Origin of the sequence: Chitinophaga filiformis (assembly GCF_900102545.1) — a bacterium.
Classification (GTDB): Bacteria; Bacteroidota; Bacteroidia; order Chitinophagales; family Chitinophagaceae; genus Chitinophaga; species Chitinophaga filiformis.
On the sequence record NZ_FNBN01000002.1, the window covers coordinates 918,650 to 976,320 of the forward strand.

The following is a 57,671-nucleotide window of genomic DNA, read 5'->3' on the forward strand; positions in this document are numbered from 1 at the left end:
TGATACCGATACCTGTATCCCTTACTTCAAACCGGATCCTGGCCTTACCATCTGCCATCATATGGAGAGGGGTTACCTTTAATTCAATCTCACCATTGCTGGTAAATTTTACGGCATTCCCCAGGAGGTTGATGAGGATCTGCTTCAGGCGTACTTCATCAAACCAGGCATAACGGGGCAGGTTGGTGGCAACATTCAGCAGCATTTCCAGTCCTTTGTGCTGCGCCTGATAGCTCACAATATCACTCACCTGGCTGCTGAACTCATAAAGGTCATATTTGTCGATATCGAGTTCCAGCTTGCCGGATTCTATCTTGGAGAAATCAAGGATGTCATTGATGATGTTTAGCAGGGCATTGGCCGACTGGTTAACAATAGACAGGTATTGATGCTGGGTTTCGCTAAGGTCTGTTTTCAGTACCAGTTCCGTAAAGCCTATCACCCCATTCAGCGGCGTACGGATCTCATGGCTCATGTTGGCCAGGAATTCTGACTTCGCCATGTTGGCCTGCTCCGCCTGTTGTTTGGCGGCGGCCAGACTGGCTTGTTGGGAGATTAACTCCTGTTCTGTTTCTTTGGAGATGGAGATATCCTGGAAGGTACCGTATAGCCTTTTACATTTGCCGTTCTCAAATTCGGCATTACCGATAGCTCTTACCCATCGTTCATTTCCTTTGGCAGTGACGATCTGTAGTTCGAGGTCCCAGGGGCGTCCGGTTTCAATGATCTCTTTAAGCGCAACAGTGATCTTTCTGCGGCTCTCTCCCTCTTTATAGAACCCGACTGCGGCTGTTAAGGTAGGGGTAAAATCCGGCGGGACTTCATGAATGTCCTTCGTGACATCAGACCAGAACATTTCCTTATCAGCAAGATCTGCCTCCCAGCCGCCTATACGAGATAACTGGCTGGTACGTTCGAGTATTTCCCTGGTACGCTTCAGATCTTTTTCCAGTTCGAAGAAAGCGCGGAAATCGCGTTCGCTGTTCAGTAATGCTTCCTGGCGATTATGCTCAATGATCTCTGTAATGACTTCGTCGACAATGATCTTCATCATCTTTCGCTGCCGGGCATCAAGGTTCCGGGACTCTTTATCCATCAACGATAAAGTGCCCAGCAGATCTCCCGAAGGGGATACCAGATCGTAGGTAATGTGGAATGTAGCTTCCTTTGCAGTAATAGGCATACCCGATGCAATGACAACCGATGGCTGTTGATCATCGATGATAGAGACCGTTGCTACCTGTACATTGCAAACAAGAGAGGCTAATTCAGTCTGTCTATTCAGTTTCTCCTGTAATATTGCATTCAAACACTAAAGCTTTTCACTGTGGATGAAATTAAATGCTGTTCACTTCCTTTTTCCTGTTCTGGTGTAAAAGCCTGTTAATGTAGAGTTATGAAGATACTAAATTTCCGTTTATGTGAGTAAACGAAGTAAGATCCCACTTTCGTGGCAGGATGCCGGCTGTGTGTTGATGCGGTATTGAAGGGGCTGTTTACATAAATCCGGGCCACTGGTAAGTTACGCGAGGCCAGCAGGGATAATGAGAATGCGGGATAGAGATATGTGTGGCATACCTGTATCCCGCATAAGGTTATATTATGAGTTTTTATGCTTTCTCTACAAACTGTTTCAACGAAGTGCCTATTATTTCTGTCCAACCCATAACGAAATTTTGTTTCGCGAAGCTTGAAATAGGAGGGAAAGTTTCCAGCCCTGCATGCGTCAGTTTTACACGTGTTTTATCGCCTTCCGGAAAGAGCTCGAATGTCACGAATGAATTTCCCTCATATCCATCATACCGCCAGCTATACGTAAGTTTACGGTCTGTTTCCACTTCGGTCACCTTACAAAGATGCAGGAACTGTTGTCCCTTTGGATCGCCGCCTGTAAACTGAAATTCTGCTCCTACCTCTGGCTTGAATTCCGGGATATCAAAATACCATTGTTTCATCTGGTCCTTATCGCTAATGGCTTCCCAGACTTTTCTCACCGGCGCATCATAGGTTCTTTCGATTACAAATGGTTCATTTGTCATAATCTGTATGATTTTAGCATGTTACGGGAATAAGTTATTATATAACCGATCGGTTACAAATATAAAGGAAACCTTTTGGTTACAGAAATTATTTTATGGTTCCGGGTTGATTAACAATATTGGTACCAGCGCATGTATTTCCTCGGCGGGGAATGGGTTATAGCTCCTTGATCATCTTAAAATGTGGGATACCGACTTCTGTGAACTGGTCGCCTACAACAGTATACCCATTCTTCAGGTAGAAATTAACCGCTTCCTGGCGGGCATTTAGCTCGATACGGGAAAATCCTTTCTCCCGGGCCACCTCTTCGCTAAACTTCACCATTTGGGTACCGGCATTGATCCCTCTGGCTGTTTCGGCAACAGCCACCTGCCGCATTTTGGTATATCCCTGGCCGGGTGTCAGGATGAGGGTACCGATTAGTTCCTGACCGCGGAACAAGCCAATATGAATGTCGTTTACCTCCCTGCTCAGGTCCTCATTGAGCAGATCCATGCCAAGGGGCCTGCGGAGTATCTCATTTCTTAGTTTGATCTCCTGGTCATAGTCGGGTCCGGGACAGGCTATTATTCGTGCGACGAGCTTTTCTGTGAACATATCTTGTATTTATATCAGGTCTTCGCAAAATTAAATCTATCAACGGAAGAAATAAGAATTTGTCATCAATATGCGAAGTAGCGCATATATAGTAAAGCAGTACCATCAACCGGATTAATATTATTTTATATTACAAATAGACGGACAAACGTCTCTTATTCAATATTTCATTTACTGCCAGCCGGAGCTCATGCTCTGAGCTGGCAGTCACATTGACCAGGGAATAGGGATGCGCTCCCAGGAGCACATCCCATCGCCATTGTAACTGGCTGCTTGTTGATACTAACCCATTGTCATACCACCAGGCTGTATACAGTCTGTCTTTTTCCTGTTGCAGTAAGGCGGTATATATGGTATGTCCCCCCACGAGTTTCTCCTCCACTTTATAAAACTCATATCCGCTGCCTTTCCAGCAGATCATGGGATTATGTTCAGTGTAATAACTGGCCGGAATATGTTTGATGTATACCAGCAAGGTATCGTTATTTAACCTGATAATATTGCCTGGTAATGACTGTACAGTATACCCTGGCATGGCTGGCACATTAGATAATACCTGCTGATCCACTTCTTTGGACTTATTGATGATGAATACGATCAGCAGCCCTGCAGGCAACAACAGATTAAGCAGGAATAGCTTTACCGCCGAACGGAGTACATAACGCTTTCTATGTACCTGTACCGGCTTGCCATATTTACGGACCATCCATTGAATAAGGAATAACAAGGGTACGATCACATACAATACCAGGCACAGGATACCGGTTACATCATGCATCACCGTACTCGGCATAATATTGAGGTATACAAGGAAAATGATGCGTAAAAGATTGGAGGCTACATTCATTAATATCATCCCGGCCAGTATTGACAGGACCAGCCATATACCCAACGCTTTCTTATATTGTTGCTGATAAAAACCAATGAGGATCATTCCACACAAAGATGCCGTTACCATCATCTGCAAACCCATACAGGCAGGATCTACAGAGAACTCATTGCCATTACAGGTGATCATATTACCCTGTACACTTACCTCCTGCCCTGTTATCCGGATGATGCTTCCGGCCCAGCCGGTCAGCGCCAGGCGTATAGGGAAACTAAATACGTTCATGGCATATTCAAATAATGGGGACATCATCACTAATACCAATACCGGCAGGAAGTTCATACGCCCATAAAATGTTTCTATCATGAACAGGCAGCCACACAAGCAGGAGATACACAGGAATGTTTTTGCCGGTATCAATAGATATAACAGCAATGACGCCAGTGCTATGAAAAAGTAACGTATGCTTCCCCGCCCACTGGTGTTAAAAGATGCGGTGAAAAACAATGCTGCCGTACCCAGGATGACGCCTGTAGTATCCCACACCAGGTAACCATATAAACCAACGAATAAAACAAGTCCATAGCAAATAACAGCTATCAGCGGCCAGTACCTGCCTGCACGTAATACACCCGCTATCAGTGAAAAGATTCCTTTGCTCATATGTCTGCAACACGTTTGAATGACACAGGTCTGAATTTTAAGTATACGATCAGCAGGATACCAATCACTATCAATGCCCATTCATGTGGTTCCGGCACAGCGCCTTTACCTTTCAAGGATGCATTCTTCAGGCTGTTGTTGCCGTCTTTTATATTAAAGCGCTCATAGTCTTCATACTTTTCCAGCACAACCAGACTAGATAATGGTGTCACCACATATGATGCTGCCGCTTCAGCCACCAGAGAATCACTCTCCTCTCCACCAGTCAGCAGGCGTGGCCCCATGGCATGCATGATATGATTATAGGCGAACAGGCGTTGCAGGTGATCGGGGGCTGTAGAGACCTCCGTGCCGGGTGTTTCAGTGATTGTCATACCGGCAGATTCGATCACGATACGCTGGTCATTTTCAATGCTGGCAGGGAAACGGTGAGCATCCAGTAATTCCTTCAGTGCCGCGATATCTCCCTGATCGTAGCGGAAGGTCCGACATTCTTTTAAGGTACGCATGTAGGGAGAAAGTTCACCTCCGAGGTTGTATAACATCACATCCTGACCGCCTGAGAGCCAGCCCTTCAAGGTATCCATAAAGCGGGTGTTTTCAAGATCGTCAACTGATGGAGAATTAGCTACGCCCTTGGTAATGACGATGGCATTAACAGGCTGGGAGACCTCGAAGAATGGGAACAAACTGAATCTCCTTCCAGCAGCCTGCTCAAACAAATCAGATTTATTCTGATCTGTTACCTGCTCCATCATTTCATTAACGTATACCCAGATACGTTTCTGTCGTATCAGTGCGAGTACAGTATTGTATTCCTGTTTACTCCAGGCGCTGTTAATATCCAGGTAAACATCTGAGATATCGGCGGCAGCCAGTTCCTTTCTATAAGGAGCCACAGTAAATGTCTTGTTGCTGGCACTAAAAATCTGGTGGTCCAGTCCTTCATCTTTAAAAGAGACCTGCCAGTCAGCACTGTAAGGGCCGGAAGCAGTCAGCTGTCCATCTTTTCCTTTACTGAAGATACCTGATCGCTCAAGGTCTGCAGGAGGTGTTTCAAACGAGATATCAACGTCTTCGCCGGTACTGCCGGCTGAAGGACCGTCGAAATAAATATTACGGTATATCAGCGCTCCATGTTCCAGGGAGAGTGGTGCTGTAATACCCAGTTTGAACTGACGCTCTTCATTGTCCATCACGGGGAATACTCTTACTGTGACGGTATTCCCCTCTTGCCAGTGTACAACTGAAGGGTCGCGGCGTTCTGTTCCAACGATGGTTTTATATGCGCTGTCTGCTTTGGCTTTTGTGGTGAGGATGCCCTTTTCTTCTTTGTCGTTGATCCAGAGCGACAATGATGATACAACTGCACCTTCCGGGAGATGAAAGATATAAATCGCTTCCTGGCTGTTTCTCCATTGCCCCCTGCGTCTTACGATGCTGTTATTCTTTACACTCACTGTTTTTTCAGTATACGCCATTCTTAACCGGGGCCAGATATGGGCGGATGTCTGTACATGTGTGGTTTGCAGATCATCTCCGGACCATAAACGCTCTTCTGCCTCGTAACGGGAATCGTACAATGATTTCAGGATATGGATACGCTCCTCGCCCGTCATCGCGGTAGTGCCGCAAACTGTTGATGCAATCATGACAAGTGGATCATGCTTCCGGGCCTCGTTCCAGTTAAGTGAAGAACCGAAATTAAAAAAAAGTCTATCCCATCCGTTGAACGTCGTGTAAACTAATTCTGCCTTAAGGACTTTTTCCGTAACGGGATTGGGTGTAATATGCGCTGCAACTTGCAACCAGGCAGGCAGGTAAGGGTCCCTGCCCCGTCGCACACTCAAACGGCTGTAATCCCGATTTATCTGTACTACATTTATTCCCCAGAGCATTGTATATACCAGTACGATCAGCACCGTTATACCGATACCGGACCAGAAGGCTAGTTTATAAGGCTTTCTTCTGGCATTACTGCGGCGGAATAAGCGGATCGTATACAGAAAAAACAGCAGCGGTACCAGGGTATGTAGAGAAATACCGAAGAAAAAGGATGCCAGCATTCCAATACCGGTGAAGGGTAGAATATAGATGGCCATGTAAAGGAAACAGCAGATGGACAACCCTAACAGGAAGAACATGACCATACGTACAGGAACAGGCGCTATACGGATGAAGGCAAAAGCAAAATAGTTCACAGAACAAAGGATAATTGTCACAGCAAACCAGGGCGCTGATACCTCAAAGATGGGAATAAAGCGGTTTAACGCATATGCACTGATCAGGAACATCAGCAGGAAAAGAAAAAAGGGATGTAGTCCTTCCCTGCCCCGCCGCAGGCGACCACTGAACCATAGCGTTAGAAAGTAGCCTACTGTGATGGCATGGTTTAGAAAGAACCAGATCATCTCATCCTCATCGTCAATAGGAAACAGTTCAGGAATGAGGAATGCGATCAGCGCAACAGTCAGGAAAATTAAACCCGTACAATAGATCTTATCGTTAAAACGCTTTCTTATAATTTTCAAAGGTATAGATTGTCTACTCATAAAATAAAGCACTTTGAATTACAAAGAATACAAGGATAAAAAAACAGGCCGTAGCCCGTTTGCGAATTTTACATATACTTTGAATCACAAAGTAAGTAAAAGAAAATGATTTGCACAAATCCCATTTCAAAAAAAAGTGCTATCTTCTGCGACCGCGATATACCTACCCGGGTATAATATTTGGTCTTGCAACTATAACACTTTAAACGACAACACGATGAAAGCAATCTGGCAGAATGAGGTCATTGCGGAAAGCGATAGTACTGTGGTAGTTGAGAATAATCATTACTTTCCTCCATCTTCTGTAAAAACGGACCTGCTGAGCCCCTCAAAGACACATACTTTCTGTCCCTGGAAAGGAGAAGCTTCTTACTATGACGTCAACATTCACGGCAAGATAAACAGAGATGCCGCCTGGTATTATCCTGATCCTAAGGATGCGGCGGAGAACATCAGGGGTTATATTGCTTTCTGGAAAGGAGTAGAAGTAGTAAAATAGAAAACCTGTAAACGCTCAGTTATGAGAAAATTTGATGCAATTGTCATTGGCTCCGGCCAGGGTGGTGTTCCGTTGGCAAAAAAGCTGGCTAAAGCTGGCTGGCAGACTGCCATCGTAGAGAAAAGATGGATTGGCGGTACCTGTATCAATGATGGCTGTACTCCCACCAAATCAATGATCGCCAGTGGAGCTGCTGCTCATATCATTGCCAACAGCCAGGAATGGGGTATTACCGTTAGCGATTATAAAGTAGACCTGGAAAAGATTGTTGCCAGGAAAAATAAAGTGGTGCAATCTTTTCGCGAAGGCGCTACCAAAGGCATGGAAAAAACACAGGGCCTTTCTATTATTTATGGTGAGGCGGTATTTAATGGTGATAAAACACTCTCTGTAAAACTGCAAGACGGTGGACAGGAAGAGATTGCGGCCGAGCATATATTTATCAATACAGGTACCTTACCCAGTATCCCTCCTATTCCCGGTCTTGACACCGTCAACTATCTCACCAATACGACTATCATGGAACTGACAAAACTGCCTACGCATCTAATGGTGCTGGGCAGTGGTTATGTAGGACTGGAATTTGGTCAGTTGTTCCGCAGATTGGGTTGCCAGGTGACCATCATCGACAAAAACAAACAGCTACTGCAACATGAAGATGAGGATGTTGCTGTTGCTGTAAAGAAAGTCATGGAAACTTCAGGGGTTACGATGTTTAGCAGCGCCAATGTGCAGAAGGTAGAGCAGACTGGCGAAGCCATCAGATTACAGCTTACTGCCAATGGAGAAACACATGCCATTACCGGCTCTCACCTGCTGGTGGCAGCAGGCCGTACTCCGCAGTCGAAGTCGCTGCAGCCTGAGAAAACCGGACTTGCACTCGATGAAAAAGGATACATCCCTGTAAATGATAAACTGGAAACGAACGTTCCCGGTATCTATGCGCTGGGAGATGTAAAAGGAGGTCCTGCATTCACGCATATTTCCTATAATGATCACCTGGTGATATACAAGAACCTGATCCATATGGAAAACGTTTCCATTAAGGACAGACCTATTCCTTATTGCATGTTCACAGATCCTCAACTGGGGCGTGTGGGACTTACAGAGAAAGAAGCGAAAGCAGCAGGATATAAAGTGAAGGTTGCCTGTCTTGATATGACCAGGGTAGCAAGGGCAATTGAAACAGGCAATACCCAGGGATTTATGAAAGCCGTTATAGATTCAAATACGGATAAATTGCTGGGAGTTGCTATCTTGGGGCCGGAAGGCGGAGAAGTGATGTCGGCGTTACAGTTGGCTATGCTGGGAGGCCTGACTGTCACACAGTTAAAAGAAATGATCTTTGCACATCCATTATATGCAGAATCTATCAACAATTTATTTATGACACTGGATAAGTAGCCAGCTCCGCAACAAAGTGCGGATTTAAATCCTCAATGAATCCCAACCATGATAAAACTTGAACATGTCAATAAATCTTTCCATAACGGCAAACCGGCTGTCAGGGATGTCTCCTTCGAAGTGAACAAGGGAGAAACGCTGGTATTGCTTGGTACCAGCGGTAGCGGAAAGACTACGACACTGCGCATGATCAACCGGCTGATTGCGCCGGACAGTGGACAGATCCTTGTGAATGGAGCACCCATAAATACACAGCAAATAGAGGCATTACGACGGAATATCGGGTACGTACTACAAGATAATGGCCTGTTTCCTCACTATACAGTAGCCGAAAACATCGGTATTGTTCCCACTTTACTCAAATGGGATAAAAAACGTATAGAAGAGCGGACACATTCTCTGATGGAAAAACTGCGCTTATCTGTTGCAGACCATTACGATGTGTATCCTCAGCAGCTGAGCGGTGGGCAACAACAAAGGGTTGGGCTGGCCAGAGCACTGGCAGCTGATCCATCTATATTGCTGATGGACGAACCCTTTGGCGCGCTTGATCCCGTAACACGGGCCAGTGTCAGGAAAGAATTCCGATCACTGGATGAGATCCGCAACAAAACTGTGATCATGGTAACGCATGATGTACCGGAAGCATTTGAACTGGGCAACCGCATCTGCCTGATGGACAAAGGCGTTATACAACAAACCGGTACGCCGGCAGAACTCCTTTTCAATCCGGCGAATGATTTTGTCAGCAGTTTTTTTCATGAACAACGCTTCTGGCTGGAGCTGAATGCACTCCGGCTAACAGATATCAGGCCCTGGCTTGGCAATACGGCCCCTGGTGAAAATCATGCACCAGTCCTGAAGGGAGAAAACACCTGCTGGGATGCCCTGGAGCAGCTGACTACGCTGTCTGCTCCTGTCAACATTTCATTTGATGATAAGCTCGTTCGCATTGACACCAGCGAATTGATGCATGCCTTTACTCAACACAAGCAAACTGTCAGCGGACATGGAAGATCAACCAGGCTTTCCTGAATTTGTACAACAACAGGCCGGCAAACTGCTGGAGCAAACGTTGCAACATATCGGGCTTACATTTATTTCTCTTTTGATTGCAGTGGTCATAGGCGTGCCCCTCGGCATTCTTATTACCCGCAGAAAAAAGCTGGCAGGTATTGTACTCGGTATCGCCGGCGTATTGCAAACCATTCCCAGCATTGCACTGTTGGGATTTATGATACCCTTATTAGGCATCGGCGCCAAACCAGCTATTATGGCTTTATTCCTGTATGCCTTGCTGCCCATTATCAGGAATACTTATACCGGTATTCTCCAGGTAGATCCTGTTGTGGTAGATGCGGCGACAGGCATGGGGATGAGTAAACGGCAACTGCTTTACAGGGTGCAACTACCACTGGCGATGCCGGTATTGCTGGCAGGTATCAGAACAGCTACCGTTATTAACGTGGGGGTGGCTACCCTGGCGGCCTATATAGCGGCAGGAGGATTGGGAGAATTTATCTTCGGTGGTATTGCTCTCAATAATACCAATATGATACTGGCAGGTGCCATTCCGGCAGCATTACTGGCTATCATCTTCGACTGGACAGTGGCCCGCCTGCAGAAACTGCGCACACGAAAGGTCAAAAAGTCACTCTATCTCCTACCCTTTTTACTGGTGGTACTGTCATCTTTCTACCTGTTGCCGGCAGCCTATGGAAGCAGTCTGGTAGCGGGATTCACACCCGAATTCATGGGCCGGAAAGATGGTAACCTGGGGCTGAAACAGGTGTATGGACTAAACATACGGACTGTCGTGATCAGTGACATGATCATGTACAAAGCGGCCTATGAAAAGACCCTGGATGTCATCAGTGGCAGTACGACAGATGGCAGGGTAAGGGCTTTTGATCTTCAGGCACTTACTGACGACAAACATATTTTCCCGCCTTATTATGCCGCTCCGATTGTGCGGCAGGAGACGCTTGATAAGTACCCGGAACTGGCTCCTGCGCTGAATAAACTATCTGGTATAATTAATGATAGTATAATGACTGAACTGAACTACAGGGTCGATCATCTGAAACAGGATCCTGCCATTGTAGCTAGTAATTTTTTAAAAGCTAAAGGTTTATTACAAACAGCGAAACATGGCAATAAGGGAACCATCGTAATTGGGGCCAAGATATTCGGGGATGGCTATATCCTTGCCAACATGTATAAATTACTGGTGAACGGGTATACTGAACTGGAAGCTATTACAAAAACAGGACTGGGAGGCACTAAAATATGCTTTGATGCGCTCACCAACGGGCAGATAGATCTTTACCCGGAATACTCAGGCACCGGTTTACTGGTCATCCTTCAGGCAGACAAATCAGTCGTTGATACATTGATCAGCGACAATCAGAAAGTCTACGACTATGTTTCGAGAGAATTTATGCAACGGTACCACATCAAATGGCTGCCTCCTATTGGTTTCAATAATACATATGCATTGATGATGCGCAGGCAACAGGCTGCGGATCTGCATATTAACTCTATTTCGGACTTAAAGGAATATTTACTGCATCACTAACCACCAGTATATGCAATTGAAAAATGATTTTAATACCGTGCGGAAAAGGTCCATGCATATCTGCGCACCTTTGAAAACGGAAGATTATGTAGTTCAGCCTGTCGTAGATGTCAGTCCGCCGAAATGGCATCTCGGCCATACCACCTGGTTCTTCGAAACATTTCTTTTAAAACCACACTTTCCCGGTTATAAAGAATTTGATCCTAATTACAATTTCGTATTCAACAGCTACTACGAGACAGTAGGCGCTCGTGTGATCCGTACTGACAGAGGTAACTTAAGCCGTCCGGCAGTGGAAGACATTATGCGTTACCGTGAGCATGTGGACAAAGCCATGCAGGCTTTCCTGGATACAGAACTGACTGATGAAATACGTTCACTGGTCGTATTGGGGCTGAACCATGAGGAGCAACACCAGGAGTTACTGTATACCGATATCAAGTATATACTGGGACACAATCCGCTGATGCCGGCATATTCAGATACGGCTGTTACCAACTTTACGACACCTGTAACAGAGCAGCCTTTCCTGCAGATGCCGGCAGGACTGTACGAGATCGGTTATAAGGGAGATGGCTTCTGTTTTGATAATGAACTGGGCAGACATACCGTTTATCTGCAGGATTACCAGATCAGTACACAGCTTGTTACCAATGCAGAATACCTGGAATTTATGGAAGCAGGCGGTTACAGCGATTTCCGTCACTGGCATGCGGAAGGTTGGGACTGGGTAAAAAGAGAGCAGGTAAAAGCGCCTTTGTACTGGCATTTTGTAGATAATCAATGGAAGCATTATAACTGGCAGGGATTGCAACCCGTAGCAGGTGATGATCCGCTATGTCATATCAGTTACTATGAAGCTGCTGCCTATGCATCATGGAAAGGTATGCGTCTCCCTACAGAATTTGAATGGGAAGCTGCAGCTCCGAAATTGTCATGGGGACAACGCTGGGAATGGACAGAGAGTGCCTACCTTCCTTATCCGGGCTTTACCAAAGCACCAGGTGCGATTGGCGAGTATAACGGTAAGTTCATGGTCAGCCAGATGGTACTGCGCGGAGGCTCTGAAGTAACGCCCCCTAATCATAGCCGTCTCACCTACCGTAATTTCTTCCATCCTTCACTGAGATGGCAGTTTACCGGTATCAGACTGGCGAAATAAATTTATTCTTATTACACTAATAATTACATTATGGCCACCACCTCTGTAATGCATACGGTATTAGTTCCTGTAAAACAGGACCAACAGGAGATCTTCTCCCAGGATGTGATCCGCGGGCTCAGCGCAAAAAACAAATACCTGGATTCCAAGTATTTCTATGATGCGGAGGGCGACCGTCTTTTCCAGGAGATCATGCGTTGCCATGAATACTATCTGACCAATTGCGAAATGGAAATATTGCGGGAGCAGTCTGCTGTGATCAGTCAGACGATCCTGTCGCACACCAGGCATTTCGATGTGGTGGAACTGGGCGCAGGCGATGCAACAAAATCCATTCACCTGTTGAAGGAATTATTGAAGACAGGACAGGATTTTACATATTACCCGGTGGATATTTCGGGTAATGTGATCACCCAACTGGAACGTTCATTGCCGCAGCAGTTACCGGACCTGAAGATGCATGGATTGAATGGCGAGTATTTCGACATGTTACAGCAAGCGGGTATATTATCACGGAAGACGAAAGTAGTGTTATGTATGGGTGGTAATATCGGCAACTTCACGCCGCCGGAGGCGAGAAAGTTCTGTCGTCAGTTGCGTAATTATCTCCAGCCGGGCGACATAGTGATCATCGGTTTTGACCTGAAGAAACATCCGCAGATCATCCTGGATGCTTATAATGATGCCGCTGGTTTTACAAGGGATTTTAACCTGAACCTTTTGAAACGCATCAACCGTGAGCTGGGCGGTAATTTTGATATCAGCAAGTTTGAGCATTATGCAACTTATGATCCGGGAACAGGGGCTTGTAAAAGCTATCTTGTGAGCCTGGAAGAACAGGATATAAAGATCGGCGAACGGACTTTCCATTTCGGACTGCATGAGCATGTGCACATGGAGATCTCGCAGAAGTATGATCTGGAATCAATAGAGCAGATGGCGATACAGTCGGGTTTTGAAACAGTAACCGATTTCTTTGACAGTCGCAGATGGTTTGCCGACTGTATGTGGTTGTGCATATAATGCCAGAGAAAAAGAGAAGCTGCCCACAGGTATCATCCGGGGGCAGCTTCTCTTTTTTATGACTTCCACGCGCCCAGTAATCTTCTGAGCACGATAATTTCGCCGGTGTGATAACTGGTATGATCTGCTATCAGCATTGCTTCACGTAAGAGATGTTGTCCGTCGCCATGCGGGAAAGGAGCATACAGATCGGCGTCAGGATCTTTCAGCAGATCGATAAATTCTTTCAGGTCATGTTTGATCTGTGTCAGGCATTTTTTCCAGGCCGCTTCACTGGGCACTGCTTCTTTGGGCCAATATCCTTCCGGCCATGCCGGCGACTCATGTTTAGGATTGCGGGAGAATTCAAGTATATCCCATTGTGTTATCCTGATATGTTCTACTATTTGCCAGATGCTGTAAGGCAGCCCCTCAGGCACTACACCTCTTAAGTCAGCAGGCAGCCCTTTTACGGCGTCATCGAAAGTTGCGTGTGCGTGACCACCGTTTAAGAATTGTTCCAGCGTTTTTACGAGTTCTTTATTGTGTGTTGCAGCCATGTCTTTTTTTTATGGCTTATTGCTCAATAAGAATGCCAAGCGAAACAATTTGTTTACTTACTTACAAGTAAGTAATTTTGTACTATGCAGGACACTAAAGACAGAATAGTATCGCTGGCAGACCAGCTGATCAAGAGCAGGGGGTATAATGCCTTTAGCTATAAGGATATATCTGATCCCCTGGAGATAAAGAATGCTGCCATTCATTATCACTTTCCAACGAAAACAGATCTGGGTGTAGCGGTGATAGATGTTGAGCTGCAACAGTTTATGGCGAGCACGGGTAAGTTGGCGGCGCAGCCGGAGGATAAGCAGCTGAAGTTCTTATTTGATACGTTTAGTAGAAAAAATAAGGAAGGTCTGGTGTGTCTGATGGGATCACTGTCGCCGGATTATGAGACGCTGCCGGAGCCCTTACAGGATAAGATTACGGATCTTTCATCGGCTATCCTGGAGTGGACGAGTGGTTGCCTTGAAAGGGGACGTGAGAAAGGATTGTTCCGTTTTGAAGGAGAACCATCTGACAGGGCCCTGTTGGTGATAAGTAATTTACTGGCGTCATTGCTGTTGAGCAGGGTGATGGGAAGTAAGGTGTTTGGCAGGATTACGCATCAGTTGTTGAGGGATCTGGGTGCGGGAAAATAAAAGTTATAATAAACTAGCTAATAAATAAGATACATGCAAACATTAAAAAGAGCTGTCATTACTGGTTTGGGTGCACTGACGCCTATAGGTAATAATGTGACTGATTTCTGGAACAACCTGGTAGCAGGTAAGAGCGGAGCTGCGCGTATTACAAAGTTCAATCCGGACCCTTTCAGAACACAGTTTGCCTGTGAACTAAAGGACTATGACCCGGCGAAACTTCTGGACCGGAATGATATACGCAAGACAGATCCGTTTACGCAATATGCGCTGATTGCTGCACAGCAGGCGGTGACAGATTCAGGACTGGATTTCTCCAAAATGGATCCGTTTGATAGTGGCGTTATCTGGGGTTCCGGTCAGGGAGGTATGCTGACGTTTGAGGAGCAGGTGAAAGAATATACTGTTGGTAATTATGTACCGCGTTTCAATCCTTTCTTCGTGCCTAAGCTTATTGCTAATATGGCTTCCGGTATGATCTCTATCAGGTTTGGCCTGATGGGTATCAACTATACGACTGTTTCGGCTTGTTCGACTTCCAATACGGCCATCATGGACGCATTGAATTATATCAGGCTGGGGAAGGCGAAAGTGATCATTACCGGAGGTTCTGAAGCACCGATCACGGAGGCTTCTGTAGGGGGATTCTGTGCAATGAAAGCGATGTCGACCAGGAATGATGATCCAGCTACTGCATCCAGGCCATTTGATACTGAAAGGGATGGTTTTGTGATGGGCGAAGGTGCAGCTGCACTGGTGCTGGAAGAATATGAACATGCAGTGGCCAGAGGCGCACATATTTATGCGGAAGTTGCAGGTGCTGCTATGACGGCTGATGCCTATCATATGACCGCTACACATCCTGAGGGATTAGGCGCGTTACGGGCGATGAAAAGTGCATTGGAAGATGCAGGACTCACACCGCAGGACGTGGATTACCTGAATGCACATGCTACCTCTACTCCTGTGGGAGATCTGAGTGAGCTGGCCGCTATCAGGTCGCTTTTTGGAGAATCACCGCAACATTTGTCTATCAGCGCGACTAAATCCATGACAGGTCATTTACTGGGAGCTGCAGGTGCTATTGAAGCGATTGCCTCTGTATTGAGTATCAACAACGGCATCGTTCCTCCTACTATCAATACGACCAATCCTGATCCAGCTATTCCTGCGGGTTTACAGATCGTGATGGGCAATGCAGTACAAAAGAAGATCAGTGTAGCGATGAGCAACACCTTTGGGTTTGGCGGACATAATGGTATTGTGGTGTTCAGGGAAGTCAAGTGATCTGTCAATTGACAATCTCACAGTTATCAACTATTTCCCTTTCAGGGGAGTGAGCAGCCCCGTAAGGCCGTTCGACTTTATTTCATACAGCGTAGCCAGCAACATCCCCAGTTTGCCCTGTGGAAACCCTTTACGCTGAAACCATTCCAGGTAAGAAACCGGCAGGTCACACAGCAATACATCCTTGTATTTACCGTATGGCATTTTCATTGTTACCAACTGATTGAATATCTCCCTGTCCGGTTGTGCAAATTCCATTATCGATTGATTTAAAATTGATTCATCACAAATATAGGGTGAGAAATGCCTGCGTGATGAAAAAAAGTTTAACATTTTTTTGGCATTCGAAATCCATCTGAGGATCTTCCTACGTAAGTACCATCATTATTAGAATTATTCTATATCTGTACTTGTAGAACAGCATTTGGGGGACAATTTTATTAAGGCTAATATTTTTTGAATTTATGTTGAATTTCCCTTGTAACAAGGGCTGTCTTGCTATGCTTTTTCCTTTACCTATATAAATGAGTTTTCTTCATTTTGCAGTTTTGTAAACTTTTTGATTAAACATCCCCCCAGAAGAGTGGTTATTCAGAAAATAAGGTTACAGTCCTCCCGTGGCTGTAACCTTTTTCTATGTTGCATATCTTATGTTTTCCTGTAGTGCATCATCATAACCAGCCCCGCTCCTTCCAGGAACTGATTACTTTTCCGGTTACACCGCATTCCCGCAGCACATCTTCAAAATCTTCCATTTCCATTCCCCAGTCTACAGCATATGCCGCGAATTCCTCTCCTACTGGTAGTCTGCCGAATAATCTTTCCGTGGTAAGAATATGCGCTACTTTACGCAGTAACACACTACCCATTTCCCATTTTTCTTCCCTGCTGATGATCTGCATCAGTTGTATAAAGGGACGCTCAAACTTCTCTGGTGCAATATCAAGATAGGCATGATCCAGTTCGGTAGCAAGGAATATAAGATCAAAGATATCTTCGTCCGGATGTTGTTTCGAGATCATTCTTGTGAAGGCTACTGAACGGGGCGACAGTGAAGGAATGTAAACATCTGCATAATGATAACTCAGCTCCAGCAGGGACAAGGGTGCTTCCACTTCATGCGTTTCCAGCGCATCTGCAACGGCGATTGCCATATTTTCGGCAACGGTAGCCATCAATGTATGTATGTTCAGTTTTTCTTCCGGACGGGCATAAGACAATTTACTTGCACCAGATGCATCAACTGCTCTTATCTCGTCCAGAATACCGTCGCTGTTATATTTGTAGATGTTCTCGTATTCAGATTCCCCGGTACCGGGTGTAATGCTCAGGCAATGGCCTTTCTCAATACGTCCTGCAGACAGTTCATACTTTTCAATGTTACAAAACAGGGAATGTTGATGATCTATGATACTGTCTATTTTCTCTGCTGTATTCATGTTCATATAGACATCTCCTTCTCCTCTACCAATGACGCGTAAAAACTGCCAGGCCACTTTCTGCCCGTTTTCATCATACTGGATCCTTTTGATACAGGAGGGTATTTTTGTGCCGGTGTTATATTCTACATATTCGACCCATTCTTTACCATAGGAATAGTAGCCTTCCCAGAATACGTTGTCAACAGCATGACCATAGGAAGTATAACAGGGTAATCCGTCGGCAGCGATACCATAAAAATGGTAGTCGTTGATTTCCCTTACTGCGGCTACGGGAAATAACTTTTCTTCCGGCTGCAGAAAGGCAGGTGTGCCATAATCTTCGAGGTTATATCGAAAGCCTGGGATATATTTTTCGGAGGAGACGCGGGTTTTATATTCTTGCAAACGATCAAACTCATGAAATGCCTGTTTCCATCGGGATAGTAGGTGCTGCTTCAGTATTTCCAGGGACATTCTTCTACAATTTGAATAAAAATAATATTTTAAATGAAAAGATGCTACTTGCTTTGTTCAATTGGTTTACAGGATATTATAAAGCCCGCCAAAAAGTATAAACATTCTGGCGGGCTTAACAGGAATAATTATGACTCCTATCTATTCAATTTTAAATGGTTGTGTATAGATCTGCTCTCCCACGCCAGCTGTTTTAACGCCTATACGGGCGTAGAAAAAAGATTCCCCCGTCAGGGTAGCAGGAATAGTCGCCGTGATAGTAACAGGAGCTGTAATGTCGCCTATTTGACTCGCGCTTAGTGCTGTTGCCTTGAGATTATTAACGCCATCTACGATTTCTGTTTTCCCAAGGTACAGCGACGCTGATTCCAATGGCTGTGATGCATTGATCCTTTCGATTGAGAATGTGGCGGTTACTGTTGTTCCGGTTTTGCTGGCTGTGGCATTTTTGATAATGAAATAAGGCTGTACCGGCACTTCTATTGTCGTTCCACCTTTTACTGTAACATCGATGGAGTCTGTATTATTTACCCATGGACCATTACCTGGCAACCTTACCAGTTTATAATTGCCATCAAACAGGGAGGCGGAGAAGGAGCCGTCCTGCGCTACGTATACCGGGATCTTGGTAAACAACTGGAAACCGTGTTGCCAGAGTTCCAGCTGTACGCCATTAGAGCGCACTCCTATCGCCTCTTTATTGTAGATCACTTTTCCGGAGAGGATCGATGTTGGCTTTTCATAGTTATCCTTTTTACATCCAATCACCAGTATGCATAACAGCATGGCGATGAAAGAGGATGATAGTATCTTATTCATATTGTGCATGTTAACAGGTTAATGAAAAGGGTTCTTGATGATCTTCGGATTGTTGTTCAACACCGACTGGTTAATAGCAGTATAGTAATTCCCCAGCTGGAAGAAACGGGGCGCTCTGAAACGGGGAGCCACCATTTTCACGAAGACATATTTTCCGTCGCGGTCGGCATCACCCGGGCGTATTACGCGATAAGGATACAATGCGTAGATCATTGCATTGGGATTGGAGGCATCTCCGTTCCATACTTTATCTGCTATACGCCAGCGTTTCAGGTCCCAGAGGCGGTGATCTTCAAATGCCAACTCTACCCTGCGTTCATTTTGTATTCTTTCTATGGTCAGTGATGTGAGGCTGTTAGGTGCGAAACCTGCTCTTTCACGCAGTGTATTGATATAAAGCAGTGCATCTCCTGTCTGGCCCAATTCAAACGCTGCTTCCGCTGCATTCAGGTATATTTCACCCAGGCGGAACCATACCCACCAGACATCACTTTGAATTCCCCTGGTACTTGTTTTATCGTTCGGATCGATGAACTTCCTCATATAAAATCCTGTATTCGATACTTCCTGTATGGAACGATGGGGGCCTGAAGAACCGGTTAGCATTTTACCATCACTATAGGTGGTACCGAGGTCGCTTCCTTCTACCACATCATAGGCGTTACGGCCGCTGTTCCACACCATTACACCTGCCTGTATAGCGACTGGCAAGCTTTTAAAAGAGGTGCCGGGATAAATGACGGTACCATATAAACGTGCGTCTTTGTTGGCGAAGATATCAGACAGCTTGTCGTAGTAGATATAATCGCTGTTATCAGGCGTGCGTGTTTTCAGTGCGCCGTTTGAACCATCTTTATATTCAAAACTTTCTACCAGGTTCAGGGAAGGCACTACTGAAGAAGAGCCCAGGTTATCTTCCCTGATACCGCGGGCGATATTATCATATGAAAACCAGTGTTTACGGGTGGGCAGCAGGTAGTCTTTTACAAAAATCACTTCACGATTGGTAGCCTTTTTTGTGACGGCTTCGTAGAAGTTTTCACCGGCATCAGGGTTGTTCCTGTACAGGGTGTAAGCGCCGCTGTTGATGATCTCTTTGGCCGCATCAAGCGCCTTTTGATAATAGCCATTCGCCATACTGCCGGGTATCCCTACTTCGCCACCAGGTGTTGTAATAGGCACGGGCATGAGGCTGTTGTATTTTGCGAGAGAACCTGCGTACAACATAGCGCGGCTCTTTAACGCTAATGCAGTGTATTTGTTAGCACGGGTGATGCTGCCGCCATTGCCTAACTGATCTTTGATAGCATCTATTTCAGTGGCGATGAAATCATAGACTTCTGATTCCTTTGCACGGGGTTGTTGCAGATCTGCTACATTACCGGAATAGTCGTATATGAGCTGTTTCGTTACCAATGGAACTCCTCCCATTCTCTTTACCAGGTTGAAGTAATTGAGCGCACGCAGGAAACGCAGTTCTGCGGAGTACTGTTTCTTCGCATCTGCAGAGAGGCTGACACCGTATTTCTCAATATTCTCTAACGCCAGATTGATATCACGGATGTAGGTATAGTTCCAGAGATATGATCTGCCAAAGCCATAGGAAGCGATATTATTACGGCCGTCTTCATTAGATTGGCCACTCCACATGGCTTCATCATAGTCAGCCGTATTGCGCCACTGGAATAAGCGTCCGTCGGCGCCGTCATTTACATCTACCAGTCCTGTTTCAGCAGGGATCCTGTCGTAGAAATTAGCGAGTAGTGCCACGATCTGTTTAGGGTCATTCCAGACCTGTTCGTCAGATAAGATCGTGCGTGGCTCCCTGTCCAGCCAGTCTTTCATACAGCCTGTGAGCAACAGGGTCAGGAGGCAAAGCGTATATAGTCGTTTCATATAATAAGCATTAAAGAAGTCTTAGAAGGATACGTTAAAACCAAAGTTGTAAAGGCGTTGCTGCGGGTAAACCAATCCGTTGGTGGAACTGATCTCAGGATCAATTTCATATTCCTTCACGTTATCGATGGAGAACAGGTTTGTTCCGTTTACATATACACGCAATGCAGAAAGGCCAACACGTTTAATCAGATCTTTGGAGAAGTTGTAACCCAATTCCAGGTTCTTCAGCCTGAGATAGCGCACATTGGTAATCCAGAAATCGTTTACGGCATAGTTCACGTGTGTAGTATTGTCTTTCCTGATAGCTGGATATTTACCACTGATCCATCTGCTGGTAGGATTGTAAGGATCTTCCCTATGCCAGCGGTCAGCCAGCATATATGCGGGAGACGAGCCATTGTTCTGGAAGGGATAACGTAGCTCCCAGTCACGCAGGAAGGACTGCATAGCAGCGCCGGCAAAGTCAAAACGTACGGTGAAGCCTTTATATGCGACACTACCATTGAGGCCAAAGCTTACATAGGGTTGTGCGCCTTGAGCGTAACCAATGGGACGTTGATCAAGACCATTGATGATCTTATCGCCGTTCACATCTTCATATCTGAAATCTCCTGGAAGTTCTGTGCGGTTGCCTCTGCCATCATTATCAATATCATAGGTCTTAATCTCTTCTTCCGACTCAAAGCGGCCTATTACATGATAGCCCCAGGTAACATTTGACCAGCGGTTTTCAATGGAGCTGCGGTATTGATCCCAGGCATTACCGAAACGTGGTTTGTAGGTACTCACTGACCTTAATCTTGCATAGGTGGCATTTACAGCCAGTGAATAATCTACCTTACCAGATTTTCCTGTGTAGGATATCATCCCTTCAATACCACGGGTGGCATCTGTATTCAGGTTGGCATTGGGTAATGAATACCCTACTTCACTAGGCAGCAATACATCATAACGGGCAGCCGGCAAGCCGGAACGACGGCGTTGAAATACATCAAACTGACCGCTGATGTGATTATCCCATACCGTGAAATCTATACCTGCGTTAATGGACCTGTTCTTTACCCATGACAGTTCAGTTACCGGTAATCCGCGGGGTCTTAAGCCGATTACATAACTGCCATTCATAACAGCACCTCCATTGTTGAAGTTATATCCGGAGAGATAACTGAATGCGCTCGGCGGATTACCATCTGAGAAGCCTATTTCACTTCCGGTTTCTCCGTAAGAAGCTCTTATCTTCAGGTCATTCAGTGCATTGCCGAAACGGCCCTTCAGCCAGGGTTCTTCAGAGATCCTCCAACCGAGAGATACGCCTGGGAAGAAACCCCATCGTTTACCGCGGGCATAGAGGTAAGAACCGTCGTAGCGGCCTAATACTTCAAGGAGATATTTTGACTTGTAGTCGTAGTTGATCCTGCCGATATAACCGGCTCTTGCTTCCAGCGACCATTCATCTGAGAGGTAATCCTGTTCCACCAGGTACTGTGTAGGTACATAGTTATTGGTGGGGATGGTGTGTACTACATAATAAGAGTTGTCGTAGTCAGACAATTCATATGCACCTACTGCGGAGATGTTATGATCGCCGAATTTTCGGGCAAAGCTCATCTGGAATTGCGCATAACGGGAGATCACGTTTCTCTTATGTCTTTCTCTCCATGGGTTCTGGTTACCGAAGCCGGGCTCTGTGTAGTAGCTGTCTGTCGTAGCGTTGTATTTGTACGCGTTCCAGGTATATTCGAAACCGTCAAATTCTTCATTGAGGAAATTATACGAGTAGATGCCTTTGATACTTAGTCCGAACGGTAAATCGTATTGTGCATTCAGGTTGACGTTCATTCCTCGCCACCATTCGTCTACATAACCGGTTACATCATCTCTGTAGGTGACAGGATTGACGTTTACATTGTGTGTCTGGTTGATGTACTTCGGATTATCATTGGCATACGGACTTTCTGTGGGCCACATACTAAAGATACTCAGGAATGGGTTGAAGTAGTCGTCCAGTCCGGGTACACCTACGTTATGTCTCTTTTCCAGTCTGGCGCTGATCTGTGTACCGACTTTCAATCCTTTGGCCAGGCTACTTTCCAGGTTCGCCTGCAGGTTGGTACGTTCAAAACTGTAGTCTTTGATTACAGCGTCTTGTTTCAACCGGCTGACAGACATATAATAACTTGAGCGTTGTGAGCCTCCGGAGGCATTGGCGCTGATATAGTATTGCGGCACATTGGGGCGGAGTACTTCTTTGTAGTAATCGTAGCTCTTGTATCCTTTTTCCGTACCCGCTTCCCACTTTGACAGTTGATCGGGGGTGTAGAGCAAGGATGGATCGCGTCCCAGGTTTTGTTCTGATTCCAGCAGGGCGCGGACGTATTGTCCGGCGTTGGCGGGATGAGGATACCTGGTGAAGTTCTGGAAGCCGTAATAACCAGACAGGTTGATGTTGGGCTGTTCATTCTTCCGTCCTTTCTTTGTTGTGACCAGTACCACACCATTGCCGGCTCTCAATCCGTAGATAGAGGCAGAGGCATCTTTCAGGATGGTGATATTCTCTATATCGTCCAGTCCGAGGTTGTTGAAGATGTCTTGTCCCGAGCCGGTGGTGAACCCAAATCCGGTTGTCGCTGTGCTGCCGGTATAAGGTATACCATCTATTACGAAGAGCGGACTACCGAGGTTACGGATCTGGATATTCGTTCCGTTCCCTGGTCGTGAGTCAGTAGCACGGGCCGTAATACCGGGCATTTTTCCCACTAAAGCAGCGGAGGTGGTTGTTGATGGTGTTCGTACCAGATCGTCCGATTTAAGGGTGCTGACGGCCCCTGTTACGGATGCTTTTCTTTGGGTACCGTAACCGACTACTACGATGTCGGTAAGGTTACTGGCTTGTGAGGTGACGGTTACCTGTAATTTTGTTTGATTTCCCAGCAGGACTTCTTTTGGTTGGAAGCCTACGATGCTGACATAAATTGTTGTGCCGGGCGTGGCTTGAATAGTGAATGAGCCGTCGTTTTTTGTTACCACTCCTTTGTTACTGTTCCTTACTGCGACGGTGGCTCCCGGGATGGGGATGCCTGTAGAATCTGTTACTGTACCAGAATAAGTGATTGGGTTAGCCTGCTGCGCAATTCCCTGGGTATAGGCAATGAGCAGCAGCGCTAAGAAAGCGTAAAGCGTTTTCATAACGATGGGTTTTAGTTGGGTTTCGGAGATTTGTTTACTACACTAGAGGTCCGGACCGGTCAGTACTCCCGGTGTTTTTCATGCTAACAGTGAAATTCATTATGAATATAGTATAATTGTCATTATTACAGTTATTTTTCTTCTTCTTTTTTTGCTTGTTTTATTTATGTGAAGTAGTGTCGGAGGGCAGTAATGTGCGGCGCTATTGAGTGTTGTCAGGCGGATAGGATTCTATTATGCTAAGGAGCGCATAGGGTTCATTTACGCTAAGTAGCTTCGGTTTCAGTACGGGATGGCGGTCGGCCCGCCATTCCCATCTGAAACCGCCTGCTACTTTCGCTGTCCCTATTACTGGTTGGAGGTCCGCTCCTTTCGTGTTTATTTTATTTTATTTTGTTTTGTATTGTTTATTTCCATGCAAAAACGGCATAATCGGCAATTCCGGCAATAAAGTACGCTTTAAACCCGGCTTTGACATGACGCTGATACGGCGTATCCATGAAGTGTCTATATTCGTAGTAGCTATTCTAAACCTAAAATTTTTACCTTATGGCAAAGTTTGTGGGAGGTCCTCCGCCTTTTATAGGGACCAGAGATAATGTCACGATATATCTGATGAACGGGGAGTATTTTATCCGTTCTAAAAGTTCGCTTACGGGGAAGCGTGTGAAGCGAGATCCGGCGTTTGCAAGAACGATGGAGTATGCGGGTTGGTTGAAAAAGGCGTCAGTCATTGCTTCACTTGTTTATAGACAGCTACCGGAGAATGGAAGGGTGTATAAACAGTACAGGGAATTGGTGGGAAAAGCGATGGGACTGCTAAAAGAGGGGCTTGATGAGGATGCTGTATTGATATTATTGGAAGCAGCTTATTTGCCGGATCATTTAGCTGACTATTTGCCTAATCATTTATCTGATAATTCATCTGACAATTCATCTGATAATTTGCGTGAGGAAGACAGCATGTTTGTCAAATGTCCGGGGTTGGAGAAATCAGGTAAGATAGGGAATGACGATGGCCGGAGAGGGATTGTTTTATATAAAGTCTTTGGGAAAGATGTCTTTGAGAAAGATGCCTTTGCAAGGAGGAGGAAGTCTATTCGTAGCCGACGGCTTCAGGCGAGAGTGAAACTGCAGCCTGCGACTATCAAATTCCTGCCTTATGACGGTTAAAACGGTCAATAAAAACACTCAACTCCTTCATGTCATGATTTATCCGGTGAAGGATCTTACCTTCTTTTATGATATACATTGAATAAAACGCTTTGCTCTTGCCAACCCGAGGGATATAATAAAGCTGTAGCGCCACTTCCCTTATGCTAAAGACGTCAGTTTTCCTGCTGAAGAAATTCATACTTTTCACGATCAGCTGTTGGCCTTCAATATCAATTGAAAGATAAACGCGGAAAAGCATATAAGGCAGCGTCATGGCAGCAAAAAACATCAGTACAACATACAAGTTAACCTTGCCTACGCAGACGCCTACCAGCGTCCCGATGATGATCCCCAATACGATCATATAGAAGGTATTATAATGACTTCGGGCGGTACGGAATTCCATAGATACTATTTCATAAGTTGCCGCTAAAGTAAACAAAATAATCGGCCCCAAATCCCGTTTTAAATGCGCATGCATCGGTCTATTGACTGCAGATCCGTCTCAAAATAACCTATATCAATTAAGACAACCATATATCTACAGTGAATTAATACTGAAACTATTATAAGCCAACCAGCCTTCTGTGAGCACCGTATTTTCTATATTTTCTCCGTACTACTTGCCCATTTCAGCTGACTTCACGTCCTTTGATATTACCACGGATGAAAAAATATTTCCACGTTCCTGATACTGAGCGGTCCGGCTAAAAATCCATGTCTCTAAATACCTACAATAATGAGAAAACCCGTTTCTTTTCCCTCGAAAGCGCGGTATGCCGCGTCCATTACGCAGGCTGGTCCTGCCAAGTTCAAGTACCACAGGAAAGTTCCTGGCTGGTACCAGCTTACTCTTTTTATGCTGCTCATACCCTGTATGACTTCCTTTGCACAGAGCGATGGACTTCCCCGCGGTGCATACCAGTTGCCTTACACGCGCTATGAAGCAGAAAATGCGACACTCGACGGTGGTGCAGCATTACAGCAATCACCTCAATTTGTTATGACTGACATTGCATCAGAGGCTTCTGACCAGAAGTATGTAAGCCTCAACAGTAACAATGCCAGCGTTGAATGGACGCTGACACAGGCAGCCCAGGGCGTCACGCTTCGTTTTACCATGCCCGATGACAATACCGGCGCAGGAAGAAGTGGCGCACTGGGACTGTATGTGAACGGTACCAAAGTGAGGAACATCAATCTTTCTTCTTACTGGGCGTACCAGTATTTCCCGGCGGCCGATCCTGTGCAGACGCCCGGAGGCAAGACCTTCATGCGCTTCGATGAGGTGCATTTCCGGCTGGACAATGCGCTGAATGCGGGTGATAAACTCAGCATCCGGAAAGACAATGGAGATGCTATTACCTATGGCGTTGACTTCGTTGAACTGGAGCCTGTACCTGCGGCATTGACTCAGCCAGCCAATTATCTTTCAGTGACAGATTATGGCGCTGTTGCCAACGATCAGACAGACGATTTTGCTGCCTTTAATGCATGTATTGCTGCCGCGTCGGCGCAGGGCAAACACGTGTATATTCCGGCTGGTCGTTTTATGTTGAGCGATAAACTCGCATTGAATGTCCGCAATATGAAGATCCAGGGGGCTGGTATCTGGTATACGGAAGTGTATTTCTCGACCGACAAACAGTTTTATGGTGGCTTTATGGGGCGGGCCAGCAATGTGGAGATCTCCAACTTTACGCTCAGCACTATCAATAATGACCGTCTGAAATATGATGAGCCCAATCCAAGGCTACCGGGTGAGATGTACAAGACCTATAAGGGTTTTATGGGTACTTATGGTACCGGTTCCCGGATACATGATATCTGGGTGGAACACTTTGAGTGTGGTTTCTGGATTGCCGGTTATGATGAACCGTATCCGATCGATATTACCAGGGACCTGGTGATTTCGAAGTGTCGTATCAGGAATAACTACGCGGATGGCGTGAACTTTTGTCAGGGTACTTCCAATTCCGTGGTAGAGCAGTGTAGTGTGCGCAATAATGGTGATGATGGTCTGGCAGTATGGCCGGCTAATGTGGCAGGTAACAACGAGAGCTGTCGCAATAATATCTTCCGGTATAATACCATTGAGAATAACTGGCGTGCTGGTAGTATTGCGCTCTTCGGTGGTACCGGGCATGAGATCCATCATAACTATATCAAAGATGGTGTGGGTGGTTCTGCGATCCGTTTTACCAATGATTTCCCTGGGTTTACGTTTGAATATCCCGGAAATGTGATCAAGGTGTACGAAAACACGATGACAGGTTGTGGTACCAGTTACGACCTGTGGAATCAGAAGAGAGGCGCTATTGAGTTCTATGCGGGTGGTAGCGGCATATTCAACATGCAGTTTGATAATAATACGATTCTTCGTTCCCAGCGTGATGGTATACAGATCTATGGGAATAATCTACATCATCTTGTATTTAACAATACAACTATTGATGGTACCGGATTGGATCCTGTAGTGCGTGACCTTCCGGCAGATGTGTATGGAGGTTTCGGATTGTATGTACAGGCAGGTTCGCAGACTGCTACGTTTAACAACCTGACAGTTACCAATGCGGAGTCAGGGGCGTATATCAATCGTAATACCAATTTCCAGTTGATTATACAGAACATTAATATTCCTGTATCAGGTGTTGCGATAAAGCCTGCAAATGATACAACGCTTACTGAAGGACAGACCTTGCAGCTGACAGCGGATATTATGCCCGTAGACGCTACCAATAAGAATGTGACCTGGAGCAGTTCCAATACATCCGTAGCTACAGTAGATGCAACGGGTAAAGTGACTGCTTTGGGATTTGGTACGGCTAATATTACGGTGACTACTGCCAGTGGCAATTTTACAGCTACCAGGAAGGTAAGTATTCTGCCGGGAGTAAATGTAATTGCGACGATTCCTAATGCTTCCGAGAATGGTACGGCGGGCAGATTTACAGTTAGTACCTCTTCCCTGTCGCAGAGCATCAATGTAAAATATACTGTTGCCGGTACGGCCAGTGCAAGCGATTATACGGCTAGTCCTGCGTTGAGTGGTACTGTTACTTTAACACCAGCGCAGCCTTCTGCCGTCATCAATATTACACCGGTAAATGATGCGGTGTTTGAAGGTCCGGAGACGGTTCGTTTAAGCTTACAGAAAGACGCATCCTATAATCTGGGAGGTGATACTGTTGCAGTGATCACTATTGCAGATAATGATAATCCACCTTGTGTATCGCCTGTGATAGCGCAGGTATCAGGCACTCCTCCGGTAATTGATAATACGATTGACGGCGCCTGGGCAATTGCTCCTGTGCGGAATATCAGCAATGTTGTATTGGGTGGTCTCCCGTCTGATTACGCCGGTAAGTGGAGAGCCATGTATGATAATACCAATCTTTATTTGTTGGTAGAGGTGAATGATGCTACAAGGATCTCTGATTCCGGTAGCAGTTGGTGGGAAGATGATGTGGTAGAGATATTCATCGATGGCGATAACAGTAAAGGAGCTACTTATGATGGAGCGAATGACTTCCAATTGGGCTTCCGCTGGAATGATAATACGGTGCATACGGGAGGTAATTCTGCAACGAGGACTACCGGTATCAACTTCAGGCAGTATGCTACAGCAACTGGCTATAATCTTGAAGTGGCTATTCCGTGGACGACTATTGGTACTACTCCTTCGCTGGGTAAACCCTTGGGACTGGATGTACAGATAGATGATGATGATAATAACGGTACACGTGATGCACAGGTTGCATCATTTGCAACGAATACCACGGCATTCTCCAATCCTTCAGTATTTGGTACTGTTTATCTGACAACCTGCAGTGGCTCTCCTAATCAGCCTCCTGTAGCGAATGCAGGCTCGGATGTTACACTGGCAGCTAATACTACGACTGTAACCTTACAGGGCACAGGATCTGATCCGGAAGGTAATGCTGTTACCTACAGCTGGACAAAAGTGAGTGGTCCGGCGGTAACGTTCAGCAACGCTGCGATTGCTAATCCGGTTGTTTCCGGGCTGGCTAATGGCAGTACTTATGTATTCCAGTTGACAGTGAGCGATGGCAGTCTGACGGCCAGCGACCAGGTACAGGTGACAGTAGGTACGGTTACTGATCCTAATCAGCCGGGCACTATACAGGCTCGTCCGGCATCCGGTACTATTACGGTGAATGGCAGTCTGAGTGAAAGCAGCTGGAACCTTTCACAGACTATCAGTAAAGTGACAACGGGTTCTCCGAATAACACCGCTACTTTTGGTGTACTCTGGGATGCCAATAACCTTTACATTGGCGTCAGGGTGCTGGATGGATCATTATATTCAGACTCTCCTGATTCGTGGGACAATGATGCAGTGGAGATATTCATCGACGCGAATAATAACAAGCTGAGTGTGTTTGATGGAAAAGATAATCAGTTCATCAAGGCATATAATAGCAGTTCCTTGTTTAGTAAAGTAGCTGTCAGTGGCGTACAGCATGCGTATGCAGCTATCAGCGGAGGTTATACTGTTGAGATCAGCATTCCATGGTCGCAGTTGGGTATTACGCCATCGGCGGGAGTATCCTTTGGTTTTGATGCGGGTTATGATGATGATGATAATGGAGGAGCGCGTGATGGTCAGGCGGTATGGTTTGGCAACTTGTACAACTATGAGAATACATCAGGTTATGGTACTGTGGTACTGGCCAATGCAGCGGCAGCTGGTACGATGGCTGTTGCAAATGGTGCAGTTACTACAGAGAAAGCACCAGAGATCCGTATCCTGCCTAATCCCGCGACAGACGGACAGGCGAAGATTATGATCTCCAATCATAGTGGTAAAGGGTATGTGTTTGTGTATGATCTGAATGGTAAGCAGGTGTATACAGCCAAAGCGCAGGCTGAAGTACGGCTGAATCTTCCGCAGTTACCTAAGGGAGTATATGTAGTGAAATATGTGTCGGGAGAGAAGGTGATCACGAAGAAATTATTGATACAGTAAGATCGTCATTGTTAAAAAAGAACGCCTGCTTCGGGAACGGAGCGGGCGTTTCTGTGTATGTATCGATATATGCTGAAGGTGCCTGGCCTTTTGCCATAGCACCTGGAGCTGGAGGTGTAAACAATAGAGAAGACCGGTATAGGGATATGGGACAGCCCCATTGTTTATCCTTCTATGTTTGGAACAGTTGCAAGTGCGATTGATTTTGCTTTCGCTTTTCTTCTTCCACGGAAGAACAGGTAGAGGTTAAAGAACAGCATTACTCCGAGGTAGATGCAAAAGCCGCCGATCTTGGCGCTCAGGATTTCCAGCAAACTTTGCTGATTGCTGACAGCATATGATATTTCCATTACCCAGAAGGCGAATCCCAGGTTGAGCAGGTAGAAGCCTGTCTCAAACAATTTATTGGTAGCGGTAGCGATATCGGCTTTACCATGGAATATATCCAGCATAAACACCTTGCTATTTTTAAACAGCGTATGCGCTACATACCATGTGAGGACGATCACTATGGGCAGATAGATCAGGTAAGCGATGAAGTTTAAAGGCGATTCCATACAACAGTGTTTTAAGAGTGAAGAATTGATTGATTACGTTTACTGATGAGATATATCACGAACATGTTGAAGTAGTGCATGATGGCCAGTGTAAGCACTATTTTTCCGGTCATGACTGTTACGGATGACAACAGCGTTGTCCAGCTTGTGATCGTATCCCAGGTGCTGATCATCAGCGCAGCATAACCCAGGTTTACCAGGTAATAACCGACGAGTAATATCCGGTTAATGGCATCGGTAAAAGAGACGTCGTTATTTAACAGACCAAGGATAAATACCCTTCCGTTGCGGTAAAAAATAAAGCCCACGCGCACAGTTATCAGGTATGTGATAAAGAGATAAATGATGTAAGCGAGTGTGTTCATACCGGGTACATTTTTAGGTGACTGGCAGAAGTTGCTTTTGTGATACAAACCTATGTATTAATATTCGAACTTTCAAAATATTCTGAAAGTTTAAGTTGCAATAAAAACATAAGTAGTTGATATCGTGATAAATAATTTTTTGAAGGGTGTTGCCTGTTGGCGCAGTTCGCTATTTTGAATACCTTGGCTGTAAATACGACCGTTATGTTATCGACCCGACATCTGGTATTTATGGAAGTAGCCCGGGAGAAAAGTTTTTCCAAAGCCAGCGAGGTATTGTTCATATCCCAGCCTGCGGTGAGTGGACATATTAAGACGCTGGAGGAACAATATCAGACTAAACTATTCGAGCGGAAGGGATTGCATATAGAGCTGACGGAAGCGGGGCAATTATTGTACAAAAGACTGCTGACGGTAAAGACGATACAGCAGGAGACGGAATTTGATATTTCTGTTATGAAGGACAAGTTGCAGGCCAGCGGGATATTGAACCTCGGCGCCAGTACGACGGCGGCTTTGTATATACTTCCCCGGGTGATGTCGGCCTTTAACCAGGAGTATCCCAGGGTGGAGATCTCCCTGCTGAACAGGAACAGTGAGATTGTGCTGGATGCCCTGATCAACAAAGAGATCAATATCGGGGTGACGGAGGAAAAGGGCAAACTGAGCAATGTAACCTATCAGCCGTTCCTGAAAGACCAGATCGTAGCTGTTTGCAGTCATAACAATCCGCTGGTGAAGAAAAAGGAATATCCGCTCCGGGAGATCCTGAATATGCCCCTGGCGATACGTGAACGAGGCAGCGGCACCCTGGAGGCTATTAAACAGGGCTTAAAGAAGAGTAAGATCAACCTTGACGATCTGAAAATCAACGCTCGTCTGGGGGGAACGGAGGCATTGAAGAACTTCCTGGTAGAATCCGGTTGCGTGGGATTTCTTTCTACCCGATCTATTGTAAAAGAATTGCAGCTGGGTGAGCTTGCCGTCCTCAACTTTGAAGGACTCCGTATTGAGCGTAGTTTTTATTTCATCCAGCGAAAAGGGGAAACCAGTGAGCTGAATAAGCGGTTTATCAAATTAGCAAAATCTATCTATAACTAAATCTTATGGATCATAAGATTTCTATATAGCTTTCATTATAGCCTAAGGCATACATTTGTTATTCAAATGATTGCTTTTATGAATATCCTTTTTTATTACGAAGAATTGTATAATACCACTGCAGAAAGATTGAAGGAACTTGCCGGTATCTCTATACAACACAAGAATAACCTGCTGAAACAGATGAGGGAACATACCCCCTCCTTCCTGACTACCAGTACTGCTGATATTGATCTGCTGGCGAAGAAAGTAGTTGCTTCCCTGGGTGCGGTTTTATGTCCGGAAGCTGCTGCTGAATATGCTGGATTCAGTAAATTAACTGAACAGGATATGGCTGAAGAAGCGGAATAAACTACAGCCTCTCCAGCTGTCGTTTATAATCATACTGTAGGTCCTCGTGCTGTAGTGAAATAGACTTCTCAATCTTTTTCACCTGCTGTAGATAAAGTTTGGTCAGCGCAACGCTCTCCCCTACTTTAATGCCTGCTTTTTTGATCTTCGTACAGTAATAGAGTAGTAATTCTACCTCGGCCTGTTTAGAGCCGGTGTATTTGATATGCTTGTTCGTAGCGCGGAGTATTTTCCTTAAATGCTTCTTGACGAAATAAATATTCTGCCGGGGAGATTCGGCAAAGGCGGCATCCATCTCTTCTTTTACTGCTTCAATGTATGCCTGGAGGTCGTGGGATTCGAATAACAGGTAATTGAGCAGTTCCTTGTTCTCTTTCTTGAACTTAGCCAGACGCAGGCATAATTCCACCAGCTGTGCTGGTGGGACTTCCTGTAGTTCCTTTTTTAACTCATTAATTGTTGCTGCTTTCATGGCTATTCTCCGTAGAAGTCGATTAAAGCGCCGAAGTAAGAGTTACTCCATCCTTCTACGATGTCGTCGTAGGCTTCATCAGGGATGTTCGTATGCCTTAGCTCCACATCAGTGCCTTTTTTATTGGGATGCAGGATGATGGTAACGATGGAAGCTTCTTCCTGTTCACCGAAGTACCACTCCTGGACGATCTTCTTGTCTTCTTCGAATTCTAAGTTCATACCGACAATGGATTCGTCCCACAAGGCGAATTCAGTGCCGGGTTCAGTGGACATTTCGGCGGGCTCGCCAGTCCAGAGCTGGATGGTGGAGGGATTGGTGAGTGCTTTGTATAAGTCTTCCGGTGGCGCCGGGATGATGAAGTGCTTTTTGTAATCTTTCATGTGGTTGTTTAGGGGGCAAAGCTAAATAATTAACTGCACTATTCTAGTGTTTCATCTGCCACCACTTCAAAAGACACTCCTTCCGGGAAGTGATGTGAATATTGTCTTTCAATTGTACCAATACTTCCTTTACTCCCTTAGAAGGCTATCATCGGGATTAGCAGACAAATGAAAAATGTCGATCTCATTCGAACAAATCAGACCAATGGGCTCTGCTATTTTTCTTTCGCTTCGGTGGTGGTAGCACTGGATACTCTCGCTTTACCCAATTAGTATCAGCTGCCGGATTGATAGGATGGTCCTGTATTTCTGATCTGTCACTGGAACCGATATCGTCTGATTTCCCCGCATTACTACCATCACAAGCAAAGAAAAACAGGAACGTAAATAATGCCATTAATGAATATATACTTGATAATACCGCCCTTTTTTTGTGAGCTTGTTTGTGCTTATGCGCCCTTGCCATAATTCTGTTTTATACTAAATATTTACTCGTTTATAAAATACATATATTCCCTAATACAATCATGCCGGTAATACTCACAGGAATAATACTGATAATTTTTAAAATCCTAACCTCATTAATATATTCCTTCAAAAGACTGTCATTGGGATTAGCCGATAGAAGTTCATTATAATCAATTGATTTAAAGATCCAGGCGCCATCATATTGTCCTACGTAATCAAATAAGGTAATCTTTTTATTCTTATCTATCCAGCCATAATAAATGCTTTTTTTAACAAAAGTGAGACGGCTGAGAGCCAACACTAAAACAAGGCCGCAGACTAATTCAATTATAATCAAACATTGTTTCATTTTATTTATTTCTGCTTAGTTTACCCTTATTACGATTCGCTTCCCCGATCACATTTTTATCGACTCTTTGCAGGATGTTACCATATCTGTCTTTTATACAGATGACATAGATAGATTTTGGAACGGAGTCGTTCGGTATCAGGATTGTATCCTTCCCCGGGTTGACTACGGTATAAATCCTCAGACCATCTTGGTAAAGGTTGTATTCTATACCGTCTGCCTTTTTATGTACTTTACACCACGCTTTCAGCTCATCCCTTAATACATCCCTGAAGTACGGAGCAAGACCTTTATTACAGTCAACCTCACTATACCGGAGAATAATAGGTTTACTTTTAGCTTCTTCAGCCTCCGCCTGCGTGATAAATTCATTTTTCTGCATCAGGTCAATCACAACATTACGGCGCAGGAGAGAGAGATTTAAATTCCGGCATGGATTGTACAGATTTTTACCTCTTAGCATTCCGATAAGAGTAGCTGCTTCGTCTAAGGATAGATGACCGGCATCTTTACTGAAGAATGTGCGGGCGGCATTTTCAATACCTTCTATCTCGTCACCAAAAGAAACTGTATTGAGATAAAGGGCGATAATTTCCTGTTTTGCAAATTTACGTTCCAGTTTTATGGTGAGCAACCACTCCTGCATCTTCTGGAATGTCCTTTCAATAATATTCCCAGCAACATATACGCCGGCGTCACTCGCTAGTAATCCACGAGCCAGCTGCTGAGTAATCGTACCGGAACCATTTTTCGCTTTACCTATTATCAGATAAAAAGGGATATTACTAATATTGCTAGCTTCAATGCCGGAGAGATAATAAAACCGCAGGTCCTCCGTTGCGAGGAGCCCATTAATCACATCTTTCGAAATTGCATCGTAGCTAGAGTAGAAACAGTTTATCTGACAATATCTGCCTAATACTGCACCATCTTCAGCAATTATCTCAGATGCCAGCACGGATCCAGGGTTCTCTAAAGATTCTATTGATATCACATTTCCGATCAATCTGAAATTGATGAGTAATAACATTAGAAGGAAAATGCTCATTCTTCCCAAAGTTGTGATCCATAATATTTTAACTGATCTTCTCATACTTAATCTTTCAATTGATTCGCATGGTTTATTCTTGAAATCGCAATTATAACCACTGACACTACACCTCCCGAACCTACGCAAGCAAGGGAAATACATTCTCATTTCATCCAAAGCACTACTCCGAATAAAAAGTGATCCACCCATTAATAATTGCCACCAAAAGCAGTATACTAAAAATAACAGCAACTCCTACCGCTACACCCACCTTTTCTAGGACAGATCTTTTCCCTTTCTTCCGTCCCAAGGGTACCAAAGCAACCACTATTACCAAACCGATAAAAAAACAAATTGCAAAAAAAGAAGCGATAGCACCCCAACTCATCGATGTTAGTAAAGATGTATTTTTCATTACTGGATTGTTGTTACAGTTGTCATTTTGTTTACCTTACCCATTCTATTCGTATTGCGATCAATCTGATAACTGCCCGGGATAATAGTTTATTCCTTGTTGGTCTAAATATAGCGTAAGGATTTTACCTTCTTCCCAGTAAATGTGAATTTTTACTACTAGTTTTAAGGTCAATATAGTTACCACTTGTTCAACTATTGACTATAACTTTCAAGCCTAAAAAGGATGACAAGCTTTGAATAGTATCCATATATTCTTTCTCATAAAGGTCTCTTACAATAAATAATTTATGATTATCTAATAGTAAATAGATACCGAATAGTGCGGACCCCACTCTGTTTGCATATTTAATTACTTCAATATGATCCTTCTCACTATGAACCGAATAATTCTTTCCATTTATTATATAGCTATCTTGGCTTACCTTCTCAATACTTATGTCAATATTCCTCTTATACCGTACCATTAGGGTCACTAAAATTAATAGGATTATTGCTAAAGACGGCATAAGGACTTACCCCCATAGTTGGCTTGGGATCTAAGTTCCATCTTCTGGCAATCCGCGGATCATATTCCCAGAACATAGCTGTATAGCTATTCCTCTCACCCTTAATTTCATCACTCTTCTCCATCCCATTAAACCCATAGCGATAACCACCAACTCCCTGCCACACACTAACGAAAAGCATTATCCCAGTAAAGCAACAAGCGGGGCTGTAAACAGCCCCGCTTGTTGCTTTTAAAAATAACATTTAAAGTTGATCATATCTCTCTTTCAAAAGATCAAAAAAGGACTTCTCTATATCTGGCACTACAATACCGTAAGCATCTTGTTTACCAGTATAGCAAGTCCGCTTAAGACGAGGATCATTCGTATTAAGTATCCGCTTCAGCGCTTTTTTATTCTTCACCTGTTTCAATACAGACCAGCGGACAGAAATAGGTGAATGAAAATTTGGCCAATAATTTTTCTGATGATCAAAACAAACTTCAGTCAGAAAATAAGGTATTTCTCCCCTTCTATAACCATTTATACTATCGGCATATGTCGCAATTTGCTCTTCATTTAGAGCATCAGAACTTACCATTGGTGATGTAAACACTATCCTTTTCGGTTTAGCATTCTTATTAACGACAATGTTAGTATCAGATTGGCAAAAACCAGTTGACATCTTCAAAATCAGGATAATTATTAATGTTTCTCTCATAGGATTATTCTTTTAGTTTAACGCCGTTAATCATAATTGGTTTAGGGCTCACGGCCCTGCTATATTCTAATGGTAGTTTCTTACTTGCTTTGTCATTTGCGTCATTTTCGACCATATCATGTGGCAATATGCTAATCAAAGCTGTATTTTTCAATACCTGCTTCGTAAGTTTAGGAAAAACCTTATCTACAATATATCTATCTACATCCTCTATAGACATCTGCCGCCCTTTTTTTTGATTCCCTAAACTGATTTCTCACATCCTTAAGAACTTGATCTATTGGCCCCTTCAATTTGACTTGTTTATCATCAATCTTCATCTGATACTCAATAGGTATTCTTGCAGCTATCATTATTTGCTCAATGTGCCCCTCTTCATGTGTTTCTATTTCTTCAAACAAGCCGGGATTATCCTTGTAAATCGATCCACCTTTTGCAAGCATATCTGTATAATTCACCTTAACATTGACATAAACATCTATTTCTTGTTCTTCAGTTACATCATAAAAAAAGCCTATTGTCTTTGTGTATGCAAGATCATGTCGTTTAGCTGGCACACCTACATCTTCATAATTAGACGTCTTCTTAGGCAAAATTGAATCTCCATTAGGGTCGCTAAAATTAATGAGGGTATTACTAAAGATAGCATAAGGGCTTACACCCGTAGTTGGTTTAGTATCCAGGTTCCATCTTCTGGCAACCCTCGGGTCATATTCCCAGAACAACTCAGTATAAACTAATCCCCTCTCCCTTTATCTCATCACTCTCCTCCTGCCCATTAAACCCATAGTGATAGCCACTTAAGGCAATTTAGCTCCACCAAAACACTTCTACCATAATATTCAACGAAAAGCCGCTGAGCATAAATAGTCAGCGGCTTTAATATCATATTTAACTAATTTTAAATTCTATAAGCAGGAAAAAGGAATCACTATTTAGGAGACACTTAAAATTGGATACTCATTGAATACTATTTTGCTTATCCATTTCGGTATCAATCAAAGTCCCATTTTCATCCTTATCCTGCATCAACAATTCTGTCCTTCATGTTACATTCTTCATCTTCTCCCGACTAGCCCTACTTAAGACATCAAGAACACATCTCAGACTTTGTAATCTTTCATGAAAGCGGTTGTGAGGAACTAAGTAGGGGACTCTTAGGATAAGAAAGGAGTTCTGGTATTAAAACTCCTTTCTTATATATGATTTTACTTCTCAGATGAGCTAAAATATTTCCTAAAGGGATCCCTCCCCTTTTTTTCACAGGGTGCAAGAGACTGAGCAGCCCAGTTTATATGTCGAAAAATCGCTCCCCTACATTCCAAACTATCTAATACACGGGCAAATAACACGTAATCCTTATTATTCTTCAAAGGAGTAATAGTTGCTATCACATCCTTCTTCCCCGAAATCCCCTTCAGTTCCTTCCTATTAATAGCAAGATAGTTGACCTTCAAAAGACTTAAAGAATCTAATTCGGCTTTCCGAACCATATATAAAATATCAGATATACGTATTTTCACCAAAGCACCTGCGTGATGCTTTCTAAAAAGACATGAGCTCCTTCCCTTTAAGATAACTGCTCCCAGGTCCATTCGTACGACGTATGCATCTAATAATTTTAAATCATAAAAATGTTCCTTTTCTTGCGCTGCGGCCTTGTGAAATAGCAAGAATATACAACTCAGGCAAGTAAGATAAATCTTACTACTAAGGAGTCTTCTTAAGAAGCGGATAACCAAAGTATTTATCATCTTTTACTCTTTCCGTTTTTTTATTGTCAAATATAAAATCAGTCATTCCCGGATAACTTGGAAAAAGGTTTATTTTAGCGCTTCCTTGCGGAGTATCCAGGATATAATCAACGACTCCAAACTTCAAGTAATTTATTCTTTGTACATCGGACGTCGCAATGTTCTTCAAATAGCCCAATTGCGTTGGTACTTCGTATGTTTCCCAATAATCGTTCCTAATAGGAAGTGAATTAGCGACAAAAAGTTTCGCCTCAACTTCAAGCCGTAAACTTGCACCAGTTACCCATCCTTTATCTCCTTTTAGGAAAGGAAACTTTCCATCCAGAAATTGTTCCGCATGCTTTGTTTCTTCAAACAAAATTCCTGCAACCGGATCTTTTGCTCCATAAGCTTTCCCTGGATTCCCTATTGTAAGCGTAATATTTTCACCATCGAAAGAGGTAGTACCAGCTTTTGCATTTTCATCATATTTGTATATAAAATTGTCCACAGAACTATTTATTTTTTCATACATCTTATCAAACTCCGCATTATAGTCTCTAGTAAGTACCTCCTTCCCTTTTTTCAGTACTGTTTTACTTGCATATTTCTGTACCATATCCCGCGAAATATTATCCGCATATAATGCCGTGTCTCCGAATGGGTCCCTCATTTTGAGAGGACTATTATTAAAGCTCGCATATAAACTCACACCAATAACTGGATTAGGGTCCATGTTCCATCTCCTGCCTATTCTCGGATCATATTCCCAGAACAACGCAGTATAACTGTTCCCCTCTCCCTTTATTTCATCACTCTTCTCTTGCCCATTAAACCCATATCTATATGCACGACCAATAAGCGTTATCCCCAGTAAAACAACAAGCGGAGCTGTTTAAAACCCCGCTTGTTGTTTTCTACAAATAACATTTAAAGTTGGTCGTATCTCTCTTTCAAAAGATCAAAAAACGACTTCTCTATATCTGGCACTACAATACCGTAAGCATCTTGTTTACCAGTATAGCAAGTCCGCTTAAGACGAGGATCATTCGTATTAAGTATCCGCTTCAGCGCTTTTTTATTCTTTACCTGTTTCAATACAGACCAGCGGACAGAAATAGGTGAATGGAAACTTGGCCAAAAACTTCTCCGATAATCAAAACAAGCTTCAGTTAGAAAATAAGGTAATTCTCCTCGTCTATAACAATTTATACTGTCCGCATATCTCGCAATTCTCCCTTCATTTATTTCATCAACGCTTACCTCTTGAGATTCAAACACTATCTTTTTCAGTTTAGCATTTTTATTAACGACAACGTTAGTATCAGACTGACAAAACCCAGTTGACATCTTCAAGATCAGGATAATTATTAATGTTCCTCTCATAGGATTATTCTGTTAGTTTAACGCCATTAACTATAATTGGTTTAGGATTCACAGGCCTGCTATATTCTAATGCTGGCAGTTTCTTACTTGCTCTTTCATTTGCATCATTCTCCACTACATTATGCGGTAGGGTACTGATCAAATCAGTATTTACCAACACCTGATCCGAAAGTTCCGGAAAAACCTTATCTGCAATAAATTTATCTATCCCTTCCAAACCCATCTGCCGCCCCTTTTTTGAATCACTAAGCTGAGTTCTCACATCCTTAAGAACTTGATCTATTGGCCCCTTAAATTTGACTTGTTTATTACCGATCCTCATCTGATACTCAACTGGTATTCCTGCAGCCATCAGTATTTGCTCAATGTGGCCCTCTTCATGTGCCTCTATTTCCTCAAACAAGCCTGGATTATCCTTATAAATCGATCCACCTTTTGCAAGCATATCTGTATAATTCACTTTAACATTGACATATACATTTACTTCTTCATCTTCTCCAATTACATAAGAAAGGCTTGTTGTCTTTGTATGTGCAAGATCATGCCGTTTAACCGGCACACCTACATTTTCATAGTTAGGCTTCTTCTTAGGCAAAATTGAATCTCCATTAGGGTCACTAAAATTAATGGGATTATTACTAAAGACAGCATAAGGACTTACCCCCATAGTTGGTTTAGGATCCAAATTCCATCTTCTACCTATCCTAGAGTCATACTCCCAGAACTGTGCTGTATAATTATTATATCCTATCTCTTTCGAGTGCTCTTGCCCATTAAACCCATACCTATACCCCCCCAAACTCCACTTCCTATCCGGCTGCAACATCCCAAAAGGATAATAATCCTGCGCACTCAACACCTCCGCCTCATAATGATCTACCGCACTTCCAATCACCGAATCCACCACCTTATCAGAAATAGTCGCCAGTACGTTACCCAAATGGTTAGTCAACTCATACTCCTTCCTTCCCTTTTTCAGCCAGTTCGTATCGCTTGCTGCCGCTGTTACATCAGTTGCATCAATATCTGAAATCCAGATACCTAAACGGCTGCTACCATACAAATGCTGCTCTTTCCAATACTTCTGATTACCACCGTCCTTATTTCCATAGACAGCCAGTACGTTACCTTGCGCATCGCGTACATACCAGGTCTTCTCAACATTTCCGTTTATATATTTCTTATACACACGATTACCTGACGGGTCATATGCATATTCCAAAGAACTACCATCGGTTTTACCAATTTTCCTGATCTTTCCATACAAGGTCCACCTGACAGAATCTATTTTACCCTGCCTGTCATAAATCAAATTACCGATGTTGTCGTAAAGATAGTTATTCGCCTGCTGACTTTTCAAATCTTCCGTATAACTGGCATTATCAACAGCATCCGTCACCTGTGACAACCTATTATTCAACAAGTTACCAGCCGCATCACGTGAATAAACATAACTCAGCTGATCCATAGTCAACCCTCTCGCGTTACTACCATTCCGCAAGTAACTGAGGATGTTACCATTACCATCATAAGTGATTGCCTCCTTAAACTGATCACCAGCTGTTGCTGCACTCCACTCAGTTGCTCCGACAGTCAATGCATGCTGACGCATTCCTTTAAGACGGTTTAGCTGGTCGTATCTGTAACTATACCCCACCGGTGTCTGCTCTGCTACCCGTTTAAGCGCCAGCGTACTACGGCTAATGTTTCCATTAAAGAGATCCCTGCCTGCTTCTGTAGGCACTCCTACTGTCCAGCCTAGCGGGAAGGCTTTCGCTTGATTACTTATCGCCTTATAGTCATCTTTAAAATACTCCAGGGAATATGCATACGCATCCCGGGCGATACTGCTACGCCGTGTATTCTGCACACCATCCCCGCCGATCTCATCCTGCGGCGATAAATAGTTGCCGTTTACTCCTTTCAGCCAACCTTGTAAAGTATATGCGTAGTCAATACCCTGCACAAGTTGCTCATTACCAAGTTCTGTCCTGGCTAATGGGCCATGCAGGTAATAGTGGTAAGCAGCATCTGTATGAGGAACCTCAATTTCCCATCCATTTGAAGAAACAGCGTTAACACCTGAAACAGCCTTTGTCAGACGGTTTTCAGCGTCGTACTCATAGCCATACAGGAACTGATCTACCTTACCAGCCTGATACCTCACCTTATTGACCTTTCCACTTACAAGATCATACTGATAGTCAATCTGTTTGGTATCCAGACTATCAATCTGTTGCCATAAGGTTTTCACATTGCCTATCTGGTCATAACTATAATACGTAGCCTGCTGTGGATTTCCATTAGCATCTTCTCCATAAGTAACAGCGCTTACCCTTTTTCTCAGGTTATCCTGAACATCAGCAATCGCCGCAACGGTCTGCGACTTAGGAGCATCATAATAAGTCCGGGTAACCTGTTGCCTTGGATTTGTTCCAAATGCAGCCAGGGCATCGGTAGAAAGGAATGGCACTGTAACCGGAAGGGTAGCCTTTGTTTCACCAACTTCCGTAATACGTCCCTGTTCGTCATAGTTAGTGTAACTATAGCGGGAACTCAAACCTCCTCCCAGAGGACTAAGCTGCTCTGCATTCTGTGAAGCGACCATTCTACCCAGCATGTCATACCAGAAACGACTGGTGCCGCCGTCAGGCGTAATCTGTGCTTCAATCCCATTTAGCGACTGATATGCATAAGAAGTCGTCAATGTATGTTTCGGGAATACAGCTACGTACTGTGTCTCGTTAGTAGTCCCATCTGTTGTCCAATAACTTCCGGCCGCCGGGATACCAAAACGTGCCCAGGAAATCTTAGCACTATCTAATGCCGTAGCATAAGCCGGACTTAAGCCCATACAGGCATCGTCAGCGTTTGCTGATATCTCCTTCGCACTCAGCTTACGATTGAAACAGCGGACCTGCTTTAGTAAGGTGAGATTCTTTGGATAGACAATGCCTGTAGTACTCGACCGCACTTCCCATGGACAAGCGCCTGTAGGCTCCACGGTTACACGCGGACAGGATTTACCATTTACATATATCTCCCGGCTGTTTTTCTTAAGCCCATCTCCCTGAATCACAACATGTGTCCATGGTGTCAAAGGCAAAATACCTGTCAGTTCAGCAGTTGTATGCGCTGACAATACGACGTCTGCCTCCCCTCCTGTAAGAGGAGTAACAGTGTACACGTCAAAAGTCAGATACTTTCCGCTGATACACAGATTAAATATATACTTGTTCCCACTGGTCGTCGCAACCACCTGACCGCCTGATCTACTCTGATTGAACATCCACATTTCAAGCGCGGCATCTCCGGTACGATCAAAGACAGTTGTAAAATTCTGCAATGCAGTAGCCTCAGGTGTATTTGCAGTCGGACCACTATAATTACAAACGGTGCTTCCTATTCTGCGCACAGCAGATATCTGCGCAAACAGGGAATCATCCAGTGGATGCACACCTTCAGGCGGAACAGTTCTGACTAAATTTCCTGCCTGATCATAATAATAGAGTGTATAATGGTACGTCTGCTGCGGGGAAGTCAGCGATACCTTCGGCTTATTAGCACTGCAATAAGCGATATATTCAGCACGGAAAAGACGTTTTACCCCCTCAATATATTCTTGGTATGCTACATGACCAGCAGTAACCGCATCATCGATTCCCTGCATCATACATTCGTAATTGTCTGGCTTAACGCTGGCATACGAAGGATGATTACATAACAACATGGAAAGAGACGAATTCTTCGCTACTGTATCTCCGTACGCCTTATATTCTGCATAAGACAAAGTAAAGCCAAAGCGACTATTGAGAGCGTTAGCAAACATCACCTCGTAATTCGGATGATCGACTATCAGGCTATCGCCCATGATAGCAACGAAAGCCATTACTGCATCGATATACTCACTTGCAGAAATACAACCCTTTGCACCTTTTTCCATGAAAACAGGCAACTTCACCGACTGCTGAAGCAGGTAACGGCAGTTAGTACATCCTTTCTGCAGGAACTGTAACTCATCTCTTGTGATGTTCATCGCGGCTCCATACTTCTTCGTCAGATATACATAGAAAGAGTCTCCTGTTTGAGCAGCATTGTATTCAGCAGTCAATGTCGCCAAACGGTCGCATATTGAAGCATTAGTAGCATCAATCACCTTTTCAACGGCCTGAGGCTGGACGTCATACGGATAAGGCGCATCGATCAGATATGGATTGTAATCCATATTGTAAAAACCCAAAACGCCTTTCAGTACATCTGCGAAAGACTTGTAACCTTCCGCAGTAGCTCTATTAGCAGGAAGCGTAGTAGCACCATTCATATGCTCTGCGTCTCCGCCCAACTTGCAGACTTCAATCAATTTAGCTCGCACGGTACTTTTCTTACTCAAATATTTCAGGTTGTCTAAAAGCCCTGACAATGATCCCATCCATACGTCTGCCTGCGCCTCGCAATTCTGGTTAATCATAGCTGCCATTGCATCACTTACTATCCCTTTCAATGCCGTTGTATCGGTGGTAATGGGAGGGGTAGCATAGTTAATATTGGTTATCCGCGAGGTCTTATATGCGTACGCCCGATTACAGCCATTTGCGGGATTCGGAGAATCGCCATAACAAGTATCAATCTTAAATATCCAGTTATTAATTTGTCCATTCTCTTCAATTACAAATGCATGACGATCATAGTCATGAGTTATGTAGATCTGCTGAGCAGTTTCCCAATCAACTGGATCCCACGATACTAATGCCCGAATCGCACCACCTACAGGAGGAATGTGCCCTCTGTATGTGTAGGATACTTTAGACTTGCCATTCTCATATGGATAGGTAAGCCGCTCAAATTTATCCTCCCTGGCGTCTGTAGCACAGCTAAACGCCGTATCCTCTGCGGCTGTGCCACAATTAGTTGAGGCTATACGCAACGCGCTCAAAGGAATTGCTTTATTGACACAAAAAGCGGTAACGGTCGCACCCGCAGATAATGTTACTTGAGGTGATCCTATAATCAGATTCTTGTACTCATCAGGATAATAGATATTAACCGTTATTGATTTGGTTAACGCCGGACCTAAATACGTAACCCTTGCTATATAACCAGCAGAACAAGGGTTCGCATCTTTATCCAATATAAATTTCGATACATCCGGACAATCAATCACCGGATATGCCGAAGCCTTACCTACAACACATGCAGCACCGCAATATTGAGAAGTGTTTCTTGCCAACTGATAGTATTTATCTTTCAGCTCCAGATACTTCTGTCTATACAATGCCCACTCCCTGTCAGAAATACGACAATCCTCCTTAGGCACACAGTTAGACCAATTATCTGCCTCCCTAACCGGTATGTTATTAACATTAGTCGAGCCAGTGTAGTCCGCACAATAAAGCATGTAATCAACAAACTCCGAAAGCGTTCCCAATGGCGCATTCTGGGTGCCGGCAACATTCTTCGAATAATTTGTCAGATCATCAACAAATGCCGATACAAGATTATAGCCCTTTCCACCGCTTAAAAAGAACGGATCATGATTTACCAACCAACGAATACTATCCCTATTATAAACCGCGCCTCTCGAGTTTGCAGGTATATCTGCTACCGTTTTCGCCAATGTACGTACCTGGTCATCCCATTGCAATGAGCTAACATTATCACGACAGAATTGCAATGCACAATACTCCGGATGATATTGAACAAAATAGGAGGCCCAATCGCTCTTCCAATATTTCACCAGTGATTGCAATGTAAATGCACTGTCATAAGGTGATGTAACCGACCCATCCTCCAGTTCAAACTGCTCCTGAATATAACGCAAGGAATCTTTCGGCAATGGTTTAAACACCTGCCGCCAGTTAAGGTTCAACACGTTAATAGAAGGCTCTACCGCATTGCTGCTGTCATCGAAGAGCGCATATTGCCCACCGGGACTTACATCCCTCTTCATGGTGTTCTCCAGGTCCGTACAAGGAGTAGATGTTGCACAAGTTGCCCTTAATGCAGCACACTGACTGGACAAGGAAGTATACAGGTTGTTAATCCATTTCGTAATAGTCGAATCATTAGCTGCAACGGTAGCACTATCAGTATCGGCTAATAAGCGTTCCTTTATACGTTGACTAAAGTCTGTCAACTCACCTAATGACTCCTTACAGGTAGCGCAATCATTGAAGCAGGAAATGAAATCTTTATTGAATAACGCATCACTGACAAATGTCCATTCCTTCTTCAGATTGGTATTCTTCGCAACGTAATTGCGCGCGTATGAAGTCACCGCAGCTTCAGGTATGCCCAATTCAAAAGTGATGAAGTACTCTCCAACATCCATTCTAATGGTATCAATCCCTGTAGAGTTAAACACCTCTTCATCACAGCTTCCTACCATACTTCCAATTTTCATTGGCGCTGTGTTTCTATAGATCACATTTCCACAATTGTCAGAGATCAGGGTATTCCCTTCATAGTAACAATTACTGCAAATGTTCACGTTGTTTTCAGCATATTTACTTATGAGCTGCTGTATATCCAATGTGAGCGTTACCTTCCCCGAGACAGCATTCATATAAGTAGCTGTAGCCGAAATCTTCATCTTCGAAGGATCGAACGAAAATTCACGGTTCATTAGCACGGTAGTCGTCTGAACAGTATCAGGTTTTGATGGCAATGAATCAACGTTATCAGGCGTTCCCCCTGCCAGCGCTGTTGCAATGGTCTTACCAGTAGCATCCTGGTAGCTGATGCTTATCTGACCATTCCCATCAATCGTCATATTCTTCAGGTAATGGCTGGCATACCCAACATCATTCCCAAACAACCTGTCCAGCTCCCACTGCTCCGGCTTACCATAAAAATATCGTGTAGCCTTACTGACAGCTGCATGCCCAGGTTGGAACAATTTACCTACACCTCCCTGCACACTTACACGCCCTGTATTATCTCCCGTATATCTTGTTACTGCAAAAGGATATCCCTCTGCATCCGGTATGTACTTATTCTCAGGCCTGGTTGAATCATCCTTAAAGTAATTCAGTGGTGAGTAATACCTGCCTGCTCCCCTCGCGTTGGATAAAGGAGCAGGCGTATTTATACAGTCACCTCCACTGCCATAAACATCTTTAAAATTATATTTACCAGTGTCCGAAGGATGCATTTCAGGATAATACCTGAGAACAGATGCGGTATCCGGCGCCGGAAGAATGCTCGCTAAAGGACGCCCAAACTCGTCGTATATAGTCTCCTGTACCACCGCTTTCTGATCACTGTTATTGACAGTAACTGTTTGCCTGTTCCGTAGCGTTCCATCGAAATAGCTAACTACCTCTTTCTTTTTCCCATCTTCCGCATACACCGCATTGTACTGCCAGTTGAGGTTATTCTGATGCCAGGGATTATCTGATAAATCAATAACACCTGCTTTCGTTATTCCATTCTCCTGGATCTGATACTGCCATGGGCCCTCCTGGCGGAAACCAGTACTATCCTGATATTGCACCAGTCGCATGCGGACTAACAGAAACTTCGAATTATGTACCAGGGAGATATCAAATTGTTCTTTCTGCACAGTGGCACGGCTGGCATTATTCCTGAACATTTTCTTCAGCTGATCTACAGTGATGCCAGATGCCAGGCTATCCAGCAGCCGTCCATTATCTGATTCATCATCAATGAAGGTCCATTCCACATCATATTCCTCCGCCCCGGTGATCGTGTTCCATAAAAGCGACACCGCATGTGGCTCCACAGGTGCGCCTGACACCCCCACTTTTTGTCGGGATACTACCGGAATTAAAGGTGTGTTCTGATCTAAATCATAAGAACGTTCGATCGCCACCTGGCTTGTAAGACGGAAAGCAGCGGGAAGAGGTGCTCCTAACTCGGCGCTTGTGATGTCATTCACTGTGATCCTTACCTTATACCCATACGAAAAGCGATGAGTAGCTGCATCCTGGTAGGCCACACCGGCTGTAGGATCATAGCTGATCCTCAGCTTTATGTGATCGTCGACACTCGGGTATACCTGGTCTGGTCCAGACCAGTATTCTACTTTCAGATCTATTTCACACTTAAATGCTTTAGGCAATACAACCCCTAAGTCATGATACAACCCGAAGATGATAACATTACTTACCGTCTTATTATGGATCTTCTGCCAGTCATATACACTGTTGAGGAACTTTTCATCCTTCAGCGACAGTGTATCTCCTTTTTTGATCGCACCCTGCAACTGGTTCTGGTAAGTCTCAACCGCATTGAAGGCCTTTGCCTGCAGCACACCGCAAAGCAAACAGGCGATCATCATCAGCTTCACCATTAATATTTTAGCGTAAACAGCACGCATATTCATTTTCAACATTGAGGTTAACATTAGTCTTTAATCAATTCATAACCTTTCAATCGTCCGGAAGGCACCAGCTTTCCGTTAGTCATCGTCACATACCGGTCCATCCGCAAAAGGTCCTGTCTCACCACTCCTGGTTCATAACTGCGGACAGTCACTTTTAACAATTTATCTTTTGACATGTCCTCCAGCTCCATCGGGTTTGGCATACGCATCACCGCACGGCGGATAACGCCTGTGCTGTCAAAAGAAACGCGGTATTCGCGACAGCTGACATGTTTGTTATTGACCAGCGAGATTTGTGTAAGAGAACCATCTGCGGTACGAGTCACATTGTATGTTTCTCTCGATAAGAAGGTCGCTTCCATATCGGGTGACATCCTTACCGGATTCACTACCTCTTTTGGCTCAGACACGAATATCTTCTTCATATCATGCGCTACAACAATGTAGGCGTCAGTCAATGAGATCATTTCATTATCACCCAACTGATAATACCCCTGATTGCCCTGCCGGGTATAACAGAAATCTCCCTGCATGTTATTATCCTTGTCGCCCAGATCCTGTGCATCCATTGTTCCTGCGATAGTAATGTAGGTAATAGTATCCCCCGCATGTAATAGCTTTGTCAACTCACTGAGGATGGCCTTCTGCTCTTTGCTATTTTCCTGAATCACAATTTTCTTCTCCTTTTTGGGAGGTCTGGGTCTGAACCATTCCCGGAAACCGGGAATAGTAGCAAACGCGCCTGAAGCAATCAGTAACACACCAACAGGTATAAGGATCTTTATATATTTAGCACTTAATTTCATGGTATAGCAATATTTTCACTAGTTAGCTTTACGATATGCTGAACGGCTTTCTTTAATTGTCATAATACCTCTTTCTGTCTCTTTCTTCACACGGATCAATGTACCCTCGTCGTCATACTCATAGAAAGTAGCATAGTTATTCTCATCCATTTCCGCCATTACACGCTGCGTCTTGTCGTCGTATGTGAAGGTCTTCAGCTGACCGTCATATGGGAAGATCCTGATATCATCTATCTTCACATTATTACCTCCCAATACAACCGTTATCTCTTCCAACTGATTGCCCAGGGTCCACGCTGGGATATCCAATGTACCCTCTACCAGCTTCCAGCCTTCTACAACCGCCTTCTTTCTGAGCGTCGTCACATCGTGATTATTCACTTTCAATGTAATGCCAGTACCAGGGCCGGATGGATTACTATCTTTTACCCAGGCAGAGAAGATATACTTATTGCCGGTCACGGGATTGAATCCTCTTAATCCGAGCCAGCCGTCCAGTTTCTGATAATATTCACCCTTTGCATTATTAGCGATGTAAATACCAGGTGAATGCTCATCCCTGAAAACATAAGCTTTCAATTCAATCGATCCATTCAACTTTAAACTATAGTTGCCACTATGTGCATCCTGATCATCCAGGTTATTCGCATAGTCGTCTCCCAGTGCATTTCTGATATTAAACTTATCTGGTTCGCATGGTCTTACATCTACACACTTATCATTGAACTTATAATCATCAAAACCGTCATAAAATATCTCCCGCTGACGCATGTTTGCCCCTACGGCTAGCGGCAGACTGGACTTGAAGCTATAACGCGCTGCACTGTAACGGTTCAAAGCATCCTTGTTCTCAAGATCCTGGGAATATTTATCATACATCGTCATTGTGTTTGATGTTACCCATTCAATGTTCGTTGCTATACTCCAGCCATTGTTGTATACCCAGAATGCATAGAACTTCCCGTAGTAGCCATTCTTGCGCAAGCCTGCGCTACCGGTAGGATTGGTAACCAGGTCCTGACCTGAGCGGCTGGTAAGCCATGCCATTTGTTTATATGGCAGCCAGTTGCCCAGGTAACCCATCAGATAGGGGTTTACTGCAACGTCGTGTGATATGCTGGCACATTGGAAAGTACCGGAACAAACATCAACAGTACCGGATGGACATGTATACCTGCGTTTAATGATCTGCCCTGCGCTATTTTTCACATAGGTATCAGCAGGTTTACCCCACATACCTATTGTAGTATATATTGGATTGTAGATGGTCTGTTTTAGCTCAGCGATTGTATTATCATATACCTCCACACCAACAGCATGCTTAGGGTCGCTACCAATCGCTTCAATAGTCAGTACATGCTGTCCTGCCGTGAGGTTAACAGGGAAGATCTTCCATTCTTCATAAGGGTATGGACCAGGATTAAAAATTCCCTGCCGGACTATAGACTTGATCAGAACACCATCCAGGTAAATGTATGCGCTGCTATGAGCACCGACGCCCATATAGTAGGTTTTGGTTGCTGGCACCTTCAGACAGGTGTTGATCCCTATTCGTGAATCACCGAAGTTTCCGTTTAGCCATATACCCGTAGCGTTTAATCTTCCACACCAGTTAGCCACCATGCTGACAGATGCATTTCCTCCTGACAAGCGGCTTGTGCTACCTCCTGTACAGCTGTCCGTTCCCCAGAAAGGATTCCTGGCTATATCCACAAGCTGATCATTCTCATTGTAGAACCTTGCTCCCAGGTGCGAATAGAGAGAATCTTTCGTTCCTGGTTGAACACTCAATGCCGTATCGGGATTCTCAACAGGCCCGTTAACCGGTACACAAGCCGTACCATCCGCACTTGGTGCATATCCCGGAGGACATGCCCCTTTCGCCGTTGAACCACAATCCGGAAAGCCATTCATGACGCTGATCTCTTCACCATCAGGGCATATATAGTTACCATTTACGCGTTTCCCGTTGTCATCCAGTTCATACAGGTACACGTTAGGATCACCCTTCAGCCTGGCTGTTGAAAATATAATAGAAGGATCAATAGCGTCTTTATTACCGTTATACAGGGTGGTCATATCAGCGGTGTATATTTCTGCTCCCACTGTTCGTCCGTCATCTGCCCACGCTTCAACACGAATATTGTGTTTGCCGGCTGATAAATGGTACTTTACCAGGGCCCATATTTCATAGCTCTCTACACGAATGTCCTCAGACCAGGCAACCTTTACTCCATCAATAAGTATTCTTATTTTCTTGGTACCCCCGATACCAACAAATACATCCTTCTCAGTTTCCAGGGTCAGCAATTCCTCCGCTCCCCACCAACGGCTATCAGGTATTCCCTGCAACCAGATACCAACGTTATCCAGCTTTGAATGCCAATAGCCAGCACCACTTATACCTATATTGTTTGGATCATTAAAATTATAGAAATGTCCCCCTTGTTTACCATAGTCTGGTGAAGATCCTCCCGGCCTGATAGTATCTGTAAAAGCACTATTTGTCATACCAGGCTTATAACAAATACCATCCGCACGCTCTTCATAACCTTCAGGACAGCTCTTATAATTACAATCCGTTACCTGGCCCCAGGCCTCATCGTATAAAACAGCTGTTGCATTCAGAATTTTATATCCTGACAGGTCCTCATTACTTAAAAACTTCAGCTTATTATTGACAATCGGGTTCTCCAGACTTGTAATAGCAGTAGCAGGTGCTGATAGTATATTGCGATAACCTGAGCGACAAATTTTCACCAGTCCATTCTGCGCACGGGCCAATCTACCTGTTCGTTCTATCAGGCGAAGGGACTTATTACCTGCTCCATCAGTAGAATTTATCACCCAGGTATGATATCCTGTATTAATATTTATCAATTCATCCCCTGCTGTGAGAAATGGTCGGAAGTCAGCCTTTGGAATGCCATTGTCATCTGTAGCGAAATTTGTGAATACTGTTCCCAGCGTCTTATATGCCATTCCCATTTGACTATACATCCAGTAAGCTGGGATATTCACAGTATAAACAGGATCGTCGAATTCGTTCGCCGATTGGGTCAGAACAGGCTCTCCTGAATATTTATCATAAAGCAGATAGGAAGCAGTACTCGTAGAGCCATTTATCCGCTTCACTATCTTATTGATCAATCCATAGTATTGAACCGTCTTCAATACAGCAGATGAACGGAATAAACGGTAGTCGTCATTCTGCGCCCAGGGGAAATGCGGCAGAGGTAGCGGGAAACCATTAAAAGGAATCACATCCATCCCAAGGTTAATGCTCTTTCCTTTATTCTTCATTTCCGACTGACGCATATCAGTGATCATCTCGATGTCGCGGCCAATGGTCTTACCTTTCGTGATGGTGCCAGTGTTATCCACTACATCTACTATGTTTTTAAGTCTTTGTGTCCCTCCGGATTCTTCTGCATTATAGAAATACTCCGTGGATGATATCTCCTGACCTGACTGATTAAATACTCTTTCCGCCTTCTCTTTTCCATGCATATCATTCAGGAAAACTACGTACCCCTGAGACATGCTCTGTTCATAAATAGAATTACTTCCAAAGACAGCAGACCAGGCGCTCGGTTTATGCAGATACTTCTGTATGGGTGTTTGCTGAACGAATACAGGAAATTCTTTCGCTGTATAAAACTCGTAACTCATCCATCCGGTCTTATTTTGCTCGTCTCTTTCCCCATCTGGCCCGAGATTACGGACTCTCACTTCTCTATATCCCACAACCGGCGCGGGGTATAAGGACTCTGCCAAAGGCTCTTCCAGGTAAAAAAAGTTATCTAATGCCCATTTCACTTTCTGGGTATATTTAACCGGCTGTCGCACCGGGTTCTCATCTCCTCCTACGGCAGGTTCATAAGAAGCCACGCCACTGCTGATCAGCTGATCCCCTCTCCACGTTGTATAGTCATATTCCTGCCCATAAGTTGCCTGACTTTCTCCTTCCACCATGCCATTCCACCGGTCTGACATTGTAATTTTCTTAACTCTCAGACCTCCTCCCAATTTCCTTCCATTCATTTTTGCAATACGGGCAAAGCTTTTATTCAGCTTCACTTTACTTGCAAACTTCTTTCTCTGTGCTTTCTTATTGAAACTCTCCCACAGCTCAGAAAGATTGGAAGTGGCATTGGCAATTGCAGTTACGATAGCAATAACCGGTTTATCATCCGTGATACGGCTCTTATACCCTGGATAGGCATATCTCGGGTACTCCAATCTCATTCTTTGCCATGCAGCAGCGGCAAATGGATTAACCGTCACACCTCCTTCCGTATCATCTTCAAATGTTACTGTAGCTATTCCATTGCTTACTTTCGCGTCTCTGATCTTTGCATAACAGGGAACAAAATCGTACTTCGAATCATCGGTTGATGACACCGCATCTGTAACATTGACAAACAGTTTGCAATAGAGATATTCTTCCCCATTAAGACACTTATCCAGGAAATCCTGTCTGTCTGTTGTACTAAATCCTGTATCGTCTATCTTTATATCAAAAGTCCTTGCATTTAGCAGATTATCAATCGGGTTTCCATCTTTATCATACATTGCCTGTATTTTACTCATATCCATCGCCTTCCTGTCCTGTACATAGGCATAGTCGTCCGATTCGTATGTGACGTCAATGACACCTCCTGTCGGTAATGCAATCTCTTTCAGTTGCCACATACCTGCATTTTTCGCAGCATCAGTGCTATCATGTGCGCTATAAGGGTATTCATCACTTCTTAAATCGCCGAAACCATCTTTGCTATTGGTCCCCGCCGGTTTAAGCGTACCCCAACGGTCTGTTGACATATAGGCATAGCGTTGCCCCTCATTATACGCAAACACATATTTGTGATGCTGGCCTTTATCCGAACTGCCATATTTGAAATAGACGCTGTCCAGCGTCAACTTTCCCAATTTTGAATTAGGTAAGCCAGGACATAACTTATAGCTATAGCAAAATACGACTGTCTTAACAGGTGTGGTCAGATCATTCTTCGAGTATAGCCTGATTTCCCTCAGTCGACGCTGTTTAACAGTAGTATCCTGCACACCTAACCAGTTACAGCCAAGCGCATCGTCACGATCGTCTGTGATGAAATATGCGATCATTGTTTTAGACTCAATGGAATGCAAATACCACAATTCCTTTTCACCATATACGAATGATCCTTTGTTATCATCCGGGTCAGCATTTAAGCCACGATTAAATTGCGCCTGGAGAGAATCCTTTCCATATGGAGTACGCCAACGGAAATTCGAATCCAGTTTAGAGTAGTTGAATTTAAAAGCAGTTCCCCGGTCGTCCTCCGTAATACCATCATCTGTCATGTCTACATAATCCGGTGATAATATGCCGGTAAGCAGATAAGATGTGGCGTAAGCGGGTTGGGATTCTTTATGATAATATTGATCAGTGGAAGTTGAGGAACGATAATCAATCTGCCTGTCCGTGTTCATCCCAAATGTTGCCAGATTGGAGGAGTCTTCAACAGTAGTTCCTTTCGCTAATGCAAATGTGTATTCATCCTGCCGTCTATTATAAACAGGTATTCCATATACCATTCGCTTACCGTCATCTCCGGTAATGGACATTTCAGAAATATGATGTGCCTTGCGGAATGTGTCTACTCTCGGCAAGTCATCGTGTGACATCTTATTGCAGGACGCCGGAGTAAATGCGCCATATTGATTCAGATCATAACTTCTGATCTCCTTGTCAAGCCCTGCTTTAGTTGCCTCTTTGGCCGTCAGATAGGTCACCGCGGTGCGACGTACCTGTCTGCCATCCTTTTTATACGCAGAATCAGAAGTTACTGTTCCCCATATGGTTGAGGTCAATTTGCCCTCTGCTTCCTTTTTTATCAACGGTACGCTAACAGGATCTTCCCCCAGTATTCTGGCCAAAAAAGCCGAATCGTCCACATGTTTCTCACCTACCTGCTGAAAATATGCAGGTTCCTCTTCCAATGTCCCCTTTTTTGCAAAATCACCCTTCTCAAGAAAGCGATTATCTTCCTTCCATTTGCCATTTGTATTTGTAATATCCTGCAGAAATACTGAAGTTCCTCCATGAAAGTAGGCGCCTGCACCATATTCTGTGCTAAAAGACTTGTTATCAGAGATGTCTTTGGTTTCATTATCGAAAACAATACCACTACTATGCCTGTATAAACGAATCTGTCCTCCCCCGAACTGATTGCTGTAAGAAAATAAATCGGGGGTGGCAACTGGCACAGCCAGATTATTCATCTCCGGGATCACAGGATTATCTTTCTCTCTCATGAAATCCATCAGGGCGTCAGGCTTGTCGGAACCATTCTGCGCATACAGCAAACCATAGGCGCTGCTTTTCTTTGTCCTGTCCAGTACTTCACGTTTCGTTTTATATCCCGTTACACCGGCGCCGGTGAAAATACCTACAGCCGCTCCACCAATGTCGCCACTGTATGTTGAGTTCGTTGATTTAAAAGTGATGTTGCTTTTGGGATAAAAAGGCGGAGTATTATAGCTCACAGAAGAACCGAGCCCCGCAATAGAAGCACCACCAGTTTCCTTATGATTTATTTCCGCTCTATCCTTGATCTCCTTCCATTCGTTTGTCCCGTTTATCGAAAAAGATGATCCAAGCGTCAATCCCTTCAGCCCTTCTCTTGTATTAAAACCAAGACTCAAAGTACCCGATAAAGACGTGGAATTCTTAACATCCTTCGAATATGCGAGTGACACGGAAATATTTGGAGTAACAGAAACACCATCTGCTGTGCTGGATGTCAACCCTAAACCCGCGCCAACACCAGGCGTCAAGGAACCAGAATTGGCTAATGTCAATGAGGCACCCGCGTTGGCCCCAATTTCTGCACCATATCCTGTATAGTTATCGCAAAATACACCTAATGATAACGAGCCCTGAACTCCTTCGCCAAAAATTTCACCCCGCAGAGTCAATTTCCCTCCACCTGTGATCTTTGGCTTCATGTAGCTCTCAGTAGTCACTGCATCACCATTCGCATCATCAGCAATACCTCTGATATTACGGTTCATCGCTCCGACGTTCAGGTTCCAGCCAAGTCCTACCCAGCTGGCTTCATCATCCATTCCGGAACCCGACTGATAGTTCAGGTTCACAGGATAGCCTCCCACGTCAAGCAGGGGAATGTTATACTTAAAATCACCTGTAAACAGGTCCACCATATCACTGGTTCCTGCGGCCTGAAACTGTTTACTTTCGGGTTGCACAGGTCCTGAGGTCAATGCCCAGGCTACAGTGGGCATCAGCCCCTGCACTAATAACAAAACAAGAAAAAAACAAGCGATCCGTACACGGGTACGCGCATTTCTGATCATCATATCTTCAGACTTAAAGAATCAATATGGGCAATAGCACTTCCTTTCAGCGGGAAGGAAATGAACTGGTGTGTGAATAGCCAGTCCCTGAATAAAAGTTTACAATCCGGTTGAGCATATACCTTTGCACGGTCAAAAACCAGCATATATTCTACGCCGTTGACAGTACCATTGGCAACACGTGTAATGTCCACAGCACAAATGGTATCCGTCATATTTACCAGCGAAAAGAGTGTATCCAGTCCATAGCTGTAACTAAGATCACTGGTTCCCTTCATGGGGGCGCCGGCGTTGTTAGCAACATTCAACCGGAAGTATACCAGAGAAGTATCCTCTCCGGCGCCTCGATCAGATGGCATGTATTGCAAGCGGAATACATAGTCATTGACATTTTTCTCCTGTACCAGCTCATTATCCTTCATGGATTGTATAACATCCCTTCTGCTGGCGCCACAGGCACAGACTAACAGGATGAAACATCCGGCTATAAAATGCTTTATCATCACTCCTCTGGTTGTTTATAAATAAATCTCAATTGTTTCTGTTCTCCGGATGGTAGTTTCACATCCATGATGTAGAAATAACCATCTACAAAACCACTCTTACCCGACAAGTCGATCACTACCTGGTTCATACCTCTGGCTACCTTCACTGTGGGGAGCTTCTTTATATGCTGGTCTGGTTTTGTCAGACATTGAATACTGTATTGCAGTTTGGTTGCTGCATAAGTATTGTTGAATGCAAACAGTAATTGTCCGCGGGCGATATAGAAGTTTCCTTTCGTCAGGTCTTCCAGGTTACGGAATGCATCCGGAACCGGATCAACAGGAGGTTTTTCACACTCTACGGTGAAGTCCCATATTTCTGACTCTGCCAGCAGCAGTTCATTCTTGTAGGCTGATACCTGCCAGGCATATTTCTTACCTTCTTCCAGCTGGTTGGCCATTGAAGGATATAATAGTACCGGCATTGGGATCTGACGTTGGTTGATAATAGCGAGGTTCATGCGCAATGCTTCCGCACGTTGCTGATCTTCTTTTACCTCGACGAGCAATAAGCGGTACATTACACCATTCACTGCAGGCATCAACGGCTGCCAGGAGAACGTAGGCCGTTTGTCGCAGAGCTTATCACCGTCATAAGGCTGTATCAGCTGCATAGCACTGAATGGCTGCAGATTATAACTGAAACATTGTTCCTCCAGTGGCGCTGTGCTATGACTGCCACCTTCATACAACTGGAAACAATAGTCATAGTCGCCCTCAGGGAAGAAACCACTCTGCCTTACGATGGTGGCTATTTTACTACTCCCAAACGATACGACTGCATTATATACTGCTCCCGGAGGTACCGTATTCATACCCGGCATCAATTCAAACGGGTTGGTACGAATTGTTACCACCGCTCCCGATTTTGCTTCTGTAATATTGATCACAAGATTGACCGTCTGGCGGGCAGCAGGATTACTCACTCTCACTTTATAGACATTCTCCAGTGTACGTCCCTGGATCTCGGGCATAAAGGCGAATGTGATCTGCGCTTTCAGGGGCAACAACACACATAATAACAGCCCTGTCAA

Annotated in this window: 42 protein-coding genes (2 of these 42 running past the window's edge); 12 read left to right on the forward strand and 30 right to left on the reverse strand. The window is 44.3% G+C overall.

Features of this window, described 5'->3' with window-relative positions; genetic code table 11:
* From BLR32_RS10160 to BLR32_RS10180, 5 genes are all read right to left on the reverse strand, one after another.
* Nucleotides 1–1,309: the start of a response regulator gene (locus BLR32_RS10160; RefSeq protein ID WP_089831229.1), read on the reverse strand. The gene continues 1,424 nt to the left of window position 1, outside the view; only the first 1,309 of its 2,733 coding nucleotides appear in the window; the start codon lies at nt 1,307–1,309; the stop codon falls past the left edge of the window.
* A gap of 301 nt (nt 1,310–1,610) precedes the next feature.
* Complete coding sequence (locus tag BLR32_RS10165; protein WP_089831231.1) at nt 1,611–2,039, reverse strand: SRPBCC family protein; 429 nt, start codon at nt 2,037–2,039, stop codon at nt 1,611–1,613.
* A 157-nt stretch (nt 2,040–2,196) separates the two neighbouring features.
* The gene (locus BLR32_RS10170; protein WP_089831233.1) at nt 2,197–2,637 is read right to left on the reverse strand and encodes a GNAT family N-acetyltransferase; all 441 of its coding nucleotides are present in this window, start codon (nt 2,635–2,637) and stop codon (nt 2,197–2,199) included.
* 130 nt (nt 2,638–2,767) lie between these two features.
* A complete protein-coding gene (gene xrtN / locus BLR32_RS10175) occupies nt 2,768–4,129 on the reverse strand; it encodes an exosortase N (protein ID WP_176842224.1) in 1,362 nt (453 codons plus the stop codon).
* Nucleotides 4,126–6,660, reverse strand: a complete 2,535-nt coding sequence (locus BLR32_RS10180; RefSeq protein WP_176842225.1) for an XrtN system VIT domain-containing protein — start codon at nt 6,658–6,660, stop codon at nt 4,126–4,128. The genes xrtN and BLR32_RS10180 overlap by 4 nt, the downstream gene beginning before the upstream one ends.
* Before the next feature lie 238 nt (nt 6,661–6,898).
* Between BLR32_RS10180 and BLR32_RS10185 the strand changes: the two genes are divergently transcribed.
* From BLR32_RS10185 to BLR32_RS10210, 6 genes are read left to right on the forward strand one after another with little or no spacing between them, the layout of a single operon-like run.
* Nucleotides 6,899–7,180 (forward strand): DUF427 domain-containing protein, encoded by a 282-nt coding sequence (locus BLR32_RS10185; protein ID WP_089831239.1) that lies wholly within the window; start codon nt 6,899–6,901, stop codon nt 7,178–7,180.
* Nucleotides 7,181–7,201: 21 nt separating this feature from the next.
* On the forward strand, nt 7,202–8,584 hold the full coding sequence (locus BLR32_RS10190; protein WP_089831241.1) for a mercuric reductase: 1,383 nt from the start codon (nt 7,202–7,204) through the stop codon (nt 8,582–8,584).
* 48 nt (nt 8,585–8,632) lie between these two features.
* The gene (locus BLR32_RS10195; protein WP_089831243.1) at nt 8,633–9,619 is read left to right on the forward strand and encodes an ABC transporter ATP-binding protein; all 987 of its coding nucleotides are present in this window, start codon (nt 8,633–8,635) and stop codon (nt 9,617–9,619) included.
* Nucleotides 9,594–11,162, forward strand: a complete 1,569-nt coding sequence (locus BLR32_RS10200; protein ID WP_089831245.1) for an ABC transporter permease/substrate-binding protein — start codon at nt 9,594–9,596, stop codon at nt 11,160–11,162. The genes BLR32_RS10195 and BLR32_RS10200 overlap by 26 nt, the downstream gene beginning before the upstream one ends.
* 10 nt (nt 11,163–11,172) lie before the next feature.
* Nucleotides 11,173–12,324, forward strand: a complete 1,152-nt coding sequence (gene egtB, locus BLR32_RS10205; RefSeq protein ID WP_089831247.1) for an ergothioneine biosynthesis protein EgtB — start codon at nt 11,173–11,175, stop codon at nt 12,322–12,324.
* Nucleotides 12,325–12,354: 30 nt separating this feature from the next.
* A complete protein-coding gene (locus BLR32_RS10210) occupies nt 12,355–13,347 on the forward strand; it encodes an L-histidine N(alpha)-methyltransferase (protein ID WP_089831249.1) in 993 nt (330 codons plus the stop codon).
* Between the two features lie 56 nt (nt 13,348–13,403).
* Here the strand turns inward: BLR32_RS10210 and BLR32_RS10215 are convergent, their stop codons facing one another.
* Nucleotides 13,404–13,886, reverse strand: a complete 483-nt coding sequence (locus BLR32_RS10215) for a DinB family protein (RefSeq protein WP_089831251.1) — start codon at nt 13,884–13,886, stop codon at nt 13,404–13,406.
* Between the two features lie 84 nt (nt 13,887–13,970).
* Between BLR32_RS10215 and BLR32_RS10220 the strand changes: the two genes are divergently transcribed.
* Nucleotides 13,971–14,531, forward strand: coding sequence for a TetR/AcrR family transcriptional regulator (locus BLR32_RS10220; protein ID WP_089831253.1), 561 nt, complete (start codon nt 13,971–13,973; stop codon nt 14,529–14,531).
* 33 nt (nt 14,532–14,564) lie between these two features.
* Entirely contained in the window at nt 14,565–15,818 is a 1,254-nt protein-coding gene (fabF, locus tag BLR32_RS10225; protein WP_089831255.1) for a beta-ketoacyl-ACP synthase II, read from the forward strand.
* Nucleotides 15,819–15,848: 30 nt separating this feature from the next.
* On the opposite strand, the gene BLR32_RS10230 is transcribed toward fabF, so the two are convergent.
* The 5 genes from BLR32_RS10230 to BLR32_RS10250 all read right to left on the reverse strand — a co-directional run bounded on the left by BLR32_RS10230 (nt 15,849) and on the right by BLR32_RS10250 (nt 23,617).
* On the reverse strand, nt 15,849–16,076 hold the full coding sequence (locus BLR32_RS10230) for a DUF3820 family protein (protein WP_089831257.1): 228 nt from the start codon (nt 16,074–16,076) through the stop codon (nt 15,849–15,851).
* A 413-nt stretch (nt 16,077–16,489) separates the two neighbouring features.
* Nucleotides 16,490–17,713 carry a hypothetical protein gene (locus BLR32_RS10235; RefSeq protein ID WP_089831260.1) on the reverse strand — a complete coding sequence of 408 codons (1,224 nt, stop codon included), beginning with the start codon at nt 17,711–17,713 and terminating at the stop codon, nt 16,490–16,492.
* A gap of 141 nt (nt 17,714–17,854) precedes the next feature.
* Nucleotides 17,855–18,532, reverse strand: a complete 678-nt coding sequence (locus BLR32_RS10240) for a DUF3823 domain-containing protein (RefSeq protein ID WP_089831262.1) — start codon at nt 18,530–18,532, stop codon at nt 17,855–17,857.
* An 18-nt stretch (nt 18,533–18,550) separates the two neighbouring features.
* Nucleotides 18,551–20,428: a RagB/SusD family nutrient uptake outer membrane protein gene (locus BLR32_RS10245; protein ID WP_089831264.1), complete on the reverse strand. Its 1,878-nt coding sequence runs from the start codon at nt 20,426–20,428 to the stop codon at nt 18,551–18,553.
* 21 nt (nt 20,429–20,449) lie between these two features.
* Nucleotides 20,450–23,617: a SusC/RagA family TonB-linked outer membrane protein gene (locus BLR32_RS10250; protein WP_089831266.1), complete on the reverse strand. Its 3,168-nt coding sequence runs from the start codon at nt 23,615–23,617 to the stop codon at nt 20,450–20,452.
* A 549-nt stretch (nt 23,618–24,166) separates the two neighbouring features.
* Here BLR32_RS10250 and BLR32_RS10255 point away from each other — a divergent pair.
* A complete protein-coding gene (locus tag BLR32_RS10255) occupies nt 24,167–24,790 on the forward strand; it encodes a hypothetical protein (RefSeq protein ID WP_089831268.1) in 624 nt (207 codons plus the stop codon).
* Here BLR32_RS10255 and BLR32_RS10260 read toward each other — a convergent pair.
* A complete protein-coding gene (locus BLR32_RS10260) occupies nt 24,765–25,178 on the reverse strand; it encodes a hypothetical protein (RefSeq protein ID WP_089831270.1) in 414 nt (137 codons plus the stop codon). The two genes, BLR32_RS10255 and BLR32_RS10260, sit on opposite strands and share 26 nt — an antisense overlap.
* A gap of 333 nt (nt 25,179–25,511) precedes the next feature.
* Between BLR32_RS10260 and BLR32_RS10265 the strand changes: the two genes are divergently transcribed.
* The gene (locus BLR32_RS10265) at nt 25,512–29,762 is read left to right on the forward strand and encodes a sugar-binding protein (RefSeq protein WP_089831272.1); all 4,251 of its coding nucleotides are present in this window, start codon (nt 25,512–25,514) and stop codon (nt 29,760–29,762) included.
* Nucleotides 29,763–29,926: 164 nt separating this feature from the next.
* Here BLR32_RS10265 and BLR32_RS10270 read toward each other — a convergent pair whose 3' ends face one another.
* Together BLR32_RS10270 and BLR32_RS10275 are read right to left on the reverse strand one after the other, a co-directional pair.
* A complete protein-coding gene (locus BLR32_RS10270) occupies nt 29,927–30,319 on the reverse strand; it encodes a hypothetical protein (RefSeq protein ID WP_089831274.1) in 393 nt (130 codons plus the stop codon).
* A gap of 11 nt (nt 30,320–30,330) precedes the next feature.
* A complete protein-coding gene (locus BLR32_RS10275; RefSeq protein ID WP_143011424.1) occupies nt 30,331–30,684 on the reverse strand; it encodes a hypothetical protein in 354 nt (117 codons plus the stop codon).
* A gap of 204 nt (nt 30,685–30,888) precedes the next feature.
* Between BLR32_RS10275 and BLR32_RS10280 the strand changes: the two genes are divergently transcribed.
* Together BLR32_RS10280 and BLR32_RS10285 are read left to right on the forward strand one after the other, a co-directional pair.
* Nucleotides 30,889–31,785, forward strand: coding sequence for a LysR family transcriptional regulator (locus BLR32_RS10280; protein ID WP_089832131.1), 897 nt, complete (start codon nt 30,889–30,891; stop codon nt 31,783–31,785).
* 78 nt (nt 31,786–31,863) lie between these two features.
* Nucleotides 31,864–32,136, forward strand: coding sequence for a hypothetical protein (locus BLR32_RS10285; RefSeq protein WP_143011425.1), 273 nt, complete (start codon nt 31,864–31,866; stop codon nt 32,134–32,136).
* A 1-nt stretch (nt 32,137) separates the two neighbouring features.
* On the opposite strand, the gene BLR32_RS10290 is transcribed toward BLR32_RS10285, so the two are convergent.
* The 16 genes from BLR32_RS10290 to BLR32_RS10380 all read right to left on the reverse strand — a co-directional run.
* Complete coding sequence (locus tag BLR32_RS10290) at nt 32,138–32,608, reverse strand: hypothetical protein (RefSeq protein WP_089831280.1); 471 nt, start codon at nt 32,606–32,608, stop codon at nt 32,138–32,140.
* Between the two features lie 2 nt (nt 32,609–32,610).
* The gene (locus BLR32_RS10295) at nt 32,611–32,991 is read right to left on the reverse strand and encodes an SRPBCC domain-containing protein (RefSeq protein WP_089831282.1); all 381 of its coding nucleotides are present in this window, start codon (nt 32,989–32,991) and stop codon (nt 32,611–32,613) included.
* Between the two features lie 496 nt (nt 32,992–33,487).
* Nucleotides 33,488–33,808 carry a hypothetical protein gene (locus tag BLR32_RS10305; protein WP_089831286.1) on the reverse strand — a complete coding sequence of 107 codons (321 nt, stop codon included), beginning with the start codon at nt 33,806–33,808 and terminating at the stop codon, nt 33,488–33,490.
* A 1-nt stretch (nt 33,809) separates the two neighbouring features.
* Nucleotides 33,810–34,901: a transglycosylase domain-containing protein gene (locus BLR32_RS10310; protein ID WP_218124169.1), complete on the reverse strand. Its 1,092-nt coding sequence runs from the start codon at nt 34,899–34,901 to the stop codon at nt 33,810–33,812.
* A 118-nt stretch (nt 34,902–35,019) separates the two neighbouring features.
* Nucleotides 35,020–35,253: a hypothetical protein gene (locus BLR32_RS34005; RefSeq protein ID WP_176842227.1), complete on the reverse strand. Its 234-nt coding sequence runs from the start codon at nt 35,251–35,253 to the stop codon at nt 35,020–35,022.
* A gap of 452 nt (nt 35,254–35,705) precedes the next feature.
* On the reverse strand, nt 35,706–36,005 hold the full coding sequence (locus tag BLR32_RS34590) for an RHS repeat-associated core domain-containing protein (RefSeq protein ID WP_089831294.1): 300 nt from the start codon (nt 36,003–36,005) through the stop codon (nt 35,706–35,708).
* Complete coding sequence (locus BLR32_RS10330; protein WP_089831296.1) at nt 36,006–36,461, reverse strand: hypothetical protein; 456 nt, start codon at nt 36,459–36,461, stop codon at nt 36,006–36,008.
* A gap of 4 nt (nt 36,462–36,465) precedes the next feature.
* Complete coding sequence (locus tag BLR32_RS10335) at nt 36,466–36,681, reverse strand: hypothetical protein (RefSeq protein ID WP_089831298.1); 216 nt, start codon at nt 36,679–36,681, stop codon at nt 36,466–36,468.
* Nucleotides 36,659–37,186: a hypothetical protein gene (locus tag BLR32_RS10340; RefSeq protein ID WP_089831300.1), complete on the reverse strand. Its 528-nt coding sequence runs from the start codon at nt 37,184–37,186 to the stop codon at nt 36,659–36,661. Before BLR32_RS10340 ends, BLR32_RS10335 begins: the two co-directional genes overlap by 23 nt.
* Before the next feature lie 985 nt (nt 37,187–38,171).
* Complete coding sequence (locus BLR32_RS10350; protein WP_143011426.1) at nt 38,172–38,930, reverse strand: hypothetical protein; 759 nt, start codon at nt 38,928–38,930, stop codon at nt 38,172–38,174.
* Nucleotides 38,931–39,124: 194 nt separating this feature from the next.
* Nucleotides 39,125–39,580: a hypothetical protein gene (locus tag BLR32_RS10355; RefSeq protein ID WP_089831306.1), complete on the reverse strand. Its 456-nt coding sequence runs from the start codon at nt 39,578–39,580 to the stop codon at nt 39,125–39,127.
* 4 nt (nt 39,581–39,584) lie between these two features.
* Complete coding sequence (locus tag BLR32_RS10360) at nt 39,585–47,933, reverse strand: RHS repeat-associated core domain-containing protein (RefSeq protein WP_089831308.1); 8,349 nt, start codon at nt 47,931–47,933, stop codon at nt 39,585–39,587.
* Between the two features lie 11 nt (nt 47,934–47,944).
* On the reverse strand, nt 47,945–48,730 hold the full coding sequence (locus tag BLR32_RS10365; protein ID WP_089831309.1) for a hypothetical protein: 786 nt from the start codon (nt 48,728–48,730) through the stop codon (nt 47,945–47,947).
* 18 nt (nt 48,731–48,748) lie between these two features.
* On the reverse strand, nt 48,749–56,095 hold the full coding sequence (locus BLR32_RS10370; protein ID WP_089831312.1) for a hypothetical protein: 7,347 nt from the start codon (nt 56,093–56,095) through the stop codon (nt 48,749–48,751).
* Nucleotides 56,092–56,595 (reverse strand): hypothetical protein, encoded by a 504-nt coding sequence (locus tag BLR32_RS10375; RefSeq protein ID WP_089831314.1) that lies wholly within the window; start codon nt 56,593–56,595, stop codon nt 56,092–56,094. Before BLR32_RS10375 ends, BLR32_RS10370 begins: the two co-directional genes overlap by 4 nt.
* Nucleotides 56,595–57,671, reverse strand: the 3' portion of a protein-coding gene (locus BLR32_RS10380) for a hypothetical protein (protein ID WP_089831315.1). Its footprint extends 21 nt past the window's final position; only the last 1,077 of its 1,098 coding nucleotides appear in the window; its start codon lies off the right edge, out of view — the gene reads right to left on this strand; its stop codon occupies nt 56,595–56,597. The genes BLR32_RS10375 and BLR32_RS10380 overlap by 1 nt, the downstream gene beginning before the upstream one ends.

Excerpts from the sequence above, each read along its gene's own strand:
- BLR32_RS10165 (WP_089831231.1), bottom strand. The coding sequence starts at position 2,039 with ATGACAAATGAACCATTTGTAATCGAAAGAACCTATGATGCGCCGGTG.
- BLR32_RS10170 (WP_089831233.1), bottom strand. The coding sequence starts at position 2,637 with ATGTTCACAGAAAAGCTCGTCGCACGAATAATAGCCTGTCCCGGACCC.
- xrtN (WP_176842224.1), bottom strand. The coding sequence starts at position 4,129 with ATGAGCAAAGGAATCTTTTCACTGATAGCGGGTGTATTACGTGCAGGC.
- BLR32_RS10185 (WP_089831239.1), top strand. The coding sequence starts at position 6,899 with ATGAAAGCAATCTGGCAGAATGAGGTCATTGCGGAAAGCGATAGTACT.
- BLR32_RS10190 (WP_089831241.1), top strand. The coding sequence starts at position 7,202 with ATGAGAAAATTTGATGCAATTGTCATTGGCTCCGGCCAGGGTGGTGTT.
- BLR32_RS10195 (WP_089831243.1), top strand. The coding sequence starts at position 8,633 with ATGATAAAACTTGAACATGTCAATAAATCTTTCCATAACGGCAAACCG.
- BLR32_RS10200 (WP_089831245.1), top strand. The coding sequence starts at position 9,594 with ATGGAAGATCAACCAGGCTTTCCTGAATTTGTACAACAACAGGCCGGC.
- egtB (WP_089831247.1), top strand. The coding sequence starts at position 11,173 with ATGCAATTGAAAAATGATTTTAATACCGTGCGGAAAAGGTCCATGCAT.
- BLR32_RS10210 (WP_089831249.1), top strand. The coding sequence starts at position 12,355 with ATGGCCACCACCTCTGTAATGCATACGGTATTAGTTCCTGTAAAACAG.
- BLR32_RS10215 (WP_089831251.1), bottom strand. The coding sequence starts at position 13,886 with ATGGCTGCAACACACAATAAAGAACTCGTAAAAACGCTGGAACAATTC.
- BLR32_RS10220 (WP_089831253.1), top strand. The coding sequence starts at position 13,971 with ATGCAGGACACTAAAGACAGAATAGTATCGCTGGCAGACCAGCTGATC.
- fabF (WP_089831255.1), top strand. The coding sequence starts at position 14,565 with ATGCAAACATTAAAAAGAGCTGTCATTACTGGTTTGGGTGCACTGACG.
- BLR32_RS10230 (WP_089831257.1), bottom strand. The coding sequence starts at position 16,076 with ATGGAATTTGCACAACCGGACAGGGAGATATTCAATCAGTTGGTAACA.
- BLR32_RS10235 (WP_089831260.1), bottom strand. The coding sequence starts at position 17,713 with ATGTCCCTGGAAATACTGAAGCAGCACCTACTATCCCGATGGAAACAG.
- BLR32_RS10240 (WP_089831262.1), bottom strand. The coding sequence starts at position 18,532 with ATGAATAAGATACTATCATCCTCTTTCATCGCCATGCTGTTATGCATA.
- BLR32_RS10245 (WP_089831264.1), bottom strand. The coding sequence starts at position 20,428 with ATGAAACGACTATATACGCTTTGCCTCCTGACCCTGTTGCTCACAGGC.
- BLR32_RS10250 (WP_089831266.1), bottom strand. The coding sequence starts at position 23,617 with ATGAAAACGCTTTACGCTTTCTTAGCGCTGCTGCTCATTGCCTATACC.
- BLR32_RS10255 (WP_089831268.1), top strand. The coding sequence starts at position 24,167 with ATGGCAAAGTTTGTGGGAGGTCCTCCGCCTTTTATAGGGACCAGAGAT.
- BLR32_RS10260 (WP_089831270.1), bottom strand. The coding sequence starts at position 25,178 with ATGGAATTCCGTACCGCCCGAAGTCATTATAATACCTTCTATATGATC.
- BLR32_RS10265 (WP_089831272.1), top strand. The coding sequence starts at position 25,512 with ATGAGAAAACCCGTTTCTTTTCCCTCGAAAGCGCGGTATGCCGCGTCC.
- BLR32_RS10270 (WP_089831274.1), bottom strand. The coding sequence starts at position 30,319 with ATGGAATCGCCTTTAAACTTCATCGCTTACCTGATCTATCTGCCCATA.
- BLR32_RS10275 (WP_143011424.1), bottom strand. The coding sequence starts at position 30,684 with ATGAACACACTCGCTTACATCATTTATCTCTTTATCACATACCTGATA.
- BLR32_RS10280 (WP_089832131.1), top strand. The coding sequence starts at position 30,889 with ATGTTATCGACCCGACATCTGGTATTTATGGAAGTAGCCCGGGAGAAA.
- BLR32_RS10285 (WP_143011425.1), top strand. The coding sequence starts at position 31,864 with ATGAATATCCTTTTTTATTACGAAGAATTGTATAATACCACTGCAGAA.
- BLR32_RS10290 (WP_089831280.1), bottom strand. The coding sequence starts at position 32,608 with ATGAAAGCAGCAACAATTAATGAGTTAAAAAAGGAACTACAGGAAGTC.
- BLR32_RS10295 (WP_089831282.1), bottom strand. The coding sequence starts at position 32,991 with ATGAAAGATTACAAAAAGCACTTCATCATCCCGGCGCCACCGGAAGAC.
- BLR32_RS10305 (WP_089831286.1), bottom strand. The coding sequence starts at position 33,808 with ATGAAACAATGTTTGATTATAATTGAATTAGTCTGCGGCCTTGTTTTA.
- BLR32_RS10310 (WP_218124169.1), bottom strand. The coding sequence starts at position 34,901 with ATGAGAAGATCAGTTAAAATATTATGGATCACAACTTTGGGAAGAATG.
- BLR32_RS34005 (WP_176842227.1), bottom strand. The coding sequence starts at position 35,253 with ATGAAAAATACATCTTTACTAACATCGATGAGTTGGGGTGCTATCGCT.
- BLR32_RS34590 (WP_089831294.1), bottom strand. The coding sequence starts at position 36,005 with ATGTTATTTTTAAAAGCAACAAGCGGGGCTGTTTACAGCCCCGCTTGT.
- BLR32_RS10330 (WP_089831296.1), bottom strand. The coding sequence starts at position 36,461 with ATGAGAGAAACATTAATAATTATCCTGATTTTGAAGATGTCAACTGGT.
- BLR32_RS10335 (WP_089831298.1), bottom strand. The coding sequence starts at position 36,681 with ATGTCTATAGAGGATGTAGATAGATATATTGTAGATAAGGTTTTTCCT.
- BLR32_RS10350 (WP_143011426.1), bottom strand. The coding sequence starts at position 38,930 with ATGGACCCTAATCCAGTTATTGGTGTGAGTTTATATGCGAGCTTTAAT.
- BLR32_RS10355 (WP_089831306.1), bottom strand. The coding sequence starts at position 39,580 with ATGAGAGGAACATTAATAATTATCCTGATCTTGAAGATGTCAACTGGG.
- BLR32_RS10360 (WP_089831308.1), bottom strand. The coding sequence starts at position 47,933 with ATGTTGAAAATGAATATGCGTGCTGTTTACGCTAAAATATTAATGGTG.
- BLR32_RS10365 (WP_089831309.1), bottom strand. The coding sequence starts at position 48,730 with ATGAAATTAAGTGCTAAATATATAAAGATCCTTATACCTGTTGGTGTG.
- BLR32_RS10370 (WP_089831312.1), bottom strand. The coding sequence starts at position 56,095 with ATGATGATCAGAAATGCGCGTACCCGTGTACGGATCGCTTGTTTTTTT.
- BLR32_RS10375 (WP_089831314.1), bottom strand. The coding sequence starts at position 56,595 with ATGATAAAGCATTTTATAGCCGGATGTTTCATCCTGTTAGTCTGTGCC.